General features: G+C 27.7%; 51 protein-coding genes, 3 tRNA genes, 3 rRNA genes and 1 other RNA gene (2 of these 58 only partly in view). 29 read left to right on the top strand and 29 right to left on the bottom strand.

Annotated elements, in window-relative coordinates:
- The 8 genes from BQ2505_RS03895 to BQ2505_RS03855 form a co-directional block, all read right to left on the bottom strand.
- Window positions 1–2191, bottom strand: the 5' portion of a protein-coding gene (locus BQ2505_RS03895) for a type I restriction endonuclease subunit R (RefSeq protein WP_074016464.1). 860 nt of this gene lie to the left of the window's left edge; only the first 2191 of its 3051 coding nucleotides appear in the window; it begins with the start codon at window positions 2189–2191; the stop codon falls past the left edge of the window.
- A gap of 109 nt (window positions 2192–2300) precedes the next feature.
- Entirely contained in the window at window positions 2301–2807 is a 507-nt protein-coding gene (locus tag BQ2505_RS03890) for a hypothetical protein (protein WP_074016463.1), read from the bottom strand.
- Complete coding sequence (locus tag BQ2505_RS03885) at window positions 2804–4066, bottom strand: ATP-binding protein (RefSeq protein ID WP_074016462.1); 1263 nt, start codon at window positions 4064–4066, stop codon at window positions 2804–2806. The genes BQ2505_RS03890 and BQ2505_RS03885 overlap by 4 nt, the downstream gene beginning before the upstream one ends.
- 236 nt (window positions 4067–4302) lie before the next feature.
- Window positions 4303–4932 carry a restriction endonuclease subunit S gene (locus BQ2505_RS08830; RefSeq protein ID WP_074016461.1) on the bottom strand — a complete coding sequence of 210 codons (630 nt, stop codon included), beginning with the start codon at window positions 4930–4932 and terminating at the stop codon, window positions 4303–4305.
- Entirely contained in the window at window positions 4922–6133 is a 1212-nt protein-coding gene (locus tag BQ2505_RS03875) for a restriction endonuclease subunit S (RefSeq protein ID WP_074016460.1), read from the bottom strand. The genes BQ2505_RS08830 and BQ2505_RS03875 overlap by 11 nt, the downstream gene beginning before the upstream one ends.
- Before the next feature lie 611 nt (window positions 6134–6744).
- The gene (locus BQ2505_RS03865) at window positions 6745–8175 is read right to left on the bottom strand and encodes an ATP-binding protein (protein ID WP_074016459.1); all 1431 of its coding nucleotides are present in this window, start codon (window positions 8173–8175) and stop codon (window positions 6745–6747) included.
- A 10-nt stretch (window positions 8176–8185) separates the two neighbouring features.
- Complete coding sequence (locus BQ2505_RS03860) at window positions 8186–9748, bottom strand: type I restriction-modification system subunit M (RefSeq protein ID WP_074016458.1); 1563 nt, start codon at window positions 9746–9748, stop codon at window positions 8186–8188.
- Window positions 9749–9771: 23 nt separating this feature from the next.
- The gene (locus BQ2505_RS03855) at window positions 9772–11670 is read right to left on the bottom strand and encodes a replication initiator protein A (protein WP_074016457.1); all 1899 of its coding nucleotides are present in this window, start codon (window positions 11668–11670) and stop codon (window positions 9772–9774) included.
- Between the two features lie 678 nt (window positions 11671–12348).
- Here BQ2505_RS03855 and rpmH point away from each other — a divergent pair.
- Genes rpmH through BQ2505_RS03815 form a run of 8 tightly spaced genes read left to right on the top strand, consistent with a single transcriptional unit; the run spans window position 12349 to window position 18326 of the window.
- Window positions 12349–12483 (top strand): 50S ribosomal protein L34, encoded by a 135-nt coding sequence (rpmH, locus tag BQ2505_RS03850; protein WP_074016456.1) that lies wholly within the window; start codon window positions 12349–12351, stop codon window positions 12481–12483.
- A 59-nt stretch (window positions 12484–12542) separates the two neighbouring features.
- On the top strand, window positions 12543–12899 hold the full coding sequence (gene rnpA / locus BQ2505_RS03845) for a ribonuclease P protein component (protein ID WP_074016455.1): 357 nt from the start codon (window positions 12543–12545) through the stop codon (window positions 12897–12899).
- Window positions 12896–13141 (top strand): membrane protein insertion efficiency factor YidD, encoded by a 246-nt coding sequence (yidD, locus tag BQ2505_RS03840; protein WP_074016454.1) that lies wholly within the window; start codon window positions 12896–12898, stop codon window positions 13139–13141. The genes rnpA and yidD overlap by 4 nt, the downstream gene beginning before the upstream one ends.
- Entirely contained in the window at window positions 13141–13758 is a 618-nt protein-coding gene (locus tag BQ2505_RS03835; protein ID WP_074016453.1) for a YidC/Oxa1 family membrane protein insertase, read from the top strand. Before yidD ends, BQ2505_RS03835 begins: the two co-directional genes overlap by 1 nt.
- 2 nt (window positions 13759–13760) lie before the next feature.
- Entirely contained in the window at window positions 13761–14510 is a 750-nt protein-coding gene (locus tag BQ2505_RS03830; RefSeq protein ID WP_074016452.1) for a Jag family protein, read from the top strand.
- Between the two features lie 9 nt (window positions 14511–14519).
- On the top strand, window positions 14520–15890 hold the full coding sequence (gene mnmE / locus BQ2505_RS03825) for a tRNA uridine-5-carboxymethylaminomethyl(34) synthesis GTPase MnmE (protein ID WP_074016451.1): 1371 nt from the start codon (window positions 14520–14522) through the stop codon (window positions 15888–15890).
- 29 nt (window positions 15891–15919) lie between these two features.
- Window positions 15920–17803, top strand: coding sequence for a tRNA uridine-5-carboxymethylaminomethyl(34) synthesis enzyme MnmG (gene mnmG / locus BQ2505_RS03820; protein ID WP_074016588.1), 1884 nt, complete (start codon window positions 15920–15922; stop codon window positions 17801–17803).
- 13 nt (window positions 17804–17816) lie between these two features.
- Window positions 17817–18326, top strand: a complete 510-nt coding sequence (locus BQ2505_RS03815) for a hypothetical protein (protein WP_074016450.1) — start codon at window positions 17817–17819, stop codon at window positions 18324–18326.
- 192 nt (window positions 18327–18518) lie between these two features.
- On the opposite strand, the gene BQ2505_RS03810 is transcribed toward BQ2505_RS03815, so the two are convergent.
- A complete protein-coding gene (locus BQ2505_RS03810; RefSeq protein ID WP_074016449.1) occupies window positions 18519–18995 on the bottom strand; it encodes a hypothetical protein in 477 nt (158 codons plus the stop codon).
- A gap of 111 nt (window positions 18996–19106) precedes the next feature.
- On the opposite strand from BQ2505_RS03810, the gene BQ2505_RS03805 reads away from it, so the two are divergent.
- The 13 genes from BQ2505_RS03805 (at window position 19107) to BQ2505_RS03745 (ending at window position 34008) form a co-directional block, all read left to right on the top strand.
- Window positions 19107–22049, top strand: a complete 2943-nt coding sequence (locus BQ2505_RS03805; protein ID WP_074016448.1) for a transcription-repair coupling factor — start codon at window positions 19107–19109, stop codon at window positions 22047–22049.
- Window positions 22050–22170: 121 nt separating this feature from the next.
- Window positions 22171–22470, top strand: a complete 300-nt coding sequence (locus tag BQ2505_RS03800; protein ID WP_074016447.1) for an RNA-binding S4 domain-containing protein — start codon at window positions 22171–22173, stop codon at window positions 22468–22470.
- Window positions 22454–23329, top strand: a complete 876-nt coding sequence (ispE, locus tag BQ2505_RS03795) for a 4-(cytidine 5'-diphospho)-2-C-methyl-D-erythritol kinase (protein WP_074016446.1) — start codon at window positions 22454–22456, stop codon at window positions 23327–23329. Before BQ2505_RS03800 ends, ispE begins: the two co-directional genes overlap by 17 nt.
- A 15-nt stretch (window positions 23330–23344) precedes the next feature.
- Window positions 23345–23620 carry a SpoVG family protein gene (locus BQ2505_RS03790; RefSeq protein WP_074016445.1) on the top strand — a complete coding sequence of 92 codons (276 nt, stop codon included), beginning with the start codon at window positions 23345–23347 and terminating at the stop codon, window positions 23618–23620.
- A 370-nt stretch (window positions 23621–23990) separates the two neighbouring features.
- The gene (locus BQ2505_RS03785; RefSeq protein ID WP_074016444.1) at window positions 23991–25502 is read left to right on the top strand and encodes a YfcC family protein; all 1512 of its coding nucleotides are present in this window, start codon (window positions 23991–23993) and stop codon (window positions 25500–25502) included.
- Between the two features lie 428 nt (window positions 25503–25930).
- A 16S ribosomal RNA gene (locus tag BQ2505_RS03780) occupies window positions 25931–27436 on the top strand.
- A gap of 56 nt (window positions 27437–27492) precedes the next feature.
- Window positions 27493–27569: transfer RNA gene (locus BQ2505_RS03775), tRNA-Ile, on the top strand.
- A gap of 3 nt (window positions 27570–27572) precedes the next feature.
- A tRNA-Ala gene (locus BQ2505_RS03770) sits at window positions 27573–27649 on the top strand.
- An 86-nt stretch (window positions 27650–27735) separates the two neighbouring features.
- Window positions 27736–30646: ribosomal RNA gene (locus tag BQ2505_RS03765) — 23S ribosomal RNA — on the top strand.
- 66 nt (window positions 30647–30712) lie between these two features.
- A 5S ribosomal RNA gene (gene rrf, locus BQ2505_RS03760) occupies window positions 30713–30829 on the top strand.
- Together the 16S, 23S and 5S rRNA genes with 2 tRNA genes alongside form the textbook arrangement of a ribosomal RNA operon.
- 396 nt (window positions 30830–31225) lie before the next feature.
- Window positions 31226–32398 carry an ABC transporter substrate-binding protein gene (locus BQ2505_RS03755; RefSeq protein ID WP_074016443.1) on the top strand — a complete coding sequence of 391 codons (1173 nt, stop codon included), beginning with the start codon at window positions 31226–31228 and terminating at the stop codon, window positions 32396–32398.
- Window positions 32398–33093, top strand: coding sequence for a GTP-binding protein (locus tag BQ2505_RS03750; RefSeq protein ID WP_074016442.1), 696 nt, complete (start codon window positions 32398–32400; stop codon window positions 33091–33093). The genes BQ2505_RS03755 and BQ2505_RS03750 overlap by 1 nt, the downstream gene beginning before the upstream one ends.
- Window positions 33094–33156: 63 nt before the next feature.
- Complete coding sequence (locus tag BQ2505_RS03745) at window positions 33157–34008, top strand: ATP-binding cassette domain-containing protein (protein WP_074016441.1); 852 nt, start codon at window positions 33157–33159, stop codon at window positions 34006–34008.
- Window positions 34009–34211: 203 nt separating this feature from the next.
- Here BQ2505_RS03745 and BQ2505_RS03740 read toward each other — a convergent pair whose 3' ends face one another.
- Window positions 34212–34910 carry a YoaK family protein gene (locus BQ2505_RS03740; RefSeq protein ID WP_074016440.1) on the bottom strand — a complete coding sequence of 233 codons (699 nt, stop codon included), beginning with the start codon at window positions 34908–34910 and terminating at the stop codon, window positions 34212–34214.
- A gap of 351 nt (window positions 34911–35261) precedes the next feature.
- Between BQ2505_RS03740 and BQ2505_RS03735 the strand changes: the two genes are divergently transcribed.
- Window positions 35262–36899: a formate--tetrahydrofolate ligase gene (locus BQ2505_RS03735; protein ID WP_074016439.1), complete on the top strand. Its 1638-nt coding sequence runs from the start codon at window positions 35262–35264 to the stop codon at window positions 36897–36899.
- Window positions 36900–37139: 240 nt separating this feature from the next.
- Here the strand turns inward: BQ2505_RS03735 and BQ2505_RS03730 are convergent, their stop codons facing one another.
- The gene (locus tag BQ2505_RS03730; protein WP_074016438.1) at window positions 37140–37775 is read right to left on the bottom strand and encodes a DUF421 domain-containing protein; all 636 of its coding nucleotides are present in this window, start codon (window positions 37773–37775) and stop codon (window positions 37140–37142) included.
- Complete coding sequence (locus tag BQ2505_RS03725) at window positions 37772–38230, bottom strand: DUF3290 domain-containing protein (protein ID WP_074016437.1); 459 nt, start codon at window positions 38228–38230, stop codon at window positions 37772–37774. The genes BQ2505_RS03730 and BQ2505_RS03725 overlap by 4 nt, the downstream gene beginning before the upstream one ends.
- Window positions 38231–38383: 153 nt before the next feature.
- On the opposite strand from BQ2505_RS03725, the gene BQ2505_RS03720 reads away from it, so the two are divergent.
- The 6 genes from BQ2505_RS03720 to dnaJ all read left to right on the top strand — a co-directional run bounded on the left by BQ2505_RS03720 (window position 38384) and on the right by dnaJ (window position 44413).
- Window positions 38384–38947, top strand: a complete 564-nt coding sequence (locus BQ2505_RS03720; RefSeq protein ID WP_074016436.1) for a C40 family peptidase — start codon at window positions 38384–38386, stop codon at window positions 38945–38947.
- A 101-nt stretch (window positions 38948–39048) separates the two neighbouring features.
- A complete protein-coding gene (hrcA, locus tag BQ2505_RS03715; RefSeq protein WP_074016435.1) occupies window positions 39049–40062 on the top strand; it encodes a heat-inducible transcriptional repressor HrcA in 1014 nt (337 codons plus the stop codon).
- A gap of 15 nt (window positions 40063–40077) precedes the next feature.
- Window positions 40078–40677, top strand: coding sequence for a nucleotide exchange factor GrpE (gene grpE / locus BQ2505_RS03710; protein ID WP_074016434.1), 600 nt, complete (start codon window positions 40078–40080; stop codon window positions 40675–40677).
- A gap of 46 nt (window positions 40678–40723) precedes the next feature.
- Window positions 40724–42547: a molecular chaperone DnaK gene (dnaK, locus tag BQ2505_RS03705; protein WP_074016433.1), complete on the top strand. Its 1824-nt coding sequence runs from the start codon at window positions 40724–40726 to the stop codon at window positions 42545–42547.
- 135 nt (window positions 42548–42682) lie between these two features.
- Entirely contained in the window at window positions 42683–43195 is a 513-nt protein-coding gene (locus tag BQ2505_RS03700; RefSeq protein WP_074016432.1) for a methylated-DNA--[protein]-cysteine S-methyltransferase, read from the top strand.
- A 45-nt stretch (window positions 43196–43240) separates the two neighbouring features.
- The gene (dnaJ, locus tag BQ2505_RS03695) at window positions 43241–44413 is read left to right on the top strand and encodes a molecular chaperone DnaJ (protein ID WP_074016431.1); all 1173 of its coding nucleotides are present in this window, start codon (window positions 43241–43243) and stop codon (window positions 44411–44413) included.
- 74 nt (window positions 44414–44487) lie between these two features.
- On the opposite strand, the gene ssrA is transcribed toward dnaJ, so the two are convergent.
- The 17 genes from ssrA to BQ2505_RS03610 all read right to left on the bottom strand — a co-directional run bounded on the left by ssrA (window position 44488) and on the right by BQ2505_RS03610 (window position 56615).
- Window positions 44488–44832, bottom strand: a transfer-messenger RNA (tmRNA) gene (gene ssrA / locus BQ2505_RS03690).
- 52 nt (window positions 44833–44884) lie between these two features.
- Window positions 44885–44961 (bottom strand) — tRNA-Ala (locus tag BQ2505_RS03685).
- Window positions 44962–45022: 61 nt separating this feature from the next.
- A complete protein-coding gene (locus BQ2505_RS03680; protein WP_074016430.1) occupies window positions 45023–46591 on the bottom strand; it encodes a secretin N-terminal domain-containing protein in 1569 nt (522 codons plus the stop codon).
- Window positions 46588–47346, bottom strand: coding sequence for a hypothetical protein (locus BQ2505_RS03675; protein ID WP_074016429.1), 759 nt, complete (start codon window positions 47344–47346; stop codon window positions 46588–46590). Before BQ2505_RS03675 ends, BQ2505_RS03680 begins: the two co-directional genes overlap by 4 nt.
- Window positions 47347–47355: 9 nt before the next feature.
- Window positions 47356–48546: a PilN domain-containing protein gene (locus BQ2505_RS03670; RefSeq protein WP_074016428.1), complete on the bottom strand. Its 1191-nt coding sequence runs from the start codon at window positions 48544–48546 to the stop codon at window positions 47356–47358.
- A complete protein-coding gene (locus tag BQ2505_RS03665; RefSeq protein ID WP_074016427.1) occupies window positions 48539–49096 on the bottom strand; it encodes a hypothetical protein in 558 nt (185 codons plus the stop codon). Before BQ2505_RS03665 ends, BQ2505_RS03670 begins: the two co-directional genes overlap by 8 nt.
- A complete protein-coding gene (locus BQ2505_RS03660; protein WP_074016426.1) occupies window positions 49071–49628 on the bottom strand; it encodes a hypothetical protein in 558 nt (185 codons plus the stop codon). Before BQ2505_RS03660 ends, BQ2505_RS03665 begins: the two co-directional genes overlap by 26 nt.
- 1 nt (window position 49629) lies before the next feature.
- A complete protein-coding gene (locus BQ2505_RS03655) occupies window positions 49630–50040 on the bottom strand; it encodes a prepilin-type N-terminal cleavage/methylation domain-containing protein (RefSeq protein WP_074016425.1) in 411 nt (136 codons plus the stop codon).
- On the bottom strand, window positions 50037–50528 hold the full coding sequence (locus tag BQ2505_RS03650; protein ID WP_074016424.1) for a prepilin peptidase: 492 nt from the start codon (window positions 50526–50528) through the stop codon (window positions 50037–50039). Before BQ2505_RS03650 ends, BQ2505_RS03655 begins: the two co-directional genes overlap by 4 nt.
- Complete coding sequence (locus BQ2505_RS03645; protein ID WP_074016423.1) at window positions 50513–50986, bottom strand: prepilin-type N-terminal cleavage/methylation domain-containing protein; 474 nt, start codon at window positions 50984–50986, stop codon at window positions 50513–50515. Before BQ2505_RS03645 ends, BQ2505_RS03650 begins: the two co-directional genes overlap by 16 nt.
- Before the next feature lie 15 nt (window positions 50987–51001).
- Entirely contained in the window at window positions 51002–52039 is a 1038-nt protein-coding gene (locus BQ2505_RS03640) for a type II secretion system F family protein (protein ID WP_074016422.1), read from the bottom strand.
- On the bottom strand, window positions 52036–53262 hold the full coding sequence (locus tag BQ2505_RS03635; protein WP_074016421.1) for a GspE/PulE family protein: 1227 nt from the start codon (window positions 53260–53262) through the stop codon (window positions 52036–52038). The genes BQ2505_RS03640 and BQ2505_RS03635 overlap by 4 nt, the downstream gene beginning before the upstream one ends.
- Window positions 53263–53269: 7 nt before the next feature.
- Window positions 53270–53455 carry a hypothetical protein gene (locus BQ2505_RS03630; protein ID WP_074016420.1) on the bottom strand — a complete coding sequence of 62 codons (186 nt, stop codon included), beginning with the start codon at window positions 53453–53455 and terminating at the stop codon, window positions 53270–53272.
- A gap of 6 nt (window positions 53456–53461) precedes the next feature.
- Window positions 53462–53986 carry a hypothetical protein gene (locus BQ2505_RS03625; protein WP_074016587.1) on the bottom strand — a complete coding sequence of 175 codons (525 nt, stop codon included), beginning with the start codon at window positions 53984–53986 and terminating at the stop codon, window positions 53462–53464.
- A 608-nt stretch (window positions 53987–54594) separates the two neighbouring features.
- Entirely contained in the window at window positions 54595–55263 is a 669-nt protein-coding gene (gene thiE, locus BQ2505_RS03620) for a thiamine phosphate synthase (RefSeq protein ID WP_074016419.1), read from the bottom strand.
- A gap of 22 nt (window positions 55264–55285) precedes the next feature.
- Entirely contained in the window at window positions 55286–56071 is a 786-nt protein-coding gene (gene thiD, locus BQ2505_RS03615) for a bifunctional hydroxymethylpyrimidine kinase/phosphomethylpyrimidine kinase (protein ID WP_074016418.1), read from the bottom strand.
- Window positions 56072–56249: 178 nt separating this feature from the next.
- Window positions 56250–56615 carry a YbaN family protein gene (locus BQ2505_RS03610; RefSeq protein WP_074016417.1) on the bottom strand — a complete coding sequence of 122 codons (366 nt, stop codon included), beginning with the start codon at window positions 56613–56615 and terminating at the stop codon, window positions 56250–56252.
- A gap of 309 nt (window positions 56616–56924) precedes the next feature.
- Between BQ2505_RS03610 and BQ2505_RS03605 the strand changes: the two genes are divergently transcribed.
- Window positions 56925–57671 carry the 5' portion of an Mrp/NBP35 family ATP-binding protein gene (locus BQ2505_RS03605; protein ID WP_074016416.1) on the top strand. The gene runs 18 nt beyond the window's last position, so the window shows 747 of its 765 coding nt (coding positions 1–747); its start codon is at window positions 56925–56927; its stop codon lies beyond the right edge, outside the window.

Raw genomic sequence — 57671 nt, 5'->3', positions numbered from 1 at the left:
CATTTTGTAAATCTCTAAAACATACTATGTTACCAAAAGTTTTTATAGAATTTAAAATTCTATTTGTTCTTGAAAAGGCTTGAATAAGTCCGTGCATTCTTAAGTTTTTATCCACCCAAAGAGTATTTAGAGTAGTTGCATCAAAACCAGTTAAAAACATATTTACAACTATTAAAATATCTATTTCCTTATTTTTAGTTCTTTTACTTAAATCTTCATAATACAATTGAAATCCATCTGAAGAAGTATCAAAATTTGCACCAAACTTCTTATTGTAATCTGATATTGCCTCTTCTAAAAATTCACGAGAACTTAAATCTAAATTTTCAGTGTCAAAACTTTCATCATCTAAATTATCAGTATTTTCTTCTTCATTTACTGAATAACTAAATATTGTTGCTACTCTCAAATCTTTATTCTTCTCTTTAAGTTGTTTTTTAAATTCAAAATAATATTTTTTTGCCACAGGTATAGAACTCACTGCGAATATAGAGTTAAATCCTGATAATCTTTGGTCTTTTAATTCATAGTGCTTATTCCTCATAGTTTTTTGCTCAAAGTGATCTATTATGTATGAAACAACTTCTTTAATTCTATTTGGATCTGACATAGCTTTTTCTATATCAATGGCATTAACTTTTTTATCTTGTATATTTTCTTTTTCCTTAATAGTATTGATATAGTCTATTCTAAATGGAAGTACATTACCATCATTTATTGCATTGACTATTGTATAAGTATGTAATTTATCTCCAAAAGTTTGCTCTGTTGTTTTAAACAAAGTTTTTGAACTTCCATTTGAATTTTTTGGGAATATTGGTGTTCCAGTGAAACCAAACATAAAATAGTTTTTAAAAGTCTTTGTTATTGCAAGGTGTAATTCTCCAAATTGTGAACGATGACATTCATCAAAAATTAAAACTATTTTCTTTCTAAAAACTTCATGATTTTTATTCTGTTTGATAAAATGTCCTAGCTTTTGAATAGTAGTTATAATTATCTTGCTTTTATTTTCATACTTATCTTCTAATTGTGCTTTTAATATTTTTGTTGAAGTATTTCCATTGGCTGAGCCTTTTGAAAATCTATCATATTCTTTCTGTGTTTGACTATCTAAATCTTTTCTATCAACAACAAATAAAACTTTATCTACATAATCGAGCTGTGATGCTAATTGTGCTGTTTTGAAAGAAGTTAGAGTTTTACCACTTCCAGTTGTATGCCAAATATAGCCTCCAGCATCAATTTTACCTGTCCATTTATAGTTGTTAGCAAGTTGGATTTTATTTAAAATTCTTTCTGTTGCTGATATTTGATAAGGACGCATAACTAGTAAAGTATCACTTGTATCAAATATACAGTACTTTGCTAAAATATTTAAAATTGTGTGTTTTGCAAAAAAAGTTTTTGTAAAGTCTACTAAATCTGTTATCGTTTTGTTGTTTGCATCAGCCCAATATGAAGTAAATTCAAAACTATTACTAGACTTTTTAACTTTTCTTCTACTAAAAGACATCTCTTTAATATGTCTTACTCTTGTTGTATTAGAATAGTATTTAGTATTTGTTCCATTAGAAATTACAAATATTTGCACATATTCAAAAAGTCCACTACCTGCCCAAAAACTATCTCTTTGATATCTATTAATTTGGTTAAAAGCTTCTCTTATTGCAACTCCTCTTCTTTTCAACTCTATGTGAATTAAAGGTAAGCCATTTACTAAAATACTTACATCGTATCTTGTGTTGTTATTTCCCTTTTCTTCTTCATATTGATTTATAACTTGAAGAAAATTATTGTGTATATTCTTTTTGTCTATTAAACTAATATTTACTAAGGTACCATTATCTCTTATAAAACTTTTTATATAATCTTCTTGGATAGTTCTTGTCTTTTCGATAATACTTTCATTTTTATTTGCAATTTTTTCTTTAAAAAATCTTTCCCATTCATTTTCTGAAAAAGTAATATTATTTAATTTTTCCAATTTGTCTTTTAAATTTTTAATTAACTCTTTTTCACTATGGATAATCAGATATTCATAACCTTGATTTTGAAGATTTTTTATAAATTCTCTTTCTAAATCTGCTTCACTTTGATAAGTATACACAGGTATATTTTCTCTTACATATTCAGTTACAACTGTACTTTCAAGTGTTGATATAAGCATATTATAATCTACTGATGACATTGCCCCCTCCAAAAATTTTAATCATTTTTTTATTTGATTATAACAAATTTTTTATTTTATGTCACAAAAAAACTTCTCATATAAATATGAAAAGTTTTTTAAATATCTATTAAATTTTCATTCCTAATTTCTCTGAAATTACTGAGAATAAATTACTTGTTCCTTTTGTTAAATAATTTTTTACTTTTAAATTTTTTTTATCAACTTCATTAAATTTCTTTTCTGAGTAGCTTCTAGCTTCATTCGTTTTATTCTTTCTATTTGCCTTTTTATTTAGTACTTCTTCAATATCTCTATTAAAAAACACAAAATGCCAATCTTGTTTTTTTACATATTCAGCTATTTTTTCTAATAATTCTGAATCTTTTTTTGAAGTATCTATATCATCAGTATCAACTACATAAAGAACTTGACTTTCTCCTTGAAATTTTAACTTTGTCTTTTTTACTTTATCAATATATTTTTTATTTTCAAAATTTGTTTTTCCTTTTATAGAAATAGGGGTAAACTTTAAATTTGTACCTATATTTTTTTCTTTTAACGTTTTAAAAATTCTATCCAAATATATTGCATCACTTTCACCTTCACACAATACAATTATCTGCAAATATCTCATTCAACATCACTTTCTTGTGAAAAGATTTCTAAAAAGTCATATTCTTTTATGTTAAATGGTAAACCTTTTATATATCCATCTTTATAAGATTTAAAAGGAGTACTATTCCCATTTTTTATCCAAGAAACAACTTCCATATTTTCATTTATAAAATCTATTGAATGTTTATATTTTTTTAAAGTTTGTAGTAATGTTATATTATGTGCAGTAAAAACTAATTGTCCTTTTCCGTCAACAGCAAAAAATTCAATTAATTTATTCAAATAAATATCATGTATACTTGTGTCTATTTCATCTATAACTACTACTTCATCTTCACTTAAAGCTCCAAAATATATAAATAGTTTAAAAAGATTTTTTATACCCATACTTTCAAATTCATAGTCTACTTTATAGTTGCCATACTTAAATAAAATATTGATGTAATATTCTTCCTTCCCTTCTTTTTTTTCATATTCTATATTTTTTAAATTTGGTTTAAATATCTTTAAAAATTTAGTCATTCTTTTTAAATACTCTTCAAATATCTGTAAATTAGTTTTAGATATAATCATATCATAATTTCCAACAGAATCATTAAATGGTACTTCATCTTTTAAAGGATTATCCATTAAAGCATATCCTAAATGACTATCTTCTCTATCAATTTTTATATGTAATTTTTTATAAAAATAATGAATCTTTTCTAGGTCTATACTTTTTAGAACAGAAGGCTTCACTATGTTTATAATACTTCTTTTTTCTAATAAATTTTTTGTAATATCTGCAATTTTAGATTTCAAATCATCTTCATGTAATCCATCATTTTTTATAATTCCATTTTCTATTAAAATTTCTCCTACTATTTGATCTGTGTTTGGATCTTTTTTCTTTATATTTTCAAACAATATTTTTATTTCTTTAGGGGAAGTTATAGCAACAGTTATACTATGTACATATCTAGATTTCTTTTTATTGCTATCTATAATTAAAAATTCTAATTCTAACTTTGCTTTTTCAATTTTTTTATTAATAATTTTATCTAATATAATTAAATTGAAATCATTAGTTAAATAATTATCATTTAAAGATATTTTTCTAAGTATATCCATTCCTTTTATTATAGAAGTTTTTCCTATTCCATTTGGTCCAAATATTCCTTTTACATTACTACCACAAGGACTAAATCTTTTTAAAGTCTTATTATAAAAATTAATTTCAATCTCTTTTTCTATATTTTTTACTCCATTTACTTTAAAAGACAGCATAAATACCTTCATTCTTACATCCCTCCTCTTTAAGTAATTATATACTTTTTTGTATTTTTTTGCAATATTTTTTTATTCTATAGGAAAATATAAATTTAAATGCTTATTAGTCTCTGACGTCCGTATTAGTTCGAAGAGCCTGTGTTTATTGAGTTCGTAGAACTCATACAGCCATCAAGAGACTTTTTTTATCTAAAAAATAAAAAATTCCTAACTTTTTTGCTAGGAAATTTTTAATGAAAATTAAACTACAACTTTTTTAAAGTTAATAGTTTTTCTCTATAATATTCGTATTGTTTTTGTCTTGCTTCTATCTCAGCTGGCAATCCTTCTGATATATCATTACATAACTTATCAAACCTATCTAAAATATCAACTATTCTTTGTTGTTCTTCTAGTGGTGGTAAAGGAATAGCAAATTTTCTTATATTTTCTGAATTTATAGCTTCAAATGTTGAACCATTTGACATTGCTTTTAATTTATCAACATTTGATTGTATATAGTAATACAAATATTTTGTAGTAGAAATTTCTTCATCTGCTAGAATAGAACATAAACCTCTGCCTATTGCTATTTTCCTATCTGTCATATTAGTATCCCCTACTGGTGCTCTCACACTCATAACAATACTATTCTTTTCAGCATACTTTTTTGGTTCATTTGTATATACGTTTGATTGTAACAACATAGTTTCTCCAAAATATGTTTTTCCTTGGTGAAATTCTATATTTTCTTCATTTTTTGTATCTGTTATTGAATTTCCATTTGGAGAAACACCCATTGTAATATTTGCAACCTTATCTAATTCTAATTCAACGTAGCCATAAACATATTGAAGAATTTTAATTAGATTTTGGGCTTGCTGCTTACTGCGCAAGCTCGCAAGCTAAGATAGCTTGTCTTGATTTTTCTTCAAATGTCAAGAGATAATTTCTATAAAATTCATATTGTTTTTGTCTTGCTTCTATTTCAGCAGGAAGTCCTATATTTAAGTCATTACATATTTTTTCAAAATTATCTAAAACTTCCACTATTCTTTTTTGTACTTCTAATGATGGTAAAGGAATTTCGATTTCTCCTATATCTGTTGCATTTGTATGAACTACTTTACTTTTTATTTTTCCTTTACTTTTTTGCTTCTGAGCATTTTCAGTTGATAAAACATAAGATAAATAAACTGGGTCTTGCTTATGTTTCATAACTAAAATATCTCCACCAACCAAACATTTTTCTTTTCCAATATATACTGTTGACTTCCCTATTTCTTCAACACTTTCTCCTGTTATAGCAAATAAAATATCTCCATAATCTATATATTTTTTATTTGTTATTAAATTTTCATCAGTATAAGATTTAGTTTTCTCAAATGATATTCCATAATCTGTATAAATTTCTCCATAACGAACACAAGGAATTCCTGTTTCTCTTACTTCTTCTCTTTTTATTCCATTTCCTCTATACATCTCAGTAGCTATATCTTTTAATTTTACAATTTCTACTTTATTTTCAAATTTTAATAAATAATCTCTATACCAAGAATATTGTTTTTTTCTAGCTGTTAGCTCTGCTGTTAGCTCTGCTGTTAGCTCTGCTGTTAGGGCTGTAAATTCGTCCAATATTCTAACTATCTCATCTTGAACTTCTAATGGTGGAACAGGTATTAATAAATTTTCAAGAACTTTTTTCTCAACACTTGGAATCCCTGCTCCTACTTGTGAAGAAGTTAATTTATCTTGTTTCATTTTAACAAAATGATAAATATATCTATAATTTATATTTTTATCTCTTAATTCTAAGTAATAGCAATGTGCTCCTGCCCAAAATTTAGTAGATATATATTGTACATATCCAGCTGAAGCTCCTCCTTGACTTATTGTAATTGTATCTTCTTTTACATTATAGTTGTTCCAATATCCAGAAGGTAGTATTCCTCCATTTATTACTGGATAATTAGCTTCTTCTAATAATTTCTCTTTATTTAACTGAACTCCCTTTTTTATTTCACATATATCCTTTAATTCCTTATATTCCACTCCATTAGGGCATAACTCTTTTATCAATTCATCTAATTTACTCATTTCTTCCCTCTTTTTAGTTTTTCTATTTGCTTATCAAAATCTGATTCTATTTTTTGAGTTTTATTGAATATATCATATTCTTTCTCTGCTTTTTCTATTGCTTGTCTTTTACTTATTTTACCCTTATCTTTTAAAACTTCATATTTTCTCTTGTATTATCAGCTTTATTGTAAATAATCTATGGAATTTATACGATAATCTACAGAAATAATGGCATCTAAATTATAATATTCTAATTCTTCTTTTAACTCTCCTTTAAATCCTCTATTTACGACTGTTTCCATTTTGGAAATAATCGTATTTTTCTCAAGTTACTCCAAATAATTCTGCCATACTTTTTTGTGTAAGCCACAAAGTATTATTTTTACTATTACTCATATATTTACATCATCTTCTAAATATGAATATAATAAAAATTTTACTTCTTCCATATCTTACTTGTAACCTACTTGTAACTTTTCTCCTATATAACTTGCCATTTTTTCTAGCTTTAACTTTTGAGCTTATAACTTACTTGTAACCTACTTGTAACTTTTCTCCTATATAACTTGCCATTTTTTCTAGCTTTAACTTTTGAGCTTATAACTTACTTGTAACCTACTTGTAACTTTTTATTTTTTTAAAGTATAATATTGTTTTGGATCTCTAGCACTCGTTCCATGCCACTCCAATATACCTAGTTCAACTAGTTTCTTTAAATATTTACGAGTTGTCAATCCACTTTTATTTAATTTCTTTGTCAAGTCTGTTGTTGTAATTTTTTTATTCATAAAGGAAAATTTGATTATTTCTTTTTCAATAAGATTTAATTTTATATATATATCTTTATTTATTAATTTTTTTAGATTATCTTCAATTCTAACATTTCTATTTAATATATTATTTTCTAAAACAAGCAAAACATTATTACCTGGTTCTGAGTAAACTGGTTTCTTCAAAAAGAATTTTTCCATTTCGCTATATATTCTCTTAACACCTTCATTCATTTCTTTAACCCAACCAAACTCTGACAATACTCTAGCTATTCTTGGGTTTCTAGAATAACGCTGTGTTAGAATATTTTCAATGGTAACAATATTAGGTAATCTTCCAGGACTTTGTATTTCTATCCTATCATCAAACATAATAAATCTTATATATTCCCCTCTAATAGAATAATTTCTATGAGTTAAAGCATTAACTACCCCTTCAAACCAAGCAAATTCTGGATATTCTGGCATTAATTTAAAGTTTCCATCTTTTCTATCAAGATATTGAAATTCTCTTAACTGAGTTTTTATAAATTCTTTTACTTCTGTTATTATTCTAGGAATAGCTTTATCAAAAGTTATTTCTTTTATGATATTTATTTCGGTTCCTACTCCAGCTTTTGTTCCATCATATCTAACAAATTTTAATCTAGCTTGAGGTAGATATTTTGTGGGTTCTTTTGCGAATAAAAGTACACAAGCATTAGTTAAAAGTCCTTTTTTAATAAAATTTCTTGCTTTTAATATGTCTTCTAAATTTGAATTCGTTAAATTCATATTTTTTCTATAGGACTCAACTAACTCTAAGTCAATATCTTCTATTGAAGAATTTTCAACTACTTCATCTTCAAAATATCTCTGTCCTCTATCATATTCTAATTGAGTTATTTGTTCATGATTTAATTTTTCTGTCTTATCAAATTGTCTTAAATAAACATTGCTATCATATGATTTTATAACTCTATCATAAGCTGGTTCTACTGAGATCACTAAAATTTTATCTTCTTCTCCCTTTTTATTTTTTACATCAAATATCTCATATTTAGGTAAAATAGGAGTATCTCTTAGTTTTGTAACTGTCATATTCTTAAATTCATCTATCTTATGTGCTTTTGAATTATTAAATCCCGTTATTTCTCCATTATCTTCTACCCCAATTACCAATGAGCCTCCATCTGCATTTGCAAATGCAACTAAATGTTTCAATATATCAAGTGGTTCTACTCTTGCACTTTTTCTTTCAAAATATTGATTCTCTTGAGAAGAGACAAAAAGTCTAATCTTATTATCCATAGTCCACTCCTTATCTAATTTCAATTTCAGTAATAATTTTATCTATCTCTTTTCTTAATTCTTCTTCTCTTTCAACAATTCTTTGAATTTCTTTATTTAATTCAACTATATCTATTTTTTCACTAGTATCTTCTTTTTCTACATAAGTTGAAACTGATAAATTATAGTTTTCTTCAACTATTTTTTCATAGTCAACAAGGTTTGAAATATATTCTATATTTTCTCTCTTAGTAAATTTTTCTAAAATATCATCAATATGTTTTTCTGTCATTTTATTGCTATTAGTAACTTTAATAAATTCTTTTGAAGCATCTATGAATAATACTTTATTGTCAGTTTTTGCTTTCTTTAATACCATAATACAAGTAGCTATACTTGTTCCATAAAATAGATTATCAGGTAATTGAATAATACAATCAATGTAGTTATTATCTATTAAGTACTTACGAATTTTTTGTTCTGCACCACTACGATACATTACTCCTGGGAAACATACTATTGCTGCTGTCCCATTAGGTGCAAGCCAAGAAAGAGAATGCATAATAAATGCTAAGTCTGCTTTTGATTTTGGTGCTAACACTCCTGCTGGAGAGAATCTACTATCATTAATTAATATTTGACTATTATCTCCTTCCCATTTTATTGAGTAAGGAGGATTAGAAACTATTGCTTCAAATGGTTCGTCGTCCCAATGTGCTGGATCTATCAAAGTATCTCCGTGAGCTATGTCAAATTTATCAAAATCTATATCGTGTAAAAACATATTTATACGACACAAATTATATGTTGTAATATTTATTTCTTGTCCATAGAAACCATTTCTTACATTATCTTTTCCTAAAATTTTTGCAAACTTTAAAAGTAAAGATCCACTACCACAAGCTGGGTCGTATACCTTATTTACTTCTTTTTTTCCAACTAAAGTAAGTTTAGTTAAAAGTTCTGAAACTTCTTGTGGAGTATAGTATTCTCCTCCACTTTTTCCAGCATTTGAAGCATACATTCCCATTAAATATTCATAAGCATCTCCAAAGGCATCAATGGTATTTTCCTGATAATCTCCTAACTTCATATCTCCAACACCATTTATTAAATTAACTAAGTTTTCATTTCTTTTAGCTACTGTTCCACCTAGTTTATTACTATTGACATCTAAATCATCAAATAAACCTTTTAAATCACTTTCACTTTCTGTTCCACTTGCTGAGCTTTCAATATTTGTGAATATAGTATGCAAGGTAACATTTAAATTTTCATCTTTTTCTGCTCTTTTTCTAATATTAATAAATAGTTCACTTGGTAAAATAAAAAAACCTTTTGTTTTTATTAAATCTTCTTTAGCTATTATTGCTTCTTCATCTTTCAAATCAGCATAATCAAAATCTATATTTCCTGCTTCAATTTCACCTTTATTAATGTAGTTAGTTAAATTTTCAGAAATATAACGATAAAACAACATTCCTAAAACATATTGCTTAAAATCCCAACCATCAACACTTCCTCTTAGTGCATTTGCAATTCCCCAAATTGTTCTATGTAGTTCTGCTCTTTCAATTTCTTTTTTATTATCCATAATTTACCTCGTTTATCCTTTTTTTATCCTTCCATAAGTTCTTTATAATCTCTATTTATAACTTCTCTTACAAAAATACTTATCATATTATAGTAAATTTTTATATTATTATTTTTTATTGATAAAATAAAATCATTATTTTGTACATTTGTTGATTTTCTAAAAAGTTCTAGTGCTTTATCTTCAATTTCAAGTTTTGTTAAATCATCAACTTTTTCAAAAATTTCTTCACAAAAACTTTTAACTTCAACTTCTTTGATATCTTCTTTATGAGCTTCATTATTTTCTTTTAATTCTACCAGATTTTCATCTTCTGTTTTTTTATTTTCAAGCATATACATATCATCAATTTCTTCTCTTGAGTCTATCACTCCGTATAACTCATTTTCATTCATTATTTGTTTTAAATTAGAAATTTTTTCCATACCTTTTTTTCTAGCTTGTTTTATTTGATTTTTACTTTTTGCTCCTTTTTCTTTACCGACATTTCCAAATATACTCATATTTGTATTTGGAGCTTTTTTCTTACCTCTTAAATTTTTCAAGATACCATCAATATAGAATGGTAAACCTTTTTCTATATTTATTTTTGTATTGCTAAGTATATTTAAAATTCTTTTTGTATATTCTTCTCCTTCTTCTGCTGTGATCTTTTTTAGTTTTTTATCAACCCAAGCATTCCATTTTATAGAAATTTTAGGATTTTTCTTAGCTTTATTTATTAAATATTCTATATTATCTTCATATTCAAACTCAGCTTCTAAGTCTATTTCCTCTTCAACTCCACCAATATCTTCTTTAACCACATTTTTTTTATCTGATTTTTTTACAAATTCTGAAACATGGCAATCTCCATCTCTATCTTTATTAAAAAGATAGTGAATATAATAAGTTTCTTCTTCTTTTCTATATTCTTCTTCATATTCTGTAAGATATCCTAATTCCATCAAACTTTCAAAAGCTTTTAATATTCTTTCAAGTACAGGTTTTGTTCTGCTTAAAAAATATTCTTTTATACCATTCTTTACTTTTTTCTCTACTCTCTGCTCCATTTTTAAAGGTATAATAGCAGCCAATGTTCTTATATTTATTTCTCCTTTACTTTCTTTATATCTAATTTTACTTATATATCTATAAATTCTTGAAGCAATAGGATCTTTTATCATTATTTCTAATAAATTTTTTGTGTTGTACTTTATATATCTCTTACTCTTTATTTTATTTACAATATTTTTATTAAGTATTACTCTATAATAACTTTTCTTTCCTACTTTTAATTTTTGATAATTCAAAAGTTGAAATGAGCTATCTTCAAATTTATTTTTTCCGAATTTTGTGTGATTTGAAACTTCAAACTGGTACAAAGTGTTTTTTAAATTTTTTAGTGCTTGTTCTACTTTTGTATAGTAAGTTCTATTCATTTTATTTCCTAAGAAATTAACTATGAAATCTGTTATTTCAAATTCTATTGCTACTTCCCCATCTTCCATCTTTTTATTTTTTTCATCTTGATACATAGATATTAAAAATGTATAAATTTTTTCTTCAAAAATAGAGGGTTGAAATACCTTATCTTTTTTATCTTTAGGAACTAAAGTGCTATACATTGTCACCCCTAAATCCTCAAAAGTATATTTAAAGTTTACCCTTTTATTTTGTTTTTGAGGTGTAAAAAATGGAAAATATATCATTTCTATTGGAATATTAATAAAATTTTCTTGCAAGTTTAAAAAATTTCCTGTTTCTCTTATATATATTTCTTGTACTTCTATTTCAGGAACATCTTCTGTTTTTATTTTTACATCTTTAACATTTTCAAAATTTATTAAATCTTCTCCTAATGATCCTGTTTTTTTTAATTCAAAATTTTCTACTTCTATGATATCATCATCTATATTTACTACTTTTTTTTCTTTTGCCATTTTTATCTCCATAAAATTAAAATTATATAAAAATTTTATCATAAGTTATGTATATATTCAATAATATTTTATTAAATTTTATTATCTTATAAATAAATATATAAAAAAAATATTTATAAAAAATATATTGAAAAATCTATATTATTTATATGTATATTAATAATAATATTATTATTTTTTTTTGAGCTAACTTTTTTTATAATAAACTCTATTACTTTTTAGCTATAAATTTATTTCTAAAAAATTAAATAAATAAAAATAAAAGAAAATTCAACAAATTTTTAAATGTATATGAATAAAAATAAAAGAATTTTTCTATATATCTTTTAATAATAATAAAAATCTAAAATTATAAATTTACAAAGCTAAGAAAATCAAAAGAAAAATAAATGTATATAAATAATAATAATAATTTCAAAAAAATTTTCTATCCAATATTAAAAATAAAACAAAAAATAAAAATGAATTTTTTTTAATAATCATTACATATAACATATAGACAAAAACATACTAAAAAAATAAAAATCTAATTTAAAATTTTATGTATACGATTAAAAATAAAAAATTATTCTTAATATAGCTTATTAATATTGTTTCAAATAAAAACTTGACAAATCTCAAAATAAATTGTAAAATTCTTAACTGAATAATAGTAGTTTTTTGGAGGTGATTTATAAAATGAAAAGAACATTTCAACCAAATAAAAGAAAAAGAAAAAAAGATCATGGTTTCAGAGAAAGAATGTCAACTAAAAATGGAAGAAAAGTTTTAAAAAGAAGAAGAATTAGAGGAAGAGCTAAATTATCTGCATAAGACGACCCGGTGTGAAAATCCACCGGGTTTTTACCTTGAACTAATTTTTAGGAGAAAGTATGAATACTTTAAAAAATAATAGAGAGTTTCAAAATATATATAACTATGGAAATAAATGTTTTGGGAGATACTCTCTTATTTTTTTTAATAAAAACAATTTAAATATATCAAGATTTGGCTTTGTTGCCAGTAAAAAAACAGGTAAAGCATTTTGTAGAAATAGAATAAAAAGATTATTTAGAGAATATGTTAGATTAAATGAAGATAAATTTTCATCTAATTATGATATAATAATTGTTGGAAAAAAAATATTTGGTGAAGAAATTAATAATTTAAAATATCAAGATATAGAAAAAGATTTAAATAAAATTTTAAAAGTAAGTAAGATATTAAATATAAAAAGTGAAAAGAAATGAAAAAAATTTTTTTATATATAATAAGATTTTATCAAAAATTTATATCTCCTATAAAACCAGGAAAATGTAGATTTTATCCAACTTGTTCAAGCTATACTTATCAAGCTATAGAAGAATATGGAGTTTTATATGGAGTTTATTTGGGAATTAAAAGAATTTTAAGATGCCAACCTTTTTGTGAAGGAGGCTATGATCCAGTGCCAAAACAGAAAAAAAATAAAGAGAAAAAAATGGAGGAATAATGAGTTATATATATGGTTTATTACAGAGTTTTATAGCTTTTTTATTAAATACAGCTGATAAATATGTTGGAAATTTTGGATTGTCTATAATAGTGGTAACAATAATAATAAAAATAATATTATTACCATTAACAATAAAACAAGATAAATCTATGAAAGCAATGAAAAAATTACAACCACAATTAGAAGAAATTAAGAAAAAATTTGCAAACGATAAGCAAATGTTAAATATAAAAACAATGGAATTATATAGAGAAAATAAGGTTAATCCGGCTGGTGGTTGTTTACCTATACTAATACAATTACCAATATTGTTTGCGTTATTTGGTGTTTTAAGAAGTGGAATTATACCAAAAGATTCTACATTCTTATGGATGAAACTAGCAGATCCAGATCCATTTTATATACTACCTATATTAAATGGAGCTATATCATTTGTACAACAAAAATTAATGGGAACTTCTGAAAATCCTCAAATGAAACAAATGATGTACATATTTCCTTTGATGATGATATTTATTTCATATAAAATGCCTGCTGGATTACAAGTTTATTGGTTAACTTCAAGTATCGCTGCTGTAGTACAACAATATTTCATAATGAAAAAAGGAGATTAATTATGGAAAAAACAATAGAAATAAAAGCTATTGATAAAGAAAATGCAGTTAAAAGAGCTTTAAATATATTAGGAATTGAAAAAAATGATAATTTAAATATTAACATAACAGAAAAAGAAGCTCCACGTAAAAAATTATTTGGACTTTTTGGAACAGAACCTGGTCTTTACGAGGTAAGTTTTACAGATAAAATAAATGAGAAACCTAAAAAGGAAGTTAAAGAAAATAAGGCAGTAAAAAAAGAAAAAATCGAAAAAGAAATTAATAAAGAAAAAATAGAAAAATTAGAAAATAATCAAAAAACTCAAAATAATGATGAATACGAAAAAGAAATATCTGAAAAAGTAGATTTCTTTGTTAAGAATATGAAATTAGATATTAAATATAAAATAAGAAGAATTAAGGATAGGGTATTCGTAGTAGATTTTTTTGGTACTGATAATGCAATAGTTATAGGTCAAAAAGGTAAAACTTTGAATAGTCTTGAATATCTTTTAAATAATTTAATAAGAGATTGTAAAATAGAAGTAGATGTAGAAAAATTTAAAGAAAAAAGAAATGAAACACTTAGATCTTTAGCTAGAAAAATGGCAGAAAAAGTTTCTAAAACAGGGAAAACAATAAGACTTAATTCAATGCCACCTAGAGAAAGAAAAATAATTCATGAAGTTGTTAATAAATATCCAGATCTTGATACTTTTAGTGAAGGAAGAGATCCAAAAAGATATATAGTTATAAAAAAGAAAAGATAGGAGAAAAATATGTTACTAGATACGATTGCAGCTATTTCAACTCCCAGAGGGGAAGGTGGAATAAGTATTGTTAGAATGTCTGGTTCTGATTCTCTAAGTATACTTGAAAAAATATTTAAACCCAAAAGTGAAAAAAGAGTTAATGAATTAAGAAATTACTCAATTAATTTTGGACATATTATTGATAATAAGCAAATAGTAGATGAAGTTTTGGTGAGCATTATGAAAGCTCCAAATACTTATACTAGAGAGGATATTGTTGAAATTAATTGTCATGGTGGTTTTTTAATAACAGAAAAAGTTTTGGAAGTTGTTCTAAAAAATGGAGCTAGAATAGCAGAAATTGGTGAATTTACAAAAAGAGCTTTTTTAAATGGAAGAATAGATTTAACTCAAGCAGAAGCTATAATAGATGTAATACACGGAAAGACAGAGAAATCTCTGTCTTTATCTTTAAATCAACTAAGAGGAGATTTGAGAGATAAGATAGGAGTAATAAAAAAATCTGTTTTAGATTTAGCAGCTCATATAAATGTAGTCTTAGATTATCCTGAGGAAGGAATAGATGACCCTGTTCCTGAAAACTTAGTTGCTAATTTAAAAAAAGCTTCTAATGAAATTAAGGAATTAATTTTATCTTACAATAAAGGAAAGATAATAAAAGATGGAATAAAGACTGCTATTATTGGAAAACCTAATGTAGGAAAATCAAGTATATTAAATTCGTTATTAAGAGAAGAAAGAGCCATAGTTACTCACATTCCAGGAACAACGAGAGATATAATAGAAGAGGTAATTAATATAAATGGAATACCTTTATTATTAGTTGATACAGCTGGAATAAGAAATACAGATGATGTTGTTGAAAATATAGGTGTAGAAAAATCAAAAGAACTTATAAATAGTGCAGATTTAATTTTGTATGTTATAGATAGCTCTAGAGATTTAGATGAAGAAGATTTTAAAATTTATGATATCATAAATACAGATAAAGTTATTGGAATTTTAAATAAAATTGATATAAAAAAAGAATTAGATTTATCTAAATTTCCAAAAATAAATAAATGGATAAAAGTATCAGCTTTAGAAAAATTAGGAATAGATAATTTAGAAGATGAAATTTATCATTATATTATGAATGGAGATGTAGAAGATAGTTCTCAAAAATTAGTTATTACTAATGTTAGACATAAATCAGCTCTTGAAAAAACAAATGAAGCACTTTTAAATATTTTAAGTACAATAAGCATGGGGCTACCTATGGATTTAATGGCAGTTGATATTAAAGATGCTCTAGATTCTTTATCAGAAGTAACAGGAGAAATTTCAAGTGAAGATTTACTAGACCATATTTTTAGTAATTTCTGTGTTGGAAAGTAAAATTTTGATTTAAGAGAGAGATGAATAAAATGAATAAAGAATATGATGTTATAGTTGTAGGAGCAGGACATGCCGGAGTTGAAGCAGCATTAGCAAGTGCAAGACTTGGGAACAAAACGGCTTTAATGACTTTATACTTAGACACAATTTCTATGATGTCTTGTAATCCATCTATTGGAGGACCAGGAAAAAGTAATCTTGTAACAGAAATAGATGTTCTTGGTGGAGAAATGGGAAAACATATAGATGAATTTAATCTTCAATTAAAAGATTTAAATACAAGTAAGGGTCCTGCTGCAAGAATTACTAGAGGTCAAGCTGATAAATACAAATATAGAAGAAAAATGAGAGAAAAGCTTGAAAAAACAGAAAATATAAGTTTACTTCAAGATTGTGCAGAAGAAATTTTAGTTGAAGAAATAAAGAAATCTGAAAATTTATCATATGAAAAGAAAGTTATAGGATTAAAAACAAAATTAGGAATTATTTATAAGGCAAAGGCAATAGTTTTAGCAACAGGAACTTTCTTAAAAGGAAAAATTGTTATAGGAGATATAACATATTCAGCAGGAAGACAAGGAGAAATGTCGGCTGAAAAATTATCTGATAATTTAAGAGATTTAGGAATAAAAATTGAGAGATATCAAACTGCAACACCTCCAAGAATAGATAGAAAAACTATAGATTTTTCTAAATTAGAGGAGTTAAAAGGAGAAGAACATCCAAGATATTTTTCAGTATTTACTAAAAAAGAAAAAAATAATGTAGTTCCAACATGGCTTACCTATACTTCTGATGAAACTATAGAAGTTGTAAAAGAAATGATGAAATACTCTCCAATAGTTAGTGGAATGGTAAATACACACGGACCTAGACATTGTCCATCAATAGACAGAAAAGTTTTAAATTTTCCAGATAAATTAAAACATCAAATCTTTTTAGAGCTTGAGTCGGAAAATTCAGATGAAATATATGTTAATGGACTTACAACAGCTATGCCGGCATTTGTTCAAGAAAAAATATTAAGAACAATAAAAGGTTTAGAAAATGCAAAAATAATGAGACATGGTTATGCAGTGGAATATGATTATGCTCCTGCTAGTCAACTATATCCAAGTTTAGAAAATAAAAAAATATCAGGATTATTTTTTGCAGGTCAAATAAATGGAACATCAGGATATGAAGAGGCTGCAGCACAAGGGTTTATGGCTGGAGTGAATGCTGGTAGAAAAGTTCAAGCTAAAGAGCCAATTATAATAGATAGAAGTGAAGCATATATTGGAGTACTAATAGATGATTTAATTCATAAAAAAACTCCTGAACCATATAGAGTATTACCATCTAGGGCTGAATATAGAATAACTTTAAGATATGATAATGCTTTTATGAGATTAATAGATAAAGTAAAAAAAATTAGAATTATTGATGAAGAAAAAATAAAATTTTTAGAAAATTCTATTAATAATGTGTATACGGAGATAAATAATTTAAAAAATATTTCTGTTAGTATGAATGAAGCTAATAAATTTTTAGAAAATTTAGGACTTGAAGAAAGATTTGCAAAAGGTATTAAAGCAGCAGAAATATTAAAAATAAAAGATGTTAGCTACGATAAATTAAAAGAGTTTTTAAATTTATCTGATTATGATGAATTTGTAAAAAATCAAATAGAAACTATGATAAAATATGAAATTTTTATTGAAAGAGAAAATAAACAAATAGAAAAATTTAAAAAGTTAGAAAATATGTATATACCTAAAAATATAAACTACGATGAAATTAAAGGAATTTCAAATATTGCAAGAGCAGGTTTAAATGAAGTTAGACCATTATCTATTGGAGAAGCAACAAGAATAAGTGGAGTAACTTCAAATGATGTAACTCTTATTATTGCTTATATGAATAAAAAATAAATTTGGAGGATATATGAAAAAGTTATTTACTTTAGTTTTGTGTATACTATCAATAATATTTTGTACAGCTTGTAATGGTAAAAAATTGGAACAAGGTAGCAAACAAGAAGTAGAAAATTCTGCTGAAGTTGGTTTACCTAATCCTTTTGAAGAAGTAGAAAAACTGGAAGATGCTGAAAATTTAGCTAACTTTAAGTTAAAAATTAATGATAAATTTCAAGATTATGACAGAACTTTAATAGAAGCTATAAAAGGTGAGTTGATACAAGTTTTATTTGAAAATTCAAAAAATGAAATTTACTTTAGAAAATCTAATTTAGAAAATCAAGATGTAAGTGGAGATTATAATGAATATTCTGATGAAAAAGAAGTTGAATATAAAGGAATAAAAGTAACTTTAAAAGGTGAAAAAGGACTATATTATTTAGCAATTTGGTCAAAAGGAAAATTTTCATATTCATTTGATTCAAGTAATACTTTAGATGAAAAGACTATATTTGAATTTATTGATATGGTAGATTAGAAAAATAATAAAAAGCAAGTTCGTAGTAAAAACTACAATACTTGCTTTTTAATTTCTCTGTAAGTAAGTATAAAAAGTATAAAATTAAATAATAAAAAATCAGTCTCTTGACAGCCGTATGAGTTCTACGAGCTCAATGAACACAGGCTCTTCGAACTAATACGGACGTCAGAGACTTTATTATTATAAATTTTATTTATCTAATTTAGGATAACTATATTTAAAACCATATTCCTTGGACAATTTTTCTATTTTCTCTCTATTGGCACGATTTAAAAATAAAAATCTGCAATTTAAAAGAGTTTTTCTTCCGTTTTCACTTTGTCCCATATACTCAATAGCTTCTTGAATAGTATAAGTATTATCTGAAACAATTATTTTATCTTGATATTGATAGATGTAATTAGCAGCTTTTTCAATTTGTTTCTTATGAGGAAGATTATTGGCAACAGCTCTAATAGATTGCCCTAAAATACCTGAAAAAGGTTCAGTATATAAAATAAAAACACCTTTACCACCAGAATATAACTCACGTTTTTCATCTTCCGTCATTAATTCTGCCATACCTTTACTTAATAATTCTGTTCTTGTTTTTCCATCAACATATGGATTTAAAGTACTACAAGAAATACAAAGGAAACTTAAAAATATCAAAATTATTTTTTTCATAAAGCACCCCCTACAAATTATATTTAAATTATATCATTATATAAAAATAAATGATAGAAATATCTTGTAATAATTGTTATAATTAAAAGTAGAGAGAATTTAGGAGAGAATATGGAAAAGAAATTTAGAGGAGAAATACCCTTTTGGCTGAAAAGTAAAAAAAATAATATTGTATATGTCTGTTCATCTAATAGAAATATAGATGATTATTTTTTTGTGTTAAAAGATATTTATAAAGGTAAAGTTTTAAGAATAAAAAAAGAAAATGAAAACGACGAATTAAAAAAGTATAACTATGATTTACTAGAACTTATAAATTCAGATGAAAAATATATAATATTAATTTCTATTGAATATTTTTTAGAAAAATATTTTACAGAAGTAAATAGTTTATTTGTGAGATTAGGAGAAAGAGTAGAATTAAAATTTTTAGAAGAAAAACTTCAAAAAGCTGGTTTTCAAAAAACATTTATGGTATCCCAAAGAAATGAATATTCTATAAGAGGTGACATATTAGATATATTTAATACTAATCAAGAAAATCCTATCAGAGTAGAATTTTTTGGAGATGAAATCGATAGAATAACATGTTTTGATATAAATTCTCAACTAAGTATAGAAAAAAAAGAAAGTATAGAACTGTATATAGATAATAATAATGAAAAGAAATATTTTTTTGATTTAATGTCTATGAATAAAAATAAAATTGATTATTTCTTTGAAAATAAAGATATATTAGAACATAAAATATACAGATTTTTCAATGAAGAAAAAAAAGAAAAAGAAGATGAAATTCAATCAAAATACATAGAGCTTATAAATAATGGAACAGAAATTGAAATAAAAACTTTTACAGAAAATGAATTAAAACAATTTGAAGTAATAGATAAAGTAAAGAAATTGTCAGAAAGCTTAAAAATAAAAATTTATTCAGAAGAAGCTGAAAGATATAAAGAAATATTTAAAGGTTATGATATAAAATTTGAAAAATATCCATTGTTTGAAGGATATAAAATTGATAAAGAGTTGATTTTAACAGATAGAGAAATAAAAGGAATAAGAGTAAAAAGGGAAAAAATAGTAAAAAAAGATTTAAAATTAAAAAATATTGATGAAATTCGAGAAGAAGATTATGTCATTCATGAAAATTTTGGGGTAGGCATATTTTTAGGAATTGAAAATATAGATGGAAAAGACTATTTGAAGATAAAATATGCTGATGAAGATAAATTATTTGTTCCTATTGAAAGTGTAAATAGACTTGAAAAATATATAAATATGTCTGAAATTATTCCAGAGATTTATAATTTAGGAAGAAAAGGATTTAGAAACAAAAAATTAAAATTAACAGAAGATATAGAAATTTTTGCAAGAGAAATTATAAAAATTCAAGCTAAAAGAAATCTTGGAAATGGTTTTAATTATTCTAAAGATACAGTTTGGCAAGAAGAATTTGAAGAAGCTTTCCCATACACAGAAACTCCTGCTCAAAAAAAAGCAATTGAAGATGTAAAAGCAGATATGGAATCTTCAAAAGTTATGGATAGATTAGTTTGTGGAGATGTTGGTTATGGGAAAACAGAAGTTGCAATAAGAGCAGCATTTAAAGCTGTTATGGATCATAAACAAGTTGTACTTTTAGTTCCAACAACAGTTTTAGCTGAACAACATTTTGAAAGATTTTCAGAAAGGTTTAAAAATTATCCAATAAATATAGATATTTTAAGTAGAGTAAAATCAGACAGAGAGCAAAGAGAAAGTTTAAAAAAAATAAAAGCTGGAGCTGTAGATTTGATAATAGGAACTCATAGGATTTTATCTAACGATATAAAATTTAAAGATTTAGGTTTATTAATTATTGATGAGGAACAAAAATTTGGAGTCAAAGCAAAAGAGAAATTAAAAAAAATAAAGGGAGATATAGATGTACTCACATTAACTGCAACTCCTATTCCAAGAACATTAAATATGTCTTTATTAGGTATTAGAGATTTATCTATAATAGATACTTCTCCAGAGGGAAGACAAAAAATTCAAACTATGTATATAGACAATAATAAAGAAGAAATTAAAGAAATTTTAATGAAAGAAATTTCAAGAGAAGGACAGGCTTATTATATTTTTAATTCTGTAAAAAGAATAGAAAGTAAAACAGAAGAAATAAAAAGTATGCTTCCTGATTATATAAAAGTTAGTTATATACACGGACAAATGTCTCCTTATGATATTAAAAAAAATATTCATGAATTTGAAAACGGAAATATAGATATCTTAGTTGCAACAACTATTATAGAAAATGGTATAGATATTGAAAATGCTAATACTATGATAATTGAAGGAGTTGAAAAATTGGGTTTATCTCAAGTTTATCAACTTAGAGGAAGAATAGGAAGAAGTAGCAGAAAAAGTTATTGTTATTTGCTTATGAACGATAATAAAACCAAAAATGCAAAAAAGAGAGAAGAAAGTATAAAAGAATTTGATAATTTAATGGGAATAGACTTAGCTATGGAAGATTCTAAAATTAGAGGTGTTGGAGAAATTTTAGGAGAAAAACAACATGGAGCTGTTGAAACTTTTGGTTATAACTTGTATATGAAAATGTTGACAGAAGAAATATCCAAAATAAAAGGAGAAAATCAAAAACAAGAAGAAATAGATATTGATGTTGAATTGAATTTTCCTAGATATTTACCAGAAGATTATGTTGGCAAAATTGAAAAAATTAAACTATATAAAAGAGCTCTGAAAATAAAAACTCTATCAGAATTAGAAATTTTTAAATCTGAAATAGAAGATAGATTTGGAAGAATGAAAGAGGAAGCTAAAGGATTTTTAGATTATTTAAAAATACGAATAATAGGCAATGAATTGGGAATAAAAATTATTAAACAACACGGAGAAGAAATTTATATAAATTTTAATGATGAAAAAGTAAATTTAGATAAAATAATTTTTCTTATGAATAATAATAAAATAAAGTTTTTACAATTTACAAATACAATTGTATATAAAGGAGATATATTTAATTTCTTCACTCTTTATACAAAATAGTTATATCAAATATTATATACATATATTATATATATAAATAAAAAAAGTATAAATTTATAACAATTATTAAAAAAAAATTGACATAATTTGAAAAAAGATGTATAAATTATAAAGGAGAAAGATGAGATTAGACAAGTTTTTGAAAGTTAGTAGAATTATAAAAAGAAGACCTATAGCTAAAATTGTTGTTGATGGCGGGAAAGTAAAGTTAGATGGAAAAGTAGTAAAAGCCTCGGCAGAAGTAAAAGTAGGTCAGTTAATGGAAATTGAATATTATAATAAATATTTTAAATTTGAAATAATGCAAGTTCCTTTAGGAAATGTTTCAAAAGATAAGACTAGTGATTTAGTAAAACTTATTGAAACTAAAGGTTTAGATATCGAGATAGATTTAGATAAGGAAGATGATTTTTTTGAATAAATATAAAGTTTTTTCAAATGCAAAGATAAATATAGGTTTAAATGTTTTTGAAAAAAATGAAGACGGGTATCATGATATAGATAGTATTATGGTTCCTGTCACTTTAGCAGACGAAATGGAAATAGAAATATATAATGAGTCTGGTGATTTAGAGATAGAATGTTCAGAAAAAAAAATCCCTACTGATGAGAGAAATATTTTATATAAAGCATATAAAGTTTTTTTTGAAAATATTGAAACTAAAGAATTAAAAATTAAAGTTTTACTAAAAAAGAATATACCATCTGAAGCTGGACTAGGTGGAGGTAGTTCTAATGCCGCTTTTTTCTTAAAAGTTTTAAATGAGTACAGTGGAAATATATATTCACTAGAGGAATTAGAAAAGATTTCAATGAGAATTGGTAGTGATGTACCATTTTTTATAAAAAATAAAACAGCTAGAGTTGGTGGAAAAGGTGAAAAAATAAGAGAAGTTGAAAATAATTTAGAAGATGGTTTGATTTTGATAAAACCTGAATTTGGAGTTTCAACAAAGGAAGCCTACAATAATTTTGATAACTTAGATGAAAAAAAATATTCTAATTTTGATGAAATAGAAAGCTGTTTAAAGACAAATAATAGAGTTGGTATTGAAAAAAATATTGAAAACTCTTTAGAGCAAGCAATAGAAAATAATATTGATATAAAAATGTTAAAAATGACACTTAATGCTGTATTACCTAATAAAAGATTTTTTATGTCAGGAAGTGGGAGTACATACTATACATTTGTTACAGAAACTGAAAGAGCCCAAGTAGAAACAAGATTAAAAACATTTGTTGATAATGTTAAAATAATTATATGTGGTATAAAAAAATAGCAGAGGGGGATTAATATGATTGTTACAAATGTAAAAATTAAAAAGATTGATGATGACAAATTCGAAAGATTAAAAGCATACGTAGACATAACGTTAGATGATTGTTTAGTCATTCATGGATTAAAACTTATGGAAGGGGAACAAGGACTATTTGTAGCTATGCCTTCAAAAAAAATGTATAATAACGAATATAAAGATATTGTTCACCCAATATGTTCTGAACTTAGAAAATACATTACTGAGGTAGTGAAAGAAAAGTTTTTCTCTGATGAAGATAAAGTAGAAGAATAATATTTTTAGAAAACTCTCTATACTTTAAAAAGGTAGAGAGTTTTTTTCTTTTTATAGGAAAGTATAAATTTAAATACTTATTAGTCTCTGACGTCCGTATTAGTTCGAAGAGCCTGTGTTTATTGAGTTCGTAGAACTCATACGGCTGTCAAGAGATTTTATTTTAAGGGAAGTGTAAAAATAAGTAGCAAAATTAGCTTCTTATATCTATATTAGATAATAAACATAATTAACACTAATATAGTTTTTAAGATACTTTTTTTTGTATTTTTATTTCTTAAATTACAAAGTAAAAAAACATTTGACAAACAAGCCTTAAAGTTATAAAATTTCGTGTATTTTAAAAAATAATTTTAAGGGGGAGTGATAGGTGAAAAGAAAAAATTTTGAATTTCCGACAGCTTATACAGTATTGTTTTTAATTTTAATTGTGGTAACTATGTTAACCCATATAGTACCGGCAGGAAAATATTCAAGAATTTCGTACAATCAAGAGAAAAAATTTTTTGTTGTTCATAATCAAAGTGATGAAGATGTTGAGTTAGAAGCAAGTCAAGAGACTTTAAACAAATTAGGGATAAATATAGATATAGATAAATTTAAGAATGGAGCTATAAAAAAGCCAATGGCTATTCCTAATACATATGTAAAATTAGAGAATAAAGCTCAAAATTTAAAAGAGCTTATAGCAGCTCCTATAACAGGAATCGTAGATTCGATTGATATAATAATTTTTATTTTAATTTTAGGTGGAATAATTGGAATTATAAATAAAACCGGAACATTTAATATAGCTATGAAAAATATTTCTACAAAAGCAAAAGGAAAAGAGTTTTTATTAGTAATTATTACTTTTTTCTTATTTGCTTTAGGTGGGACTGTATTTGGTTTTTGGGAAGAAACTATTCCATTTTATGCAATTTTAATGCCTTTATTTTTAGTAAATGGTTTTGATGCGATGGTAGGGACAGCAACACTACTATTAGGAGCAGCTGTAGGTTGTATGTTTTCAACAGTGAATCCATTCTCGGTAATAATAGCATCAAATGCTGCTGGAATTTCTTTTAATGAAGGGTTAAAATTTAGATTTGTGGCTTTAATTGTGTTTTCAATATTAAACCTCGTTTATATTTATAGGTATATAAAGAAAGTGAAAAAAAATCCAGAACTTTCCTTAGTCTATAAAGAAAATGAAGAGATAAAAAGTAGATTTTTAAAAGAAACTGAGGAAGAATCTAACGAGAAATTTACGTGGAGAAAAAAAATAATATTATTACTTTTCATATTTCAATTTTTAGTTATGATTTGGGGAGTGTCAAAATTAGATTGGTGGTTCCAAGAAATAGCAGCAATGTTTTTTGGTGTTGCTATAATAATAATGTTTTTATCAGGGCTTACTGAGAAAGAAGCTGTAAACAGTTTTATTGTTGGAGCATCAGAAGTTGTGGGAGTAACATTAATAATAGGTTTAGCAAGAGCAATAAATATAGTAATGGAAAATGGTATGATTTCTGATACTTTCTTGTATTATTCATCAAAAATGATATCAGGAATGAATGGAGGATTATTTTCAGTAGTTCTACTTTTTGTTTATGCATTTTTAGGAATATTTATACCATCTACATCAGGATTAGCAGTGTTATCTATGCCTATTTTAGCTCCATTAGCAGATACTGTAGGTATACCAAGATCGACAGTTGTAGATGCTTATAGCTGGGGACAAGGTATGATTATGTTTATTACTCCTACCGGTCTTATATTTGTTGTTTTACAAATAGTAGGAATTTCATATAATAAATGGTTGAAATTTGTTTTACCTCTTTTATTGATTATGGCAATTTCAGTTACAATAATTTTGTATATTATGACATTTTTTATATAAATTAATAAATGTATATTAACATAACTGTTACATATAAGTGTTTAAACTGTGTGTAACAGTTTTTTTATTCTATAGGAAAGTATAAAATTAAATAGCAAAATTAGTCTCCGATGTCCGTATTACTCTGGAGAGCATTTTGGTGAGCTCGGAAGAGTCATATGGCTGTTAAGAGAGTTTATTTAATCTATATAAAAAAATAAATTTATTTTATTTGTTAAAAAAATAGTAAAAATTATTGAAATTAAAAAAGAAAAAAACAATAAAGAAAAAAATAAAAAAAAGTAAAAAAAATATTGACATAAACCATAAAGAGTGATATCATTATAGAAGTCAATGTGACAAAGGACATTAACAACAGAATAGAGAAAAGACAAAAAGCAACCATAAATTTGGTGTAAACAAAAAAGCAAATGAGCTTTAAAAAAGATTGAACGAAGAGTTTGATCCTGGCTCAGGATGAACGCTGACAGAATGCTTAACACATGCAAGTCTACTTGAACTTCGGTTTGGGTGGCGGACGGGTGAGTAACGCGTAAAGAATTTGCCTCACAGTTTGGGACAACATTTGGAAACGAATGCTAATACCGAATATTATGATCGAATGGCATCATTTGATTATGAAAGCTATATGCGCTGTGAGAGAGCTTTGCGTCCCATTAGCTAGTTGGAGAGGTAACGGCTCACCAAGGCGATGATGGGTAGCCGGCCTGAGAGGGTGAACGGCCACAAGGGGACTGAGACACGGCCCTTACTCCTACGGGAGGCAGCAGTGGGGAATATTGGACAATGGACCAAAAGTCTGATCCAGCAATTCTGTGTGCACGATGAAGTTTTTCGGAATGTAAAGTGCTTTCAGTTGGGAAGAAGAAAGTGACGGTACCAACAGAAGAAGTGACGGCTAAATACGTGCCAGCAGCCGCGGTAATACGTATGTCACAAGCGTTATCCGGATTTATTGGGCGTAAAGCGCGTCTAGGCGGTTAATTAAGTCTGATGTGAAAATGCGGAGCTCAACTCCGTATTGCGTTGGAAACTGGTTAACTAGAGTACTGGAGAGGTAAGCGGAACTACAAGTGTAGAGGTGAAATTCGTAGATATTTGTAGGAATGCCGATGGGGAAGCCAGCTTACTGGACAGATACTGACGCTAAAGCGCGAAAGCGTGGGTAGCAAACAGGATTAGATACCCTGGTAGTCCACGCTGTAAACGATGATTACTAGGTGTTGGGGGTCGAACCTCAGCGCCCAAGCTAACGCGATAAGTAATCCGCCTGGGGAGTACGTACGCAAGTATGAAACTCAAAGGAATTGACGGGGACCCGCACAAGCGGTGGAGCATGTGGTTTAATTCGACGCAACGCGAGGAACCTTACCAGCGTTTGACATCTTAGGAATGACGTAGAGATATGTCAGTGTCCCTTCGGGGAAACCTAAAGACAGGTGGTGCATGGCTGTCGTCAGCTCGTGTCGTGAGATGTTGGGTTAAGTCCCGCAACGAGCGCAACCCCTTTCGTATGTTACCATCATTAAGTTGGGGACTCATGCGATACTGCCTGCGATGAGCAGGAGGAAGGTGGGGATGACGTCAAGTCATCATGCCCCTTATACGCTGGGCTACACACGTGCTACAATGGGTAGTACAGAGAGTCGCAAACCTGCGAGGGGGAGCTAATCTCAGAAAACTATTCTTAGTTCGGATTGTACTCTGCAACTCGAGTACATGAAGTTGGAATCGCTAGTAATCGCAAATCAGCTATGTTGCGGTGAATACGTTCTCGGGTCTTGTACACACCGCCCGTCACACCACGAGAGTTGGTTGCACCTGAAGTAGCAGGCCTAACCGTAAGGAGGGATGCTCCGAGGGTGTGATTAGCGATTGGGGTGAAGTCGTAACAAGGTATCCGTACGGGAACGTGCGGATGGATCACCTCCTTTCTAAGGAGTATATGTCTTTCTCTATTCTATTGGTAATGTTCTTTACATTACTGAATGCGTTTGTAGCTCAGCTGGTTAGAGCACACGCCTGATAAGCGTGAGGTCGGTGGTTCAAGTCCACTCAAACGCACCATATGGGGATATAGCTCAGTTTGGGAGAGCGACGCACTTGCACTGCGTAGGTCAGCGGTTCGATCCCGCTTATCTCCACCATTATCTGAACATTGGAAACTATATAGTAGAACAAACAAGAAAAAAATTAACTCTAACAATTTCTTAGAGTTAGCTGTCAAAAAATAGGTTAAAATAATTAAGGGCACACAAAGGATGCCTTGGTAGTAAGAGCCGATGAAGGACGTGGTAAGCTGCGATAAGCCTAGATAAGTTGCAAACGAACGTAAGAGTCTAGGATTTCCGAATGGAGCAATCTATTAAGATGAAGTCTTAATACGAAAGAGGGAACCGCGTGAACTGAAACATCTAAGTAACGCGAGGAAAAGAAAGTAAAAACGATACCCAAAGTAGCGGCGAGCGAAATGGGTCAAGCCTAAACCTTAAACGTGTCAAGGATACAGCCGTTGCGTTTAAGGGGTTGAGGGACAGAGTGCTGAAGAACTGTAAGCTATTCAATATTGTATATCGCTTAACTAGAATTATCTGGAAAGATAAACCGTAGAAGGTGAAAGTCCTGTATGGGTACTCCGATATACGTATAACTTTGATCCCAAGTAACATGGAACACGAGGAATTCTGTGTGAATCAGTGAGGACCATATCTCATAAGGCTAAATACTCTTACTAACCGATAGCGCATAGTACCGTGAGGGAAAGGTGAAAAGAACCCCGGGAGGGGAGTGAAATAGAACCTGAAATTGTGTGCTTACAAGCGGTCAGAGCCAGTAATGGTGATGGCGTGCCTTTTGGAGAATGATCCTGCGAGTTACGTTAAACGGCGAGGTTAAGTATAACGGAGCCGTAGGGAAACCGAGTCTTAATAGGGCGATTTAGTCGTTTGGCGTAGACGCGAAACCTGGTGATCTAAACCTGTCCAGGATGAAGCTGTGGTAAGACACAGTGGAGGTCCTAACCCACCGCCGTTGAAAAGTTGGGGGATGAGGTAGGTTTAGGGGTGAAAAGCCAATCGAACCAGGAGATAGCTCGTTCTCTCCGAAATGCATCTAGGTGCAGCCTTGAGTGTTCAATTATGGGGGTAGAGCACTGAATGATCTAGGGGGCGTATTGCTTACTGAAATCAATCAAACTCCGAATACCATAATTTAAAAGCTCAGGAGTGAGACCATGGGAGTTAACTTCCATCGTCGAAAGGGAAACAACCCAGACCACCAGCTAAGGTCCCTAATTATAACTAAGTGGGAAAGGAGGTGGAGATTCACAAACAACTAGGAGGTTGGCTTAGAAGCAGCCACACCTTTAAAGAGTGCGTAATAGCTCACTAGTCGAGAGTCTCTGCGCCGACAATGTAACGGGGCTAAGTTATAAACCGAAGCTGTGGAATCCGTAAGGATTGGTAGGAGAGCGTTCTGTAGGCCGTTGAAGGAGAAGGGTAACCGACTTTGGAGGTATCAGAAGTGAGAATGCAGGAATAAGTAGCGAGAAAGGGGGCGAGAATCCCCCTCGCCGGAAGACCAAGGTTTTCAGGGTAAAGCTTGTCTTCCCTGAGTAAGCCGGGACCTAAGCCCAGGCTATATTGCGTAGGCGAATGGAAAACAGATTAATATTTCTGTGCCAGTCATATATTGTGATGGAGGGACGCAGAAGGGTATGCGCGCGGACGAACGGAAGTGTCCGTATAAGCATGTAGAGTGATCTAATAGGAAAATCCGTTAGATTATACTTAAGGTGTGATGTATAGCCGTAAGGTTAATGCGCAAATCCCACGCTGCCGAGAAAAGCTTCTAGCGTTAATGTATGACTGCCCGTACTGTAAACCGACACAGGTGGTCAGGATGAGAAATCTAAGGCGGACAGGCTAACTCTCGTTAAGGAACTCTGCAAAATAACCCCGTAACTTCGGGAGAAGGGGAGCCCTTAGATGTTACTAGCTACGCGCTAGAAAGCGTTTGAGGGTCGCAGTGAAGAGGCTCAAGCAACTGTTTAACAAAAACACAGGTCTATGCTAAGCTGTAAGGCGATGTATATGGGCTGACACCTGCCCAGTGCCGGAAGGTTAAGAGGAGGAGTGAGAGCTCCGAATTGAAGCCCCGGTGAACGGCGGCCGTAACTATAACGGTCCTAAGGTAGCGAAATTCCTTGTCGGGTAAGTTCCGACCTGCACGAATGGTGTAATGATTTGAGCGCTGTCTTGACGGGAGGCCTGGTGAAATTGTATTACCGGTGAAGATACCGGTTACCTACAGTAGGACGGAAAGACCCCATGGAGCTTTACTGTAGCTTGGTATTGGGTTTTGGCATTGCATGTATAGGATAGTTGGGAGACTATGATGGTATGGCGCTAGCTGTATCGGAGTCATCGGTGGAATACCAACCATTCAATGCTGAAATTCTAATCTGTGGTTTGTAGCCACGGAGACAGTGCTAGGTGGGCAGTTTGACTGGGGCGGTCGCCTCCGAAAGAGTAACGGAGGCGTTCAAAGGTTCTCTCAGGTTGGATGGAAATCAACCATAGAGTGCAATGGCATAAGAGAGCTTGACTGCAAGACTGACGGGTCGAGCAGATGCGAAAGCAGGACATAGTGATCCGGCGATTCCGAATGGAAGGGTCGTCGCTCAACGGATAAAAGCTACCCTGGGGATAACAGGCTGATCCTACCCGAGAGTCCATATCGACGGTAGGGTTTGGCACCTCGATGTCGGCTCATCGCATCCTGGGGCTGGAGAAGGTCCCAAGGGTTGGGCTGTTCGCCCATTAAAGCGGTACGTGAGCTGGGTTCAGAACGTCGTGAGACAGTTCGGTCCCTATCCACTGTAGGCGTTAGAATATTGAGAAGATCTGTCCTTAGTACGAGAGGACCGGGATGGACAAACCTCTGATGTACCAGTTGTCACGCCAGTGGCACAGCTGGGTAGTCACGTTTGGAATAGATAACCGCTGAAAGCATCTAAGCGGGAAACTAACTTCAAGATAAGTATTCTTTTAAGATACCTTCGAGCCTAGGAGGTTGATAGGTTGGGGGTGTAAGTACAGCAATGTATTTAGCTGACCAATACTAATTATCGTAGTTTTAACCTAAGTCTACTATATAGTTTCAAGTGTTCAGACTTGCATATATTAATAATATATAATACAATTAAATTGCTTGGTGAGAATAGCTATGGGGGTACACCTAGTAACATTCCGAACCTAGAAGTTAAGCCCATATACGCTGATGGTACTTGGCTGGAAGCGGCCTGGGAGAGTATGGATTTGCCAAGCTATGAATGAAGAGAAGCTAATGCTTCTCTTTTTTTGTTATTATATAGTAAAGTATAAATTTAATATGAAAATTAGTCTCCGACGTCCGTATTACTCTGGAGAGAATTTCGGTGAGCTCGGAAGAGTCATACGGCTGTCAGGAGACTTTTTTACTCTATCTGCATTAGTTTAAAGAGCTTATGTTCATTCTGTTCTGAGAATTATACTATTATTAAAAGACTTTATATATGAAATAAGTAGCTCTATTTTATAAAATTTAAAATATATAAAATTCTTGATTTTTTTAGTAACAAATGTTACATACAATTTAAAATAAATTGTAGTATAATTAATCAAGAAATAAAAAATAAGAAAATGTAAATAAAAATAAAAATTCTAGATAAGGAGAATAAAAAAATGTATATAAGTAAATCAATGTCAATAAAATCAATAGTAGAAAAATATCCTGAAACAATCCCTGTATTTACAAATATTGGATTTAAAGGTTTAGATAATCCGAGAGTTTTAGAAAAATTGAAAGATATTTCTTTGGAAAAAGCTATGATGATAAAAAAGGAAGATGTAGATGCTTTTATTCCTATTTTGCAACAAGCTATTGCTTCTACTGATAGAGAAGATACAGAAGTTAAAGAAGCTTCTCTTATGGGACTTCTTCCTTGTCCAGTAAGAATACCTTTACTTGAAGGATTTGAAAAATATTTATCAGATAATAAAGATATAAAAGTAAAATATGAATTAAAATCTGCTTATGTTGGACTTGGGTGGATAAAAGAAGAAGTTATAGAAAAAAATGATGTAGATAAATTAGCAGATATGTTTATTTCTGCAGGTTTTGACTTGTTCTTTGATAAAGATTTAATGGGAAAATTTAAGGAACAAGGAATATTTAAAGATATGACAGGAATTAAAGAATACAACAAAGATTTTAATAATGACAACATACAATTAAAAGATCCACATGGAGATTATTCAATGTTGGGTGTTGTACCAGCTATCTTTATTGTTAATAAAAATGGATTAAATGGTAGAGAAGTTCCAAGATCTTGGGCTGACTTATTAAAGCCAGAATTTGAAAAATCAGTTTCTTTACCAATAGCTGATTTTGATTTGTTTAATTCAATACTTATTCATATATATAAATTATTTGGTTTTGAAGGGGTTAGAAATTTAGGAAGATCTTTACTTTCAAATTTACATCCTGCTCAAATGATAGAAGCAAAAGAGCCAGTTGTAACAATTATGCCTTATTTCTTCTCAAAAATGGTTCCAGAAAAAGGACCAAAAGAAGTTATATGGCCAGCAGAAGGAGCTATTATTTCTCCTATATTTATGTTAACTAAAGCTAGTAAAGCTAAAGAATTGGATAAAATAATTAAATTTATGAGTGGAAAAGCAGTAGGAGATACATTAGCAAACCAAGGTTTATTCCCGAGTGTTCACCCTGATGTTATAAATCCAGTAAACGGAAGACCACTTTTATGGGTTGGATGGGATTTTATATATTCAAACGATATGGGAGACTTAATTAAAAAGTGTGAAAAAACATTTAAAGAAGGAGCAGGAGAATAATGAAACTAATAACAGTGTCAGGACCACCTTCATCAGGAAAAACATCTCTTATAATTAAAACAATAGAGAGCTTTAAGGCACAAAATATAAAAGTAGGAATAGTAAAATTTGACTGTTTGTACACAGATGACGATGTGTTGTATGAAAAAGCTGGAATACTTGTAAAGAAAGGCTTATCAGGTTCTGTTTGTCCAGATCATTTTTTTGCAAGTAACATAGAAGAGGTTGTTCAATGGGGGCAATCAAATAATTTAGATTTGCTAATAACAGAAAGTGCTGGACTATGTAATAGATGTTCTCCTTATTTAAAAGATATTAAGGCTGTTTGCGTTATAGATAATTTAAGTGGAATAAATACTCCTAAAAAAATCGGACCTATGTTAAAACTTGCTGATATAGTTGTTATAACTAAAGGTGATATAGTTTCTCAAGCTGAAAGAGAGGTTTTTGCATCTAGAGTACAAGCAGTAAATCCAAAGGCTGCTATTATCCATATAAATGGTTTAACAGGACAAGGAACTTATGAATTTGGTTCTTTAATAATGGATAACAATGAAGAAATAGATACAGTATTAGAAAGAAAATTAAGATTTCCATTACCTTCGGCAGTATGTTCATATTGCTTAGGAGAAACTAGAATTGGAAGTAGTTATCAACTTGGAAATATAAGAAAAATAAATTTTGAGGAGCAATAAAATAGCTTGTTAAGATTATAAGTATAATAGAAACAATTCATAGGTATAGATTAAGGAGAGGGAATGAGTATAGATAATAATGAATTAGAAGAAATGGATTTTGACCTTTTGGATATACTTGGAGTTACAGAGCAAAAAGTTGAAAGCATAACTTTACTTCCAGGATATAATAAAAAAGGAGAAAAAGAAGGTTATGAAGAATTAGTAATAAAGGCAGGAGAAATTGTTGCCATAGTAGGACCAACAGGTTCTGGAAAAAGTAGACTACTAGCTGATATAGAATGGGGAGCTCAAGGAGACACTCCAACAAAAAGAACAATTCTCGTTAATGGAGAATTGATGGATGCAAAAAAAAGATTTTCTCCAAGTTATAAGTTAGTTGCTCAACTTTCACAAAATATGAATTTTGTAATGGATTTATCAGTTAGAGAATTTATAGATTTACATGCTGAAAGTAGACTTGTATTAGATAGAGAAAGTGTAGTGGAAAAAATATTTAATCAAGCTAATGAGCTTGCAGGTGAAAAGTTTACAATAGATACTCCAATAACAAGTTTGAGTGGAGGTCAATCAAGAGCATTAATGATAGCAGATACTGCAATTTTGAGTACATCTCCAATAGTTCTTATAGATGAAATAGAAAATGCAGGTATAGATAGAAAAAAAGCACTAGACTTACTTGTTGGAAACAATAAGATAGTATTGATGGCAACTCATGACCCTATTCTTGCTCTTATGGGGGATAGAAGAATTGTTATAAAAAATGGTGGAATAAATAAAGTAATTGAAGCCACAGCAGAAGAAAAAAATATTTTAGGTGCTTTAACAGAACTTGATGATGTTGTTCAAGGAATGAGAAACAAATTAAGATATGGTGAAAGATTAGAATTGGATTTTGAAATAAAAAAGAAATAAAATTAAATTAAAAAAAATCTCTTATCTTCGTATCAGTTCCGAGAGTTAGATAAACTCACAGAACTTGTACAACTATTAAGGGATTTTATTTTTTATAAGGAAAGTATAAAATTAAATAGAGAAAATTAGTCTCTGACGTCCGTATTAGTTCAAAGGGGCTGTGTTCATTGAGCTCGTAGAACTCATACGGCTGTCAAGAGACTTTATTTTGTTGATTTACAAAAATAATAAAAAGTAATCAATAGAAGTATTGAACTTATCCATATAGATTTACCTAGAAAAATCTTACCAAAAAATACAGCACTAGTAGCACCAATAACAAAAGATAAAATCATAGATAAATGACTTAGAGAAATTCTTAGTTTGTCTTTATTTTTAGTTTTAATATATCTTATTAAATTAGCAGATGTTTGTTTAACATGGTTAGTACAAAATGGAGTTGCCATACCCATACCGTGTGCTCTTTCAAAAGTATTAAATTGCATAGCTGCTGTAAAAGCTATTGAGAAATTTGTAATTTCATATGGCATAGTTTCCGGTATAAATCCAAGTATCAAAGTTACAATGAAACTAAAAAACAAAAGAAATTTTTCCCAAATAAGATTAGAAACTTTATTAATTTCTTTTGATATCAATTCTGAAATAATAATTCCTAAAAAATATGCAAAAAAAGTTGCAAGTGCATTTTTTATTAAAGGAACGTCCCAAGTTGCAAGTCCTAATGATAAAAAAACAAGGTTACCTGTTTGAGCATTAACAAAAACTTTACCTCTTAAAGAATAAGTAAAACCACCAAAAAAACCTGCTATCAACATAAGCATACAGAAAAGCCAAAGTCTTTCATTAGGTGGAAATTTCTCTTTATCGTTATAAAAATTTAAAAATTTTATTTTATTATCCATAAAATTCTCCTTTTAAAAAAACTTTCTTTCAAATATTTATTTTTATTCTACAGGAAAGTATAAATTTAATATAAAAATTATTCTCCGACGTCCGTATTACTCTGGAGAGCATTTCGGTGAGCTCGGAAGAGTCATACGGCTGTCAGGAGATTTTATTTATTTTATAAATATTATATCAAAAAAAAGTAAAAATTAAAACGAATAGATATTGAAATGTATAGAAAAAGTAAAAAAAATAAAATATTAGTTGAAATTATAAAAAAATATGATATTATTGTATTAAGTAAAAAATTATTTTTTAATTAATTTTTAAAATGATTTTAATAAATATTTTTTAGGAGGTTTTAAAGTATGACTGATATTCAAATTGCACAAGCAGCGAAAAAAGAAAATATTGTAGAAATTGCTAAAAAATTAGGGTTAACAGAGGACGATATTGAACAATATGGTAAATTTAAGGCTAAAGTTAATTTAGATGTCTTAGAAAAAAGAAAAGACAGACCTAATGGTAAATTAATTCTAGTAACAGCTATTACTCCTACACCAGCAGGAGAAGGAAAATCAACTGTAACTATCGGATTAACTCAAGCATTAAATAAAATTGGGAAATTATCAGCAGCAGCAATAAGAGAACCATCTTTAGGGCCAGTATTTGGAATGAAAGGTGGAGCAGCAGGTGGAGGATATGCTCAAGTAGTTCCTATGGAAGATATAAATCTTCATTTTACTGGTGATATGCATGCAATAGGTATAGCTCATAATTTAATATCAGCTTGTATTGATAATCATATTAATTCAGGAAATGCTTTAGGAATCGATATAACAAAAATAACTTGGAAAAGAGTTGTTGATATGAATGATAGAGCTTTAAGAAATATAGTAATAGGGCTTGGAGGAAAAGCAAATGGATATCCAAGACAAGATTCATTCCAAATAACAGTTGGATCTGAAATAATGGCAATACTTTGCTTATCTAACTCAATAACTGAATTAAAAGAAAAAATAAGAAATATAGTTTTTGCAACATCATTAGATGGAAAACTATTAAAAGTTGGAGACTTACATATAGAAGGAGCAGTTGCAGCTCTTTTAAAAGATGCTATAAAACCAAATCTAGTTCAAACTTTAGAAAATACTCCAGTATTCATACATGGAGGACCTTTTGCTAATATAGCTCATGGATGTAACTCAATACTTGCTACAAAAATGGCTTTAAAATTAACTGACTATGTTGTTACAGAAGCAGGATTTGCAGCAGATTTAGGGGCAGAAAAATTTATAGATATTAAATGTAGACTTGGTGGATTAAAACCTGATTGTGCTGTTATAGTTGCAACAGTTAGAGCTTTAGAACATCATGGAAAAGGAGACCTAAAAGCAGGTTTAGAAAACCTAGATAAACATATAGATAATATCAAAAATAAATATAAATTACCATTAGTTGTTGCAATTAATAAATTTATAACAGACACTGATGAACAAATAGACATGATAGAAAAATTCTGTAATGAAAGAGGAGCAGAAGTTTCTCTATGTGAAGTTTGGGCAAAAGGTGGAGAAGGTGGAGTAGACCTTGCAGAAAAAGTTTTAAAAGCAATAGATAATAATAAAACTGAATTTGACTATTTCTATGATATAAACTTAACTATTAGAGAAAAAATAGAAAAAATCTGTAAAGAAATCTATGGAGCAGATGGAGTTGTATTTGCACCTGCAACTAAAAAAGTGTTTGATACAATAGCAGCTGAGGGGCTAGAAAAACTTCCAGTATGTATGTCAAAAACTCAAAAATCAATTTCTGATAATCCAGCATTATTAGGAAAACCAAGTGGATTTAAAGTAACTATAAACGATCTTCGTTTAGCAGTTGGAGCAGGATTTGTTATAGCTATGGCAGGAGATATAATAGATATGCCAGGACTACCTAAAAAACCATCAGCAGAAGTTATAGATATAGATGAACACGGAGTAATATCAGGATTATTCTAAGATAAAAATTAAAAAAAATTATAAAAAATATAAGGTATTCATTTACTACTATCATTATTGATAATATAAAAATGAATACCTTTTTATTTATAAGAAAAGTATAAATTTAAATATCAAAATGAGTCTCTGACGTCCGTATTAGTTCGAAGAGCCTATGTTCATTGAGCTCGTAGAACTCATACGGCTGTCAAGAGACTTTATTTATCCCATAGGAAAATATAAATTTAAGTAGAAAATTAATTAATAACTAACAATAGAGATCTCACCATTTTCATATTCTGCTAAAAATATTTGAGAAATATTTTCATAACCGAGCTCATTAAGTTTAGTAGTTAACCAATCGATATCTTTATCAATCGCTTCTAAAATATTAGTTTGAACAGTACCATCTGTAATGATAGGATATTTAGGATTTTCTTCGCCATGTAAAACTATAATAAGTTGTCCGTTTTGTTCAAGTACAGCTCTTTTAACTTTTTTTATACTATAAACGTTATTGTTTCTTAATTTAAAAGCAATGTCATTAGCTGTTAGTCCAACACTACGGCAAGCCTCAACATCGAGTACACCCTTTTTTATAATTACAGTCGGTTGTCCATCAATAATTGTTTTAAAAAAATGATTATTTGTTTTTATCCATTTTAAGGCTAAAACAATTATAGTCCAAGTCATTAAAATTATAAAATATTGTAAAATAGTTATTGAAGGATTATAAATAACCCCTCCAACAATTCCCCCTAATACATAATTTAAGACTTGGTCCATTGCAGAAGATGGAGCAAGATTTCCTTTCCCAGATAAATTTATAACAAAAATTAAAGAAAGTAGTCCCATAAGCAATTTAAGGGCTATTTCTATATAAGATAACTCACTCATTCTTTCACCTCAATATCTATTAATTCAATTTTAGGATTGTGCATTTCTAGTTTTTCAAGTAAATAATTTTGGCCGTTATCACCACTAATGACTCTATAGTATGATGTTCCAACTTTCACTAAAGCACCATCTATAGAGGCAGATGTATTTATGTAAATATTTTCTTTGTCTGTTCTTAAATCTTTTGCAACAACTTCAATAAAATGAATAGCAGTTCTATATTTATTGTCGTTTACTGAAGAAATTTTATACTGACTAATTTTTACACTAATTAATATGACTATACCTAGAGATAATATTATTGCAAGCTCACGATATTTAGTATCTTTGTGTCCTTTGAAATATTTATATATTGTAAATATAAAGCAAAAAGCTAAAAAAATAATAAAAATTAATCCCCACCAGTCAAACTTTGCTATATTATAAAGTAAGTAATTATATGAATAAAATCTCATAATAATCCTCCTAAAAATAATTTATGGACTTTATATTATCATAAAATTAAAAAAAATTAAAGTTTTTTATCTCATATAATTGTTTTCTGATATAATAAAAATAAAGTTGAATTAAAAAATATTAAATAAATAAAAATAGAACTGGGGGTCAAAATGAAAAAAATAAAATTAATTCTTTTAAGTAGTTTAATATTATTAACAGCTTGTACTAATATAAATACAAAAAATTATAGTAAAAAAGAAAAGGTTGAATGGAAAGGAATTAAGGGCCCTTTTGTTATGTTAGACGTACAGGAGGGAGATATTATTGTAAAAGAAAAAGAATTAAATCCTACAGGTATATTTGGACATGCAGCTATTATGGGGACAAATACTTTAGTTTTAGATTATCCTAAAGTTGGAGAAAAATCTTATGCAATAGATCTTAATTATTGGCTTGAAGAAAATAGAAAGTTTTTAATTTTAAGATATAAAGATATGAATGATGTATTTAGAAAAAAACTTGTTGAAAATATAAAAAAATATTTTGGAGAAAGTTATAAAATACACACAGATAAAATGGACACAAATGGGTTTTATTGCTCTCAGTATATTTGGTATGTATATTACATAACTGCAAAAGAATTGGGGATTGAACTAGATATAGATTCAGATGGGGGAATTTTTGTCTTTCCTTATGATTTTATAAACTCTCCAAGTTTAGAAATAGTAAAATAAAAAAGTTATTGACAAAATAAAAATACTGTAGTATTATGTTTTTATAAATCTTAGCACTCTTTTTAAATGAGTGCTAACAAAAAAAGAGAGAGGTGTGAGTTATGAGCATTTCTGATAGGGAAAAACTTGTACTTAATGCTATTGTTGATTATTATCTTACTGTTGGAGATACAATAGGATCAAGAACATTAGTAAAGAAATATGGAATTGAACTATCGTCAGCTACGATAAGAAATGTTATGGCTGATTTGGAAGATATGGGTTTCATTGAAAAGACTCATACTTCATCAGGTAGAATTCCAACAGATATGGGGTATAAATATTATCTAACAGAGCTTTTAAAAATAGAAAGAATAACTCAGGAAGAAATAGAGAATATAAATAATGTATATAACAGGAGAATTGATGAACTTGAAAATGTTTTGAAAAAAACATCAAATTTATTATCTAGTCTAACAAATTATGCTGGTATTGCAATAGAGCCAAAGACAGATAATCAAAAAATTAGTCGTATTGAAACGGTTTATATAGATGAATATCTGATTATGGCAGTGGTTATAACAGATGACAGAAGAGTTAAAAGTAAAAATATACATTTATCTTACCCGATTACAAAAGATGAACTTGAAAAGAAAACTTTGGAATTGAATGAAAAGATAAAAAATAATGAAATTTCTGTTAGAGACATAGAGAAATTCTTTATAGAAACTACTGATATTATTTATGAAAATGAGGAAGAGGAAGACCTAAATAAATATTTTATTAATAATCTTCCTAGTATGTTAAAAAATGAAAATATATCTGAGATTGCTAATATAATGGAATTTTTTAATGAGAGAAAAGATATTAGAGAACTATTTGAGAGATTAATAGACCAAAAAGCTAAAGAAAATTCAAAAACAAATGTCAATGTTATATTGGGTGATGAGCTTGGAATAAAAGAACTTGAAGATTTTAGTTTCGTTTATTCAATATATGATATAGGAGGTTCTCAAGGAATTATTGGAGTTATGGGGCCAAAAAGAATGGCTTACTCTAAGACTATGGGACTTATAAATCATGTTAGTAGGGAAGTTAATAAAGTAATAAATTCTATGGAAAAAATAAAAAAATAGCTTGAGGAGGGTGTAATGCAAGACATAAAAAATGAAGAAGAAATAAAAGAAGCTACGGAAGTTGTAGATGAGAAAGTTGAAGAAAAAAATGAAGTAAAAGAAGAAAATCATGAACACAAGCATGGAGGACACAGTTGTTGTGGAAAACATGGACACAAACATAATAATGAAGAAATAGAAAAATTAAAGCTTGAAATAGAAGGTTTGAAAAATGATTATTTAAGAAAACAAGCAGATTTTCAAAACTTTACTAAAAGAAAAGAAAAAGAAGTTGAAGAACTTAAAAAATTTGCTTCTGAAAAAATTATAACTCAATTTTTAGGAAGTTTAGATAATCTTGAAAGAGCTATAGAGTCTTCAGTTGAAAGTAAGAATTTTGACTCACTTTTACAAGGTGTTGAAATGATAGTTAGAAATTTAAAAGATCTTATGACTTCAGAAGGAGTTGAAGAGATTAAAGCTGAAGGAGCATTTGATCCAATGTACCATAATGCTGTTGCAGTTGAAGCAAATGATGATTTTAAAAATGATGAAATAGTAAAAGTTTTACAGAAAGGTTACACAATGAAAGGAAAAGTAATAAGACCTGCAATGGTAACAGTTTGTAAGAAATAATAATTTTGGTAATAAAAAAATATAGATAGATTATAGGAGGAAAAAAATGAGTAAAATAATAGGAATTGATTTAGGAACAACAAACTCTTGTGTGGCAATAATGGAAGGTGGAAGTGCAACAATAATACCAAACTCTGAAGGAGCAAGAACAACTCCATCAGTTGTAAACATTAAAGATAATGGAGAAGTAGTTGTAGGAGAAATAGCAAAAAGACAAGCTGTAACAAATCCTACTTCAACTGTAAGTTCAATCAAAACTCACATGGGTTCTGATTACAAAGTAGAAATTTTTGGAAAGAAATACACTCCACAAGAAATTTCTGCTAAAACATTACAAAAATTAAAAAAAGATGCTGAAGCATACTTAGGAGAAGAAATTAAAGAAGCTGTTATCACAGTACCTGCTTACTTTACAGATTCTCAAAGACAAGCAACAAAAGATGCTGGAACAATAGCTGGATTAGATGTAAAAAGAATTATAAACGAACCAACAGCTGCTGCACTTGCTTATGGACTTGAAAAGAAAAAAGAAGAAAAAGTATTAGTATTTGACCTTGGTGGAGGAACATTTGACGTATCAGTTCTTGAAATATCTGATGGTGTTATAGAAGTTATATCAACAGCAGGAAATAACCACTTAGGTGGAGATGATTTTGATGCAGAAATTATAAAATGGTTGGTTGCAGAATTTAAAAAAGAAAGTGGAATAGATTTATCAAATGATAAAATGGCTTACCAAAGATTAAAAGATGCTGCAGAAAAAGCTAAAAAAGAATTATCAACATTAATGGAAACTTCAATTTCATTACCATTTATAACTATGGATGCAACAGGGCCTAAACACTTAGAAATGAAGTTAACTAGAGCTAAATTTAATGATTTAACTAGACATTTAGTTGAAGCAACTCAAGAACCAACAAAAACTGCTTTAAGAGATGCTAGCTTATCAGCTAATGAAATAGATGAAATCTTACTTGTTGGAGGTTCTACAAGAATACCAGCAGTTCAAGAATGGGTTGAAAATTTCTTTGGAAAGAAACCTAATAAAGGAATAAATCCTGATGAAGTTGTTGCTGCAGGTGCTGCAATACAAGGTGGAGTATTAATGGGAGATGTTAAAGATGTATTACTTCTTGATGTAACTCCATTATCATTAGGAATTGAAACTCTTGGTGGAGTATTTACAAAAATGATAGAAAAGAATACTACTATCCCAGTTAAAAAATCACAAGTTTACTCAACAGCTGTAGATAATCAACCAGCAGTTACTATAAATGTATTACAAGGTGAAAGATCAAGAGCTGCAGATAACCACAAGTTAGGAGAATTTAACCTTGAAGGTATACCTGCTGCTCCAAGAGGAGTACCTCAAATAGAAGTTACATTTGATATAGATGCTAACGGTATAGTTCATGTATCTGCAAAAGATTTAGGAACAGGAAAAGAAAATAAAGTAACTATTTCTGGATCAAGCAATCTTTCTAAAGATGAAATTGAAAGAATGACTAAAGAAGCAGAAGCTCATGCTGAAGAAGATAAAAAATTCCAAGAATTAGTAGAAACAAGAAATAGAGCAGACCAATTAATTTCTGCTACTGAAAAGACTTTAAAAGAAAATCCTGATAAAGTAAGCGAAGGAGATAAGAAGAATATAGAAGAAGCTATTGAAGAATTAAAGAAAGTTAAAGATAGTGATGATAAATCAGCAATAGATTCAGCTATGGAAAAATTATCTCAAGTATCTCATAAATTTGCAGAAGAATTATATAAAGAAGCACAAGCTCAGGCTCAAGCTCAACAACAAGCAGGAGCTAATGCAGGTTCTGACAAAAAAGATGAAGATGTAGCAGAAGCAGAAGTTGTAGACTAATAATAAAATAATAAAGTCTCTTGACAGCCGTATGAGTTCTACGAGCTCAATAAATATAGGCTCTTCGAACTAATACGGACGTCAGAGACTAATTTTGTTATTTGAGTTTATACTTTTAGTTAGAAGGAGAAAAGTATGAAAAATATTAAAGGAATTTCATTTTTATACAATAAAGAAATTGGATATTTAGAAATAATTGAAGAAAAAGAAGGTATAAGTGAAATTAATTTTTTAGGAAATATGGATATTCAAACAAGAAAAGATCTATATAATATTTTTAATGAATCTCCTTTAACGAAAAAATGTAGTGAACAATTGGAAGAATATTTTAATGGAGAGAGAAAAGAATTTAATATTGAATTAGATATTAAAGGAACTGAGTTTCAAAAACAATGTTGGAACGCTTTAGCAAAAGTACCTTATGGACAAACTATTTCATACAGTGAAGAAGCTAAGATGATAAGAAATGAGAAAGCACTTAGAGCTGTTGGTTCAGCCAATGGTAAAAATTGTATTCCAATAATTATCCCTTGTCATAGAATTATATCAAAAGATGGTAAACTTGGTGGATACAGTGGTGGAGAAGATAAGAATAAAGGAATTGAGATAAAAAAATATCTTTTGGAACTTGAAAAAAGTTTTAAATAAAATATAATAACTAATTGAATATTAAATAGGAGGTGGAGGGAAATTATGGCTAAAAGAGACTACTATGAAGTCCTTGGAATAGATAAAAATGCAGGAGAAAGTGATATAAAGAAGGCATATAGAAAAGCTGCTATGAAATATCACCCTGATAAGTTTGCAAATGCAAGCGATGCAGAAAAAAAAGATGCAGAAGAAAAGTTTAAAGAAGTAAATGAAGCTTATCAAATTCTTTCTGATAGTCAAAAGAAACAACAATATGACCAGTTTGGACATGCTGCTTTTGAGCAAGGTGGAGCTGGTTTTGGTGGTGGATTTAATGCTGGTGGCTTTGACTTCGGAGATATATTTGGAGATATTTTTGGTGGTGGAGGTTTTAGTGGTTTTGGAGGCTTTGGTGGAGGTTCTTCCAGAAGAAACTATCAAGAACCTGGAGATGATATTAGACTAGGGCTTGAAATTACTTTAGAGGAAGCTGCCAAAGGAGTAGAAAAAACTATAAAATATAAAAGAACTGCTCAATGTTCACATTGCCATGGAACAGGAGGAGAAGATGGAAAAACTAAGACATGTTCTAGATGTAATGGTAAGGGAACAATAGTAACTCAACAAAGAACTATTTTAGGAGTTATGCAATCACAAACTGTTTGTCCAGATTGTCATGGAAAAGGAAAGGTACCTGAAAAGAAATGCTCTCATTGTCATGGAGTTGGAACTGAAAAAGAAACTATTGAAAAGAAAATAACAGTCCCAGCAGGTATTGATGAGGGACAAAAATTAAGATATAGTGGTTTTGGTGAAGCTAGTGAAAATGGTGGACCTAGTGGAGACTTATATATAGTTATTAGAATTAAAAAGCATGACATTTTTGAAAGATATGGAATAGATTTACATTGTGAAGTACCTATATCTTATGCAACAGCTGTTATAGGAGGAGAAGTAGAAATTCCAACTTTAAACGGTAAAAAAATGATAAAAATTCCTGAAGGAACTGAAAGTGGAAAATTAATGAGAGTTCGTGGAGAAGGAATTAAATCTTTAAGAAGTGATCATACCGGAGATATTATGGTAAAACTTACTATAGAAACTCCAAAAAAATTAACTGAAAAACAAAAAGAGTTGTTAGAAAAATTTGAAGAAAGTTTGAATGAAAAAAATTATGAACAAAAATCAAATTTTATGAAAAAAGTTAAAAGATTTTTTAAAAGTGTAGTTGAATAAAAAAATAAAATCGGGTTGAATATTGACTAACCCGATTTTTTTATTATTTTATAGAAAAGTATAAAATTAAATAATGGTGGAGATGACGAGAGTCGAACTCGTGTCCGAAATCACAATAATCATAAGCTTCTACAAGTTTAGTTTACTATTAAATTTCGTATTAATTATTCCCGTAAACAGGGCTAATTAAAACTATCCTCTAAAGTTTTCCCATGAGCTTAGAGAAATCACTTATGGTAATCTATACTAGTCGACACCTTTAGAAAACCCGTATAGAAAAAGTCATCCAAGGTGTAGCTGAACTAAGCAGCTAAAGCGTAATTTTCATTTCCATCTAAACGATGTAGTTAGTCTCTCACAGCGACAAACCTGACCTGCTACCTATAACCTCATAACCCCGTCGAAACCTTTGCATCCCCATATAAAATTGTAAAATAAAAGAAGGTAAAACCTTCTACTCGACTAAAATAATGGTGGAGATAAGCGGGATCGAACCGCTGACCTACGCAGTGCAAGTGCGTCGCTCTCCCAAACTGAGCTATATCCCCATTACTTTAGTAAGTATAGTATATTTTTTTTCTTTTGTCAATACAGTTTTTGATATACTTTTTAAATTTTTTCTATATTTACAGTTAATTTTATATACATATCTGAATTTTCATTTCTTTTAGTTGTATTTTTGAAAAAGAAACCAATAATTGGAATATCACCTAAAAATGGAATTTTATTTTCTATAGTTTGTTGGAGAGTTCTTTTTAGGCCTCCAAGTAATATAGTGTCCCCATTTTTAAGTCTAACTTTTGTTTTTAGGCTTCTCCCACTTTTTGAACCACCATCAGAATTATAAGTTCCAGAATTGATTTCATTTCCTTTGGATGAATTGCTTTTTAATTTAAACTCACTTAATTCTAAACTTATTTCTAAAATGATGTTATCATTATCTTTTATAAATGGTTTAACTTTCATAACAAGCCCTGCTTCTCTAAAAACTGGCTCAGAGTTTCGATATTTATTACTTTTATCGTTTTTATTGTTTTTGTTATTTTTATCATCTCTTTTTTCGTTCCTTATTCCTACAATAACTTCATCTGTAACTTTAAATTCTCCCTCTTCTCCACTAGCTATTGTTAATGTTGGGATAGAACTTACAACTATATCATTATTTTCTTGTAATAATTTTAAACCTATATTTAATACATCTTCTTTATTTCTATAATTTCTAGAAAGATTTAAAATAGTTCCGGGATATCCGAATACTTTTCCAGGATACCTAATAGCAAAATCATTTCCTGAAATCTTATTCCTACTATAAAACCAATCAAAACCAAGTTCTTGAAATAAATTATTAGATATGTCTAAGATTTCAGAAGAAATTTTTACCTGTCTAGGATTTTTATCAATATTTTCTATAACAGAAGTAACATTATCTAAAATATCTCTTTCAGCATTAACTATTAATTTATTTACTTTTTCTAAAGAACTTACTTTTATACTATCTCCAAAAGTTTCTTTTAAGCTAGTTTCGACTTCTTTTGAAGAAATATTTTTTATAGAAAAAGTTTTTGTATATAAAATTTTATTTCCGTTTTCATAAAAATTTTCATTTTCAATGTTTAAATTTTCAAAATCATCAGTTGAATTTTTTTCTAAATGTATATTAATTTTTGTTATAGACTTATTTGTATCTATGATTTCTCCTTTTTCTTCGTATCCATCTTTAGAAATTTTACATAAATAGACATTTTTAGGTATACCATCAATAATAAAAAATCCATTTTTATCAGAATATGCTATTTTATTAATATCTTTCAATTCAATTTTTGCACCGACTACACTTTTTCCATTTGCCATAATTTTTCCAATAATTTTTGCCTTTTTTGAATTTTCTTCTTTTTGAAGATATAAAATTTTCATATTATTTTCATTTCTAATATTTAAGTCATAAGTATTAGCTAGACCTTGTAAAATAATATCAATATTTTCACCTTTATTAAAATATGTATCTATTATTAAATCTTTAGCATCATTACTACATATTATGTTTTCTCCACTTTCTTTTGATAATATTGATAAAACATCGTGTAGAGGCATATTTATTATATCTACATCTCTAGGTAAGTTTGAAGAATAAAGCAGATAATTAAATAACATAAAAAATATTAAAATCAATTTTTTCATTTGTTTTCCTCCTTTTGAGCATTTGATTTTTTATTTTTTTCTTTTTTATCTTCTTCTTGGTCATCTTTTTTAATAGCATTAGAATTTTTCCTAAAAAATTCTTTATTTCCAATCCTCATAACCGATATATTATTTGAAGTATTTTCTCTAGGAGATAGGAAAAAAATTTTTTTATTGTTGTTTGTACCATAGTATTCTCTTTTATCGACATTATTTAAAACTTTTGTGAACATAGTAATTTTTATATGTAAGATATTTTCGTCTGAAAAAATCTTAAAATATGAATCTGAGAAGTCCAAAAAATATTTATCATTTTCAATTTCATCAAAAAAATTTCTTATATTATTTTCATTTCCATAAAGTTCTATACTAAAATGCAACAGAGTACCATCAGTCTTACTTCTTCCAAAATTTTGAAAAATAATATTATTTTTTTCAATTTTATTTTCAAGATATGTAAAAAGAGCATAGATGTTTTCAAAGTTTTCCTTTTCAGAGTCTATTTGATTATTATCAATAATATTTTCTATTTCTTCCAAGTTTTTTCTTTTTTCTTTTAAAGCATCTGAAATTTTAGATTTTTCATAATCAAGACTAGCCATTTTAATATTTTCTTGTTCAAGATTTTCTTTAAGCTCCATAAGTGTAAAAATATTTTTAAATATTAAAAAATAGAAAATTATTATATACATAAAACATAGAAATATTATCTTTAAATTTTTATTTTTTAGATTAACCTTTAATTCGTTTATCATAAAATTCTCCTATTTTTTCACAAATTTTATTTCCAATTTAAACTCTATGCTATTTTCATTTTTTTGAATGTAGTCATAATTTACAACTTCAAAATTTTCGGAACGATATAGGTTCTCTAAAAATTCAATAACTTGATTTACAGATTGACTAAATCCCTCTATATTTAAAATTTTTTTATCATCAAATTCAATAGATTTTATCTCGATACCATTAGGACATAGATTTACTAGGTTTTCTAAAAAATTCCCAATTTTAAAAGAAGAGTTTTCTTTTTCTTTACTTGTGTTCTTATAAGTTTCTATATTATTTTCAATTTCTTTCATTTCATTTCTCATATTATCTATAGATTCTTGTATTTCTTCATTGGAAGTATTTATTTCATTAATTGAATTTTCATATTGTTGGATAAAAAAGTGTAGACCAATAGTTCCAATAAGAGTAAGTATAGACAGAGCTAGAAAAGTGTATAAGTAAGTACTATTAACATAATATAAAAAATATCTTTTTTTTAATTCATTTGGTAAAAAATTAAGATAATTTTTGTAACTTATTTTTTGTGGTTTATAAAATTCATAATTTTTATTTTCTAAATCTAGATTATTAAAATCTATTTCATTTCCTGTAAATATTATTTTTTTATCATTTGAAATATTATATAAATAGGTATTTATTATTTCATAGCTATTTTCATAACTTATGTTTTCTTCAAAATCATTATTTGTTATGGAATTAGATATTTTAAAACTGCTAATATCTTTAATTTTCTTATTCTCATATTCACTAATTATGATTAATTCTTCTCCAATATCTATATTAATATATTCGTTTTCAATATTTTTTTCTCTACATGTAAAAAAAGAAGGGATTATAGAAATTAAACCATAATCCTTCATATCATCAATAATAATATTATCATTTAAGTGGAGTAAATCTAATAGATATACTATAAAAGTTTCAGATTTTTTATCTTTACTTATTATTTCATAATTTAATATATAGTCTTCATCATTGTATTTTGGGTACATTATTTCTAACTTATCTTCAATTTTTTCTTTTCTATCTTCATCATTCAATGGATTTTCTATTTTAATTTTTAAAGAAATAAAAAAATTGTTTTCCAAGCATAGAATAACTTTTTTGTGTTTATTATTTAAATTTAAATCTGTTAAACTCAATAGCTCTAAAGTATTTTTAAACATCTTCTTTTATCCATATCCTTTCAATAATTGGCTCAGATAAGTAATCAATATTTTTTATATTACCGATTTTATATTTAATTGTTACTTTTATAGAGTATGTTTTCTCTTTTATTTTAATTTTTTTGTAAAAGTGCACAGGGCATCTTTCTGTCGAATAATTTATAATTTTCTTATTTAAATATTCAGAGTAATTAATATTTTCATTATCCTTTAATAATCTATATCCTCCTAAAGAAATTCTATCCTTATATTTATCTAAGGAAAAAATATATTTTTTATCTTTAGATAGAGCTATGAAGTCCATAGCTCTATCTATATTTGAATTATTTATTTCATTTTCTATTATTTTAAATTCTTCATCTAAAATATTTTTTAAAAAAAGAATATCTTGCTTATTTTCAACTGTATCTTTTTCTAATTGAAAATAACGAAAGCTATTATTTAAAAAAAACTGCATCATTGTAAGCAAACTCATAAATAAAAATATTACTATTATTACTTGAACCAAAGCAAAAGCTCTTTTTTTATGGACAATATTCAATAGTTTCATAATTTTTTCCTTTTATTAAATCCTTTATAAGCATTTTTAAAATTTTACCATTGTAATAAAAAGACCCATTACAGTTATTTATAATAGTTGTTCCTCTAGAAATTTTATAAACTTCATAGCTCTTATAGTCTTCAGAGTAAGATATTTTTGCACTAGTATCATTAAAAAAGAAAAATCTATAAAAAGTATTTTCTCTATTATTAGATTTATCATAGGAAGAAAATTTTATAATCAATAAATTTCCTGTGTTAGTAATATTAGTATTTTTAAAAATATCATCAACACTTTTTATTCTTTTATATTCTTTTAAACTTATAACTCTGATTTCTTTCATATCTTTTGAAAGATGGCTTTTCACTAAATCTTTAAATTCATCAATTTCCCTTTCTCTCTTATAATCTTTTAATAAAAAAATATAGCTTTTATTCAAAGAATAAAAAGTTGTAAAAACAAAGAAATTTATAAATAGGGTAATTACAATGATAATTATAAATTCTACAAATGAAAGAGCTTTATTTTTGTTCTTATACATACTAATCTCCTATTTTTTGAATTTTAGTATTAAATTTCTCTCCAGCATTTTCATATTCGACAATTATAGTTATTAGTTTTTTCTTTTTAAAAGTGTAGTCAACTTCTTCTTTTTCAGTGTGTAAATCTAATTTAAAATTTTTTTCTTTAATCTCAGAGTCAAAAAGTTCAAAATCTTTTTTTAAATCTTGGAAACTAAAAAAAGTTTTATGTATATTGATATTAATATTTTCTTCTGCCATTAACATATTGACTATATTTCTAAAGTTTTCATAATTTTTTCTTGTTTCAGAGATTTTATTATAAGTTTCCAAGATTTGTAAATTTAATTTTATTGTTGGTATTAAAACTAAAAGTAAGATAAAAAATGATACTATAACTTCAACCAAACTAAAAGCTTTCTTAGAATTCATAATGGAAACTCCAGATATTTTAAGTAATTAAACATTATAATAGCAGTTAAAGAAATATAGGGAGCAAAAGCAAGCTCCCTACCTCTAAGTATAATTTTTTTCTTACAAAAAATATTTTTTAAAAATAAAGTAAGAATAAAAATTGTAGCTAAAGAAAAAACAAGTAAGTAAAATATGTATACTTGCAAAAATAAATTTATTTTATTGTTATAAATTAAACCACCCAATGAAATTATTAATTTTATATCTCCAAAACCAAAAACTTCTTTTTTTAATAAATCAGATAGATAGCCGTAAATAAATATTATTGGTAATGAATAACAGGCTGAACCTATAAAGAAACTCTCAAAGTTATCAAGTCCAGTTATAAATATTACAAGAACAAATATAGAAAAATTTAAAAAATTTGGAATATATTTTCTATTTATATCTATATACATAATTAATGCTAATAAAATATATAGAATGACTATTAATATTCTATCCATTTTTTACCTTTTGTATCGTAATCTCCTGTTCCATCTACTGGTTCAATCCATAAATTGTAGCCGTCACTATTTCCATTTGGATTTTTAAATGTGAATCTAATTTGACCTCCATACTTTATATCCCCATTTTCTGCACTTCTTGAACCACCTATAGCAACTTTAGGATTATTTATAATTGCCTTAGCATTACTATCTAAATATATTTCCAATTTTTGTAATGCTTCTTTAACTTTTGTTTCATCGTGAGTTGCAATAGAATTTTCATCTATAAGAGGCTCTTCATTTTCAGCTTGGTATAACTGAGATGCTACTCTAAAAGAGTTTAGAGATGCAATAACCTTTGCATCTTTAGCCTTAGCCATATATCCTCTTAATTGTAAACCAACAATACCAGATAAAATTCCAATTATAGCAATAGCCACAACAATTTCAATCAATGAAAATCCTTTGTTTTTCATAAAAAATCCTCCTTTTTAATTAAAAACATTTCCCAATGATAGTATTGGTAAATATATTGCACATACAATTAAACCAACAATTACACCTAAAATTATTATTACTAAAGGTTCTATAAAAGAAATTAATTTTTTTAATTTGTATTCAAAGTCTTGTTTTAATATTTTTGAAACTTGTAATAAATTTTCTAAGAAATAGCCACTTTCTTCTCCGGAAATAAATAGATTAGAAAATCTATCAGTATATAAATTAAGATTTTTTAATGCTTTAGATATTGAACTTCCATCAAGTATGGATTTTTTTACTTCAAGTAGATTTGCTTTTACATAGCTATTATTCGTATTTGTGTAGATGATATCTATACTTTCAACTAGACCAATTCCAACATTTAATAATGTATATAAAGAATAATATATTCTTTCAGCTGTGGATAATCTTAGTAAATCACCAAAGATGACTATTTTAAATAAAAATTTATCTTTTTTTAGTTTTCTTTTTTTATTTTTATTTATATACACTTTAATAAAATGAAGTCCTACAATTATTAAAATAATAAAAAATAAAATCCAAGTAAAATTTTGAGATATACTTAATAATATTTTTGTTAGAAAAGGGAGTTCCACATTGTTTTCTTCAAATATACTTATAAAATTTGGAAGTATAAATAGTAATAAAAAGATTACAACGGATATCGTAAAAATTATGACAACTATAGGATAAGTTAGCATAGACAAAATTTTTTTCTTATTAGAGATTTCAGATTCAAAAAGCTCTATAATATCTTCAAGTCTTTCTGTTAATGTCCCACTGAGTTCTCCTATTTTTATCATTTGTATATAGTTTTCTCCAAATATATCTTTATAAATTTTAAAACTATCATAAATATTTTTTCCAGAAGATAAATTTTTTGAAATTTTTTTTAGAATTTTTTTAAAATCGTTGTTTTTCTCTTCATTTCCTATTAGTTCGATAGCTTTAATAAACGTAATTCCACCTTTAAGCATTATTTTTAATTCTCTTGTAAAAAATAAAATTTTTTCTTTTTTAATTTTCATAGTAGCCTCAACAATTCATCAAGTGATGTTAAGCCTTGACTAGCTTTTTCTATACCATCATATAGTAAAGTATTTAGATTTCCACTTATTTTATCTCTATTTTCAAAAAATAATGTTTTATTTTCTTCGTTAAAATCCAATACTTCAAAAATTGGAAGTCTTCCTATATAACCTATACCCATACATTTTTCACAACCACAAGCTTTATAAAATATAGAATTTTTATGAATTTCATCAGTTATTCCTAAACTCTCTAATTTATTCATTGCTTCAGTGTCTATTATTTTACAATCGGGACATAATTTTCTAACTAATCTTTGAGATACAATCATCTCAATAACTAAACTAAGAAGATAATTGTCTAAACCTAAATTTTTCAGTCTATTTATACAAGATAGAGAATTATTTGAGTGGACGGTTGAGAAAACTAAATGTCCAGTGAGAGCTGCTTTTATAGCAATTTCGGCAGTTTCTTTATCCCTTATTTCACCAATCATTATTACATCAGGGTCTTGTCTTAAAATTGCTCTTAGCATTGTTGCAAAATCTAATCCAATATCTATTTTACATTGAGTTTGATTTACTCCGTCTATATGGTATTCTATAGGATCTTCAACAGTAGATATATTAATTTCTTCTTTGTTTTTGTATTTTAAAATAGTATATAATGTTGTAGATTTTCCAGAACCAGTTGGACCATTTATTAAGATAATTCCATTATTTCTATTGATGTTTTTTAAAAAGAGCTTTTTATTGTTTTCGGATAAATATAAATCATCTATACTTAGCTTATTATTAAATTTATCTAATATTCTTAAAACTATTTTTTCACCATGTACTGTTGGAATAAAAGAAGTTCTAATATCTATTTCTCTATTTTTGTATTTTAATGAAAATCTACCATCTTGAGGTTTTCTTTTTTCAACAATATCAAGGGATGATAAAATTTTAATTTTGGATACTATAGGAGCTAAAAAATCTTTATCTATTTGAACTATTTCTTTTAAAAATCCATCAATTCTAAATCTAATCCTTACTTTATCTAGTAAAGACTCAATATGAATATCACTTGCTTTCCATTTTATAGCCTCAATTATAATAAAAAATAAACCTTTATTTAGATGGGTCTTTTCTAAGTCGAACATTTTTTCGATATCTTCTATAAAGTTTTCTCGACTTTTATCTTTAATAGTTGTTATAAAAAAGTTTTTAATTTTTTCCATAATATCTCTACTCCAAAACATTTAACTCTTTAAATGAGTTAAGATTCTCAGAAGATGAGAAAATTATATAATAAGTTTTAAAAGAATCTTTTCCTAAAATATCTACTTGTATAGCTCTCTTAAAATCAGTATTTGAATATATGCTCATAGATATTAATAAAAATAAAATTAGAGAAAATACATATTTATGCATAATAACTCACTCCTTTTTCCAGTCTCTATAAAAAGTATCTCTATCTTCATTGGTAGAGTCGTGATAATATCCAATACTTGAATATTTGATGTCTGCATTTTTCTTTTTTCTATAACAGTTTATTTTTAAAAATTTACTTCTGTCAAAGCCATAAAAAGATATCTTGTATCTTACATTTTTTTCCATATTAAAAAGATAAATAGAAAATGATTTATTCGTGTTTCCATTCGTCGTAAATTCTATGTCTACTGCATTAGAATTACTAGAACGTGTGTGGTAATAAATTAAATTTTGGGGTAGTTTTATTGTTTTTGTTTTTGTTGAATTTTTTTCAAAAATTATTTGTTTTTTAATAAGATCTAATTTGATTTTGGTACGGGTATTTAGTTTTAAAGATGTTGAAGAAGCCAAGTAAAAAGTCTCAACTATTTTTGCTTTAGCTTCGTTAATTGCTTGGAGCTCTCTAAAATCTTTATATTTTAAGAAAGCTATATTTAATAAAAGTGAAAAGATAAAAATTGATAAAATAATTTCAAATACAGAAAATGCTCTATTCTTTTTTATATTACCACCCTCTTTTAAGCAGATTATATATAAATAAAACAAAAAAGTCAAATAAAATATAAAAAATTATTTAACTTTTTTTATAAAGAAAATATAAAATTAAATAAAAAAAATTAAATAATAAAAATTAGTCTCTGATTTCCGTATTAGTTCGAAGAGACTGTGTTTATTGAGCTCGTAGAACTCATACGGCTATCAAGAGACTTTATTTACCTAAAAAAACACAAATAAAAAATTTTATAAGATTGACATTTCTAGAAATAGATAATATAATAGAAATGTGATGAGATAAATAAAAAAATGTCAAAAAAAAGCTATTAATTGCAGTTAGTAGCTTTTTTATTTTTTATAATATAAAAAAGCAGGAGTTGTTGCAGCAACTCCCACATAAAACACTAATATGTATTTTTAGATAATAGCAAAAAAATTACTATTATCAATGTGATGAAATAAACTTTTTTCAACCTATTCACCTCCTTAGAAGTTTCAAGGAGGAAAAAATGTCAAAAAAATTATAACATTGACATTAAAAAAAATAAAGTTCCTAATTCACTTAGGAATAAATGTATAAATGACTAAAAAGTGTACTGACCCAAAAAGTTGGACAAATTAATTTCATTTTTTAAATCACAAGTTATTTTTTCAATATTTTTTTCTTTAGTTATTGCAGAAATAACAGCCACACCGTCGGCACCATTTTTAATAATTTCTTTTATATTTTCTTTTTTTATTCCACCAATTGCAACGATAGGTTTATTTGTCAAATTTCTTATTTTTTTAATTCCTGACACACCAATAGTTTGAGCTGGATTTTTTTTAGAAAATGTATTATAGACAGGTCCCACTCCTAAATAATCTGCCATTTCAATTTTAGAATTAGAAAATTCATCTTCGTTTGAAACTGTCAAACCTATAATTTTATTTGGAATTTTTTTTCTAATATTTTCAATATCTTCATCTTTTTGTCCTATATGTATCCCATCAGCATTTAATTTTAAAACTAAATCTATATCATCATCTATGATAAAGGGAACTTTATATTTTTGACATAAAATCTGAATTTCTCTTGCAAAATTTTCTTTTGCTTCTTCTGTTAAGCTATATTCACCTTTTTCTCTGTATTGAAAAATAGTTACTCCATTTTTGAGAGCAGTTTCTATAATATGTTTTGTTTTGTCTATATTGTATTCACAATCTTGAGTGCCACAAATGAAATATAATTTTAAAAAATTTCTATCAAACATCTAAATCATCTCTTTTACAATTTTATATATCGTTTTTATAGGCAAAATGATTTAATGGACCATGTCCTTTGCCTAATTCTGGATTTTTTAAAATAGCTTGGGTTATAAATTTTTTAGCTATACCAACAGCTGTTTCTAAGCTCTTTCCTTTTGCTAATTCAGCTGTAATTACTGCTGAAAATGTACAACCTGTACCATGTGTATTTTTAGTTGAAATTCTTGGAGAACTAAAAGTTAAAACTTTGTTATCTATAAAAAGGTAATCTACAGGGTCAGTTACTAGATGTCCCCCCTTTATGATGACAGACTTTGGTTTGTAGTCTTTTAATATTTTTTCTCCTGCTCTTTTTATATCTTCTTCATTTTTAATTTTAAAATTAACTATTGTTTCTGCTTCTGGAATGTTTGGTGTAACTAAAGTAGCATACTTAAATAAGTTTTCTTTTAGAAAAATTTTGGCATCTTCTCCAATTAAGTTATGTCCACTACTAGCAACCATAACAGGATCTATGACATATGGAATACCTTTATTAACATATTTTACAATAATTTCCATTATTTCTTTTGTTGGCAACATTCCGGTTTTTATGGCATTAGGTACTATATCATCAAAAACACACTTTAGTTGACTTTCTAATATATCTAAATCTATGTTTTGAATTTTTTGAACTCCCATAGTATTTTGAGCAACAACACTTGTTACTACAGCCATACCATAAACTTCTCTTGCATGAAAAGATTTTAAATCTGCCATTATTCCTGCTCCACCAGTGGGGTCTGTCCCTGCTATTGATAAAGCTGTCTTCATTTCTATGACCTCCTTAAAATTTTATAGTTGATTATAGAGCTTTATTACTTATAATTATTCTTATATCCCATGGGGAAGTATAAACTTAAATAGCAAAAAATTAGTCTTTAGTGTTCATATTAGTTTGGAGAAACTCTGTTCCTGAGCTCGTAGAACTTATATTGCCTGTTAAGAGACTTTATTTATTTTTAAGCATAATTATATGCAGGCTTACAGCAAGCCAAACAATAGCTAAAAATATTCTTAAATGTAAACTTTCTAATTTGTATATGGAAAAAGCAATCCCACAAGTTAAAAATAGGATAGCCTTTATTTTTACAAATTTTGTAAGCCCTTTTCCCTCGTAATAATTAGATAAACTTTCTCCAAAATATTTGTTTTTTAATATCCATTGTTTATATTTTTCTGAAGATTTTCCAAAACAAAATATAGCTAGTAATAAAAAAGGAACAGTTGGGAGCACAGGTAAAAAAATTCCAACACTTCCTAATGCTACAGATATAAAACCTAGAACTAAGTAAATTTTCTTTTTTATATTTTTCATATTTCTCCATTCATTTTTATTTTATAGTAAAGTATAAATTAAAATATCAAAAAGTAGTTTCTGCCGTCTGTATTAGGTCAAAGAGCTAGTGTTTATTGACTTCCTAGAACTCATACAGCTGTCATTATTATAAAAATATAAACTTTTAATAATATTATATGGGTTATAATTTTAAAATTCAAGATGAAATTAAATAAAGTTTTTTGTTATATAGAAAAGTATAAATTTGAATATTAGAAAATAGTCTTTGACATTTGTATACTAAAAGAGTAAACTATTTAAAAATGTGATATTTAAGGAGGAAATATTATGATACCAAAAGATGCACCAAAAGTTAATGAAAATAAAAATATAAAAAATGTTATTGCTGTTATGAGTGGTAAAGGTGGGGTTGGAAAATCTACAATTACGACTTTATTAGCTAAAGAATTAAAAAGAAAAGGATATTCTGTTGGAGTTTTAGATGCAGATATAACTGGACCAAGTATACCAAGACTTATGAATATCAGTGATAAAGAAATGAAAACAGACGGTAAAAATATGTATCCCGTTGTAAATGAAGATGGGATAGAAGTGGTTTCTATAAATTTAATGATAGATGAAAATGAACCGGTTGTTTGGAGAGGACCTGTTATTGCAGGAGCAGTTATGCAATTTTGGAATGAAGTTTTATGGAGTGATTTAGATTACCTATTAATAGATATGCCTCCTGGAACTGGAGATGTTCCACTAACTGTTATGAAAAGTTTTAATATAAAAGGTTTAGTTATGGTTTCTATTCCACAAGATATGGTTTCTATGATAGTTACAAAAGCAATAAAAATGGCAAGAAAAATGAATATACCTATTCTTGGATTGATAGAAAATATGAGTTATATTAGTTGTGATTGTTGTGATAATAAGATTTACTTAACAGATGAAAATGATGTTCAAGAATTTTTAGAAGAAAATAAAATTGAGTTGCTTGGAGAACTTCCAATGACAAAACAAATTGCTAGTTTAACGAAAGGAAAAACATTATATCCAAAAGAAATTTTTTCTGAAATAGTAGATAAG

The sequence above is a fragment of the Fusobacterium massiliense genome, from assembly GCF_900095705.1.
In the GTDB taxonomy this organism is placed as follows: Bacteria; Fusobacteriota; Fusobacteriia; order Fusobacteriales; family Fusobacteriaceae; genus Fusobacterium; species Fusobacterium massiliense.
The sequence above is the reverse complement of the archived record's forward strand: the minus strand, read 5'-3'. Positions and strand labels throughout refer to the sequence as shown.

What these genes read in the sequence shown, in the direction of transcription:
- BQ2505_RS03890 (WP_074016463.1), bottom strand. Translation starts at nt 2,807, where the DNA reads ATGAGATATTTGCAGATAATTGTATTGTGTGAAGGTGAAAGTGATGCA.
- BQ2505_RS03885 (WP_074016462.1), bottom strand. Translation starts at nt 4,066, where the DNA reads ATGAAGGTATTTATGCTGTCTTTTAAAGTAAATGGAGTAAAAAATATA.
- BQ2505_RS03875 (WP_074016460.1), bottom strand. Translation starts at nt 6,133, where the DNA reads ATGAGTAAATTAGATGAATTGATAAAAGAGTTATGCCCTAATGGAGTG.
- BQ2505_RS03865 (WP_074016459.1), bottom strand. Translation starts at nt 8,175, where the DNA reads ATGGATAATAAGATTAGACTTTTTGTCTCTTCTCAAGAGAATCAATAT.
- BQ2505_RS03860 (WP_074016458.1), bottom strand. Translation starts at nt 9,748, where the DNA reads ATGGATAATAAAAAAGAAATTGAAAGAGCAGAACTACATAGAACAATT.
- BQ2505_RS03855 (WP_074016457.1), bottom strand. Translation starts at nt 11,670, where the DNA reads ATGGCAAAAGAAAAAAAAGTAGTAAATATAGATGATGATATCATAGAA.
- rpmH (WP_074016456.1), top strand. Translation starts at nt 12,349, where the DNA reads ATGAAAAGAACATTTCAACCAAATAAAAGAAAAAGAAAAAAAGATCAT.
- rnpA (WP_074016455.1), top strand. Translation starts at nt 12,543, where the DNA reads ATGAATACTTTAAAAAATAATAGAGAGTTTCAAAATATATATAACTAT.
- yidD (WP_074016454.1), top strand. Translation starts at nt 12,896, where the DNA reads ATGAAAAAAATTTTTTTATATATAATAAGATTTTATCAAAAATTTATA.
- BQ2505_RS03835 (WP_074016453.1), top strand. Translation starts at nt 13,141, where the DNA reads ATGAGTTATATATATGGTTTATTACAGAGTTTTATAGCTTTTTTATTA.
- BQ2505_RS03830 (WP_074016452.1), top strand. Translation starts at nt 13,761, where the DNA reads ATGGAAAAAACAATAGAAATAAAAGCTATTGATAAAGAAAATGCAGTT.
- mnmE (WP_074016451.1), top strand. Translation starts at nt 14,520, where the DNA reads ATGTTACTAGATACGATTGCAGCTATTTCAACTCCCAGAGGGGAAGGT.
- mnmG (WP_074016588.1), top strand. Translation starts at nt 15,920, where the DNA reads ATGAATAAAGAATATGATGTTATAGTTGTAGGAGCAGGACATGCCGGA.
- BQ2505_RS03815 (WP_074016450.1), top strand. Translation starts at nt 17,817, where the DNA reads ATGAAAAAGTTATTTACTTTAGTTTTGTGTATACTATCAATAATATTT.
- BQ2505_RS03810 (WP_074016449.1), bottom strand. Translation starts at nt 18,995, where the DNA reads ATGAAAAAAATAATTTTGATATTTTTAAGTTTCCTTTGTATTTCTTGT.
- BQ2505_RS03805 (WP_074016448.1), top strand. Translation starts at nt 19,107, where the DNA reads ATGGAAAAGAAATTTAGAGGAGAAATACCCTTTTGGCTGAAAAGTAAA.
- BQ2505_RS03800 (WP_074016447.1), top strand. Translation starts at nt 22,171, where the DNA reads ATGAGATTAGACAAGTTTTTGAAAGTTAGTAGAATTATAAAAAGAAGA.
- ispE (WP_074016446.1), top strand. Translation starts at nt 22,454, where the DNA reads ATGATTTTTTTGAATAAATATAAAGTTTTTTCAAATGCAAAGATAAAT.
- BQ2505_RS03790 (WP_074016445.1), top strand. Translation starts at nt 23,345, where the DNA reads ATGATTGTTACAAATGTAAAAATTAAAAAGATTGATGATGACAAATTC.
- BQ2505_RS03755 (WP_074016443.1), top strand. Translation starts at nt 31,226, where the DNA reads ATGTATATAAGTAAATCAATGTCAATAAAATCAATAGTAGAAAAATAT.
- BQ2505_RS03750 (WP_074016442.1), top strand. Translation starts at nt 32,398, where the DNA reads ATGAAACTAATAACAGTGTCAGGACCACCTTCATCAGGAAAAACATCT.
- BQ2505_RS03745 (WP_074016441.1), top strand. Translation starts at nt 33,157, where the DNA reads ATGAGTATAGATAATAATGAATTAGAAGAAATGGATTTTGACCTTTTG.
- BQ2505_RS03740 (WP_074016440.1), bottom strand. Translation starts at nt 34,910, where the DNA reads ATGGATAATAAAATAAAATTTTTAAATTTTTATAACGATAAAGAGAAA.
- BQ2505_RS03735 (WP_074016439.1), top strand. Translation starts at nt 35,262, where the DNA reads ATGACTGATATTCAAATTGCACAAGCAGCGAAAAAAGAAAATATTGTA.
- BQ2505_RS03730 (WP_074016438.1), bottom strand. Translation starts at nt 37,775, where the DNA reads ATGAGTGAGTTATCTTATATAGAAATAGCCCTTAAATTGCTTATGGGA.
- BQ2505_RS03725 (WP_074016437.1), bottom strand. Translation starts at nt 38,230, where the DNA reads ATGAGATTTTATTCATATAATTACTTACTTTATAATATAGCAAAGTTT.
- BQ2505_RS03720 (WP_074016436.1), top strand. Translation starts at nt 38,384, where the DNA reads ATGAAAAAAATAAAATTAATTCTTTTAAGTAGTTTAATATTATTAACA.
- hrcA (WP_074016435.1), top strand. Translation starts at nt 39,049, where the DNA reads ATGAGCATTTCTGATAGGGAAAAACTTGTACTTAATGCTATTGTTGAT.
- grpE (WP_074016434.1), top strand. Translation starts at nt 40,078, where the DNA reads ATGCAAGACATAAAAAATGAAGAAGAAATAAAAGAAGCTACGGAAGTT.
- dnaK (WP_074016433.1), top strand. Translation starts at nt 40,724, where the DNA reads ATGAGTAAAATAATAGGAATTGATTTAGGAACAACAAACTCTTGTGTG.
- BQ2505_RS03700 (WP_074016432.1), top strand. Translation starts at nt 42,683, where the DNA reads ATGAAAAATATTAAAGGAATTTCATTTTTATACAATAAAGAAATTGGA.
- dnaJ (WP_074016431.1), top strand. Translation starts at nt 43,241, where the DNA reads ATGGCTAAAAGAGACTACTATGAAGTCCTTGGAATAGATAAAAATGCA.
- BQ2505_RS03680 (WP_074016430.1), bottom strand. Translation starts at nt 46,591, where the DNA reads ATGAAAAAATTGATTTTAATATTTTTTATGTTATTTAATTATCTGCTT.
- BQ2505_RS03675 (WP_074016429.1), bottom strand. Translation starts at nt 47,346, where the DNA reads ATGATAAACGAATTAAAGGTTAATCTAAAAAATAAAAATTTAAAGATA.
- BQ2505_RS03670 (WP_074016428.1), bottom strand. Translation starts at nt 48,546, where the DNA reads ATGTTTAAAAATACTTTAGAGCTATTGAGTTTAACAGATTTAAATTTA.
- BQ2505_RS03665 (WP_074016427.1), bottom strand. Translation starts at nt 49,096, where the DNA reads ATGAAACTATTGAATATTGTCCATAAAAAAAGAGCTTTTGCTTTGGTT.
- BQ2505_RS03660 (WP_074016426.1), bottom strand. Translation starts at nt 49,628, where the DNA reads ATGTATAAGAACAAAAATAAAGCTCTTTCATTTGTAGAATTTATAATT.
- BQ2505_RS03655 (WP_074016425.1), bottom strand. Translation starts at nt 50,040, where the DNA reads ATGAATTCTAAGAAAGCTTTTAGTTTGGTTGAAGTTATAGTATCATTT.
- BQ2505_RS03650 (WP_074016424.1), bottom strand. Translation starts at nt 50,528, where the DNA reads ATGGATAGAATATTAATAGTCATTCTATATATTTTATTAGCATTAATT.
- BQ2505_RS03645 (WP_074016423.1), bottom strand. Translation starts at nt 50,986, where the DNA reads ATGAAAAACAAAGGATTTTCATTGATTGAAATTGTTGTGGCTATTGCT.
- BQ2505_RS03640 (WP_074016422.1), bottom strand. Translation starts at nt 52,039, where the DNA reads ATGAAAATTAAAAAAGAAAAAATTTTATTTTTTACAAGAGAATTAAAA.
- BQ2505_RS03635 (WP_074016421.1), bottom strand. Translation starts at nt 53,262, where the DNA reads ATGGAAAAAATTAAAAACTTTTTTATAACAACTATTAAAGATAAAAGT.
- BQ2505_RS03630 (WP_074016420.1), bottom strand. Translation starts at nt 53,455, where the DNA reads ATGCATAAATATGTATTTTCTCTAATTTTATTTTTATTAATATCTATG.
- thiE (WP_074016419.1), bottom strand. Translation starts at nt 55,263, where the DNA reads ATGTTTGATAGAAATTTTTTAAAATTATATTTCATTTGTGGCACTCAA.
- thiD (WP_074016418.1), bottom strand. Translation starts at nt 56,071, where the DNA reads ATGAAGACAGCTTTATCAATAGCAGGGACAGACCCCACTGGTGGAGCA.
- BQ2505_RS03610 (WP_074016417.1), bottom strand. Translation starts at nt 56,615, where the DNA reads ATGAAAAATATAAAAAAGAAAATTTACTTAGTTCTAGGTTTTATATCT.